General features: G+C 35.5%; 45 protein-coding genes, 4 tRNA genes and 2 other RNA genes (2 of these 51 cut by a window edge). 22 read left to right on the forward strand and 29 right to left on the reverse strand.

Features of this window, described 5'->3' with window-relative positions:
• The 5 genes from BZG01_RS05340 to BZG01_RS05360 all read left to right on the forward strand — a co-directional run.
• A protein-coding gene (locus tag BZG01_RS05340) for an outer membrane beta-barrel family protein (protein ID WP_101308801.1) crosses the window boundary here: on the forward strand, positions 1-1,845 show its 3' portion. 492 nt of this gene lie to the left of the window's left edge; 1,845 of the gene's 2,337 nt are visible here — the last part of the coding sequence; its start codon lies off the left edge, out of view; it ends in the stop codon at positions 1,843-1,845.
• Between the two features lie 252 nt (positions 1,846-2,097).
• Complete coding sequence (locus tag BZG01_RS05345) at positions 2,098-2,754, forward strand: PQLLE family protein (protein ID WP_101308802.1); 657 nt, start codon at positions 2,098-2,100, stop codon at positions 2,752-2,754.
• Between the two features lie 61 nt (positions 2,755-2,815).
• Positions 2,816-3,022 (forward strand): hypothetical protein, encoded by a 207-nt coding sequence (locus BZG01_RS05350; protein WP_101308803.1) that lies wholly within the window; start codon positions 2,816-2,818, stop codon positions 3,020-3,022.
• A 63-nt stretch (positions 3,023-3,085) separates the two neighbouring features.
• Positions 3,086-4,405 carry a radical SAM/SPASM domain-containing protein gene (locus BZG01_RS05355; protein ID WP_101308804.1) on the forward strand — a complete coding sequence of 440 codons (1,320 nt, stop codon included), beginning with the start codon at positions 3,086-3,088 and terminating at the stop codon, positions 4,403-4,405.
• Between the two features lie 91 nt (positions 4,406-4,496).
• Positions 4,497-5,825 carry a S41 family peptidase gene (locus BZG01_RS05360; RefSeq protein WP_101308805.1) on the forward strand — a complete coding sequence of 443 codons (1,329 nt, stop codon included), beginning with the start codon at positions 4,497-4,499 and terminating at the stop codon, positions 5,823-5,825.
• A gap of 143 nt (positions 5,826-5,968) precedes the next feature.
• Here the strand turns inward: BZG01_RS05360 and BZG01_RS05365 are convergent, their stop codons facing one another.
• Positions 5,969-6,217, reverse strand: a complete 249-nt coding sequence (locus tag BZG01_RS05365; RefSeq protein WP_143470841.1) for a hypothetical protein — start codon at positions 6,215-6,217, stop codon at positions 5,969-5,971.
• Between the two features lie 792 nt (positions 6,218-7,009).
• Here BZG01_RS05365 and BZG01_RS05370 point away from each other — a divergent pair.
• The 3 genes from BZG01_RS05370 (at position 7,010) to BZG01_RS05380 (ending at position 9,281) form a co-directional block, all read left to right on the forward strand.
• Positions 7,010-7,405, forward strand: coding sequence for a DUF4377 domain-containing protein (locus BZG01_RS05370; protein ID WP_101263244.1), 396 nt, complete (start codon positions 7,010-7,012; stop codon positions 7,403-7,405).
• Between the two features lie 34 nt (positions 7,406-7,439).
• Positions 7,440-8,558, forward strand: coding sequence for a M12 family metallopeptidase (locus BZG01_RS05375; protein ID WP_101308807.1), 1,119 nt, complete (start codon positions 7,440-7,442; stop codon positions 8,556-8,558).
• Between the two features lie 276 nt (positions 8,559-8,834).
• Positions 8,835-9,281 (forward strand): hypothetical protein, encoded by a 447-nt coding sequence (locus BZG01_RS05380; protein ID WP_101308808.1) that lies wholly within the window; start codon positions 8,835-8,837, stop codon positions 9,279-9,281.
• Positions 9,282-9,583: 302 nt separating this feature from the next.
• Here BZG01_RS05380 and BZG01_RS05385 read toward each other — a convergent pair whose 3' ends face one another.
• The 4 genes from BZG01_RS05385 to BZG01_RS05400 form a co-directional block, all read right to left on the reverse strand.
• Positions 9,584-10,594: a glycosyltransferase family 2 protein gene (locus BZG01_RS05385; RefSeq protein ID WP_218973011.1), complete on the reverse strand. Its 1,011-nt coding sequence runs from the start codon at positions 10,592-10,594 to the stop codon at positions 9,584-9,586.
• A gap of 1 nt (position 10,595) precedes the next feature.
• The gene (locus BZG01_RS05390; protein ID WP_101308809.1) at positions 10,596-11,372 is read right to left on the reverse strand and encodes a class I SAM-dependent methyltransferase; all 777 of its coding nucleotides are present in this window, start codon (positions 11,370-11,372) and stop codon (positions 10,596-10,598) included.
• Positions 11,373-11,453: 81 nt separating this feature from the next.
• Positions 11,454-12,401: a glycosyltransferase family 2 protein gene (locus tag BZG01_RS05395; RefSeq protein WP_101308810.1), complete on the reverse strand. Its 948-nt coding sequence runs from the start codon at positions 12,399-12,401 to the stop codon at positions 11,454-11,456.
• 9 nt (positions 12,402-12,410) lie between these two features.
• Positions 12,411-12,974 (reverse strand): DUF4199 domain-containing protein, encoded by a 564-nt coding sequence (locus tag BZG01_RS05400; protein ID WP_101308811.1) that lies wholly within the window; start codon positions 12,972-12,974, stop codon positions 12,411-12,413.
• 251 nt (positions 12,975-13,225) lie between these two features.
• Between BZG01_RS05400 and ffs the strand changes: the two genes are divergently transcribed.
• The 7 genes from ffs to BZG01_RS05440 all read left to right on the forward strand — a co-directional run bounded on the left by ffs (position 13,226) and on the right by BZG01_RS05440 (position 15,657).
• An RNA gene (ffs, locus tag BZG01_RS05405) (signal recognition particle sRNA small type) lies at positions 13,226-13,322 on the forward strand.
• 29 nt (positions 13,323-13,351) lie between these two features.
• Positions 13,352-13,428, forward strand: a tRNA-Thr gene (locus tag BZG01_RS05410).
• Positions 13,429-13,516: 88 nt separating this feature from the next.
• Positions 13,517-13,590: transfer RNA gene (locus tag BZG01_RS05415), tRNA-Thr, on the forward strand.
• A gap of 37 nt (positions 13,591-13,627) precedes the next feature.
• Positions 13,628-13,699 (forward strand) — tRNA-Thr (locus BZG01_RS05420).
• Positions 13,700-13,965: 266 nt separating this feature from the next.
• Positions 13,966-14,039: transfer RNA gene (locus BZG01_RS05430), tRNA-Thr, on the forward strand.
• A 166-nt stretch (positions 14,040-14,205) separates the two neighbouring features.
• Positions 14,206-14,862, forward strand: a complete 657-nt coding sequence (fsa, locus tag BZG01_RS05435; RefSeq protein ID WP_101308812.1) for a fructose-6-phosphate aldolase — start codon at positions 14,206-14,208, stop codon at positions 14,860-14,862.
• A 183-nt stretch (positions 14,863-15,045) separates the two neighbouring features.
• Positions 15,046-15,657, forward strand: a complete 612-nt coding sequence (locus BZG01_RS05440; RefSeq protein ID WP_101308813.1) for an L-threonylcarbamoyladenylate synthase — start codon at positions 15,046-15,048, stop codon at positions 15,655-15,657.
• Positions 15,658-15,714: 57 nt separating this feature from the next.
• Here the strand turns inward: BZG01_RS05440 and BZG01_RS05445 are convergent, their stop codons facing one another.
• From BZG01_RS05445 to BZG01_RS05490, 9 genes are all read right to left on the reverse strand, one after another.
• Positions 15,715-15,996: a hypothetical protein gene (locus BZG01_RS05445; protein WP_101308814.1), complete on the reverse strand. Its 282-nt coding sequence runs from the start codon at positions 15,994-15,996 to the stop codon at positions 15,715-15,717.
• A gap of 224 nt (positions 15,997-16,220) precedes the next feature.
• Positions 16,221-17,558, reverse strand: coding sequence for a TrkH family potassium uptake protein (locus BZG01_RS05455; protein ID WP_218973012.1), 1,338 nt, complete (start codon positions 17,556-17,558; stop codon positions 16,221-16,223).
• Positions 17,559-17,726: 168 nt separating this feature from the next.
• Entirely contained in the window at positions 17,727-19,175 is a 1,449-nt protein-coding gene (locus BZG01_RS05460) for a TrkH family potassium uptake protein (RefSeq protein ID WP_101308817.1), read from the reverse strand.
• 110 nt (positions 19,176-19,285) lie between these two features.
• A complete protein-coding gene (gene trkA, locus BZG01_RS05465; RefSeq protein WP_101308818.1) occupies positions 19,286-20,626 on the reverse strand; it encodes a Trk system potassium transporter TrkA in 1,341 nt (446 codons plus the stop codon).
• 169 nt (positions 20,627-20,795) lie between these two features.
• A complete protein-coding gene (locus BZG01_RS05470) occupies positions 20,796-22,871 on the reverse strand; it encodes a ComEC/Rec2 family competence protein (protein ID WP_101308819.1) in 2,076 nt (691 codons plus the stop codon).
• Between the two features lie 128 nt (positions 22,872-22,999).
• Positions 23,000-24,028: a DUF6588 family protein gene (locus BZG01_RS05475; protein ID WP_143470842.1), complete on the reverse strand. Its 1,029-nt coding sequence runs from the start codon at positions 24,026-24,028 to the stop codon at positions 23,000-23,002.
• Positions 24,029-24,205: 177 nt separating this feature from the next.
• The gene (def, locus tag BZG01_RS05480; RefSeq protein ID WP_101308821.1) at positions 24,206-24,760 is read right to left on the reverse strand and encodes a peptide deformylase; all 555 of its coding nucleotides are present in this window, start codon (positions 24,758-24,760) and stop codon (positions 24,206-24,208) included.
• A gap of 37 nt (positions 24,761-24,797) precedes the next feature.
• Positions 24,798-25,220: a Holliday junction resolvase RuvX gene (gene ruvX / locus BZG01_RS05485; RefSeq protein WP_101308822.1), complete on the reverse strand. Its 423-nt coding sequence runs from the start codon at positions 25,218-25,220 to the stop codon at positions 24,798-24,800.
• A 207-nt stretch (positions 25,221-25,427) separates the two neighbouring features.
• Positions 25,428-26,198 carry a hypothetical protein gene (locus tag BZG01_RS05490; RefSeq protein WP_143470843.1) on the reverse strand — a complete coding sequence of 257 codons (771 nt, stop codon included), beginning with the start codon at positions 26,196-26,198 and terminating at the stop codon, positions 25,428-25,430.
• A gap of 151 nt (positions 26,199-26,349) precedes the next feature.
• Between BZG01_RS05490 and BZG01_RS05495 the strand changes: the two genes are divergently transcribed.
• Positions 26,350-27,633, forward strand: coding sequence for an LVIVD repeat-containing protein (locus BZG01_RS05495; RefSeq protein WP_101308824.1), 1,284 nt, complete (start codon positions 26,350-26,352; stop codon positions 27,631-27,633).
• A 72-nt stretch (positions 27,634-27,705) separates the two neighbouring features.
• Here the strand turns inward: BZG01_RS05495 and BZG01_RS21535 are convergent, their stop codons facing one another.
• From BZG01_RS21535 to rho, 6 genes are all read right to left on the reverse strand, one after another.
• Positions 27,706-27,870 (reverse strand): hypothetical protein, encoded by a 165-nt coding sequence (locus BZG01_RS21535; protein ID WP_180327232.1) that lies wholly within the window; start codon positions 27,868-27,870, stop codon positions 27,706-27,708.
• Positions 27,871-28,393: 523 nt separating this feature from the next.
• A complete protein-coding gene (ppdK, locus tag BZG01_RS05500) occupies positions 28,394-31,114 on the reverse strand; it encodes a pyruvate, phosphate dikinase (protein WP_101308825.1) in 2,721 nt (906 codons plus the stop codon).
• A gap of 320 nt (positions 31,115-31,434) precedes the next feature.
• Positions 31,435-32,448, reverse strand: a complete 1,014-nt coding sequence (locus BZG01_RS05505; RefSeq protein ID WP_101308826.1) for a dihydroorotate dehydrogenase-like protein — start codon at positions 32,446-32,448, stop codon at positions 31,435-31,437.
• 375 nt (positions 32,449-32,823) lie between these two features.
• Positions 32,824-36,363: a pyruvate:ferredoxin (flavodoxin) oxidoreductase gene (gene nifJ, locus BZG01_RS05510; protein ID WP_101308827.1), complete on the reverse strand. Its 3,540-nt coding sequence runs from the start codon at positions 36,361-36,363 to the stop codon at positions 32,824-32,826.
• 54 nt (positions 36,364-36,417) lie between these two features.
• Positions 36,418-37,605 (reverse strand): ATP-binding protein, encoded by a 1,188-nt coding sequence (locus BZG01_RS05515; RefSeq protein ID WP_101308828.1) that lies wholly within the window; start codon positions 37,603-37,605, stop codon positions 36,418-36,420.
• Between the two features lie 283 nt (positions 37,606-37,888).
• A complete protein-coding gene (gene rho / locus BZG01_RS05520) occupies positions 37,889-39,697 on the reverse strand; it encodes a transcription termination factor Rho (RefSeq protein ID WP_101308829.1) in 1,809 nt (602 codons plus the stop codon).
• Between the two features lie 313 nt (positions 39,698-40,010).
• Here rho and BZG01_RS05525 point away from each other — a divergent pair, with 313 nt between their 5' ends.
• Together BZG01_RS05525 and rpe are read left to right on the forward strand one after the other, a co-directional pair.
• Entirely contained in the window at positions 40,011-40,877 is an 867-nt protein-coding gene (locus BZG01_RS05525; protein WP_101308830.1) for a sigma-70 family RNA polymerase sigma factor, read from the forward strand.
• A 115-nt stretch (positions 40,878-40,992) separates the two neighbouring features.
• Entirely contained in the window at positions 40,993-41,643 is a 651-nt protein-coding gene (gene rpe, locus BZG01_RS05530) for a ribulose-phosphate 3-epimerase (protein WP_101308831.1), read from the forward strand.
• A gap of 39 nt (positions 41,644-41,682) precedes the next feature.
• Here rpe and BZG01_RS05535 read toward each other — a convergent pair whose 3' ends face one another.
• Positions 41,683-42,915 carry an NAD(P)-dependent oxidoreductase gene (locus BZG01_RS05535; protein ID WP_101308832.1) on the reverse strand — a complete coding sequence of 411 codons (1,233 nt, stop codon included), beginning with the start codon at positions 42,913-42,915 and terminating at the stop codon, positions 41,683-41,685.
• A gap of 312 nt (positions 42,916-43,227) precedes the next feature.
• On the opposite strand from BZG01_RS05535, the gene ssrA reads away from it, so the two are divergent.
• Positions 43,228-43,629: a transfer-messenger RNA gene (gene ssrA, locus BZG01_RS05540) on the forward strand.
• 168 nt (positions 43,630-43,797) lie between these two features.
• Here the strand turns inward: ssrA and BZG01_RS05545 are convergent.
• The 7 genes from BZG01_RS05545 to BZG01_RS05575 all read right to left on the reverse strand — a co-directional run bounded on the left by BZG01_RS05545 (position 43,798) and on the right by BZG01_RS05575 (position 53,981).
• Positions 43,798-45,108, reverse strand: coding sequence for an ATP-binding protein (locus BZG01_RS05545; protein WP_101308833.1), 1,311 nt, complete (start codon positions 45,106-45,108; stop codon positions 43,798-43,800).
• 382 nt (positions 45,109-45,490) lie between these two features.
• Positions 45,491-46,744: a hypothetical protein gene (locus tag BZG01_RS05550; RefSeq protein WP_143470844.1), complete on the reverse strand. Its 1,254-nt coding sequence runs from the start codon at positions 46,742-46,744 to the stop codon at positions 45,491-45,493.
• Between the two features lie 87 nt (positions 46,745-46,831).
• The gene (locus BZG01_RS05555) at positions 46,832-47,119 is read right to left on the reverse strand and encodes a hypothetical protein (protein ID WP_101308835.1); all 288 of its coding nucleotides are present in this window, start codon (positions 47,117-47,119) and stop codon (positions 46,832-46,834) included.
• A gap of 35 nt (positions 47,120-47,154) precedes the next feature.
• Complete coding sequence (locus BZG01_RS05560; RefSeq protein WP_101308836.1) at positions 47,155-49,593, reverse strand: ABC transporter permease; 2,439 nt, start codon at positions 49,591-49,593, stop codon at positions 47,155-47,157.
• 76 nt (positions 49,594-49,669) lie between these two features.
• Positions 49,670-50,353 carry an ABC transporter ATP-binding protein gene (locus tag BZG01_RS05565; protein ID WP_101308872.1) on the reverse strand — a complete coding sequence of 228 codons (684 nt, stop codon included), beginning with the start codon at positions 50,351-50,353 and terminating at the stop codon, positions 49,670-49,672.
• A gap of 24 nt (positions 50,354-50,377) precedes the next feature.
• On the reverse strand, positions 50,378-52,726 hold the full coding sequence (locus BZG01_RS05570; protein WP_101308837.1) for an ABC transporter permease: 2,349 nt from the start codon (positions 52,724-52,726) through the stop codon (positions 50,378-50,380).
• A 4-nt stretch (positions 52,727-52,730) separates the two neighbouring features.
• On the reverse strand, positions 52,731-53,981 hold the full coding sequence (locus BZG01_RS05575; RefSeq protein ID WP_101308838.1) for an efflux RND transporter periplasmic adaptor subunit: 1,251 nt from the start codon (positions 53,979-53,981) through the stop codon (positions 52,731-52,733).
• Between the two features lie 248 nt (positions 53,982-54,229).
• Between BZG01_RS05575 and BZG01_RS05580 the strand changes: the two genes are divergently transcribed.
• The 3 genes from BZG01_RS05580 to BZG01_RS05590 all read left to right on the forward strand — a co-directional run bounded on the left by BZG01_RS05580 (position 54,230) and on the right by BZG01_RS05590 (position 57,300).
• On the forward strand, positions 54,230-55,609 hold the full coding sequence (locus tag BZG01_RS05580) for a sigma-54-dependent transcriptional regulator (RefSeq protein ID WP_101308839.1): 1,380 nt from the start codon (positions 54,230-54,232) through the stop codon (positions 55,607-55,609).
• Between the two features lie 67 nt (positions 55,610-55,676).
• Positions 55,677-56,957, forward strand: coding sequence for a sensor histidine kinase (locus BZG01_RS05585; RefSeq protein WP_245870274.1), 1,281 nt, complete (start codon positions 55,677-55,679; stop codon positions 56,955-56,957).
• 97 nt (positions 56,958-57,054) lie between these two features.
• Positions 57,055-57,300 carry a DNA-binding protein gene (locus BZG01_RS05590; RefSeq protein ID WP_101308841.1) on the forward strand — a complete coding sequence of 82 codons (246 nt, stop codon included), beginning with the start codon at positions 57,055-57,057 and terminating at the stop codon, positions 57,298-57,300.
• Positions 57,301-57,381: 81 nt separating this feature from the next.
• Here the strand turns inward: BZG01_RS05590 and BZG01_RS05595 are convergent, their stop codons facing one another.
• Positions 57,382-57,671: the 3' end of a redox-sensing transcriptional repressor Rex gene (locus BZG01_RS05595; RefSeq protein ID WP_101308842.1), read on the reverse strand. It continues 367 nt past the right edge of the window; only the last 290 of its 657 coding nucleotides appear in the window; its start codon lies beyond the right edge, outside the window; the stop codon is at positions 57,382-57,384.

Genomic DNA, 57,671 nt, shown 5'->3' on the forward strand with positions numbered 1-57,671 from the left:
ACTCCCATTGTTTTTATCAACAACCGTGAAATTCAAAACAAAGCCGAAATTGAAGCTTTGCAATCCGATGATATTATGAGTATTGAGATTGACAGGAATCCTTCAGCTGAATACAGTGCTTCGGGAAATGCAGTTGTGAGAATCAAAACCAGGAAAATAACAAATGACAAAATAAACCTTCAGATTTACAACCAGAATTATTTTGCAAGAAAAAACAGTACCCTAAACGGAGTACAACTCAACAATAAAATCAACAAAACAACTGCATCAATTAACTACTCATACAAGTATTTTAAATCGAAAAACTTCGAAGATGCATACGAAATAAACACACAAAGTGAATATACAATTGCTAACAATAATTCTACAGTTCGATTTCCAAAAACAAAAACACACAACCTGTTTCTTTCTCTCAATCAAGAAATAACTGCCAAAAACAACATCGGCTTCCAATATTCATATATTTCTACCAATCAAAAACAGGACTCCGATTCGAAACAAACCATCAACAAAACAAATAATGGAGTTACCAATCGAAATATTTTAAAACTCAGGGATGTAGCTAAAGACCTGCACATTTATAATCTGAATTACCAATATGATATTGACAGTACATCTTCTTTGTCCGTTATAGGTGATTACACAAGGTATGTAAATCATTCAACCGAAGATATCGGGGAAAAGAACATTACAAATAATTTGAGTTTAAAAAGCTTGATCGATAATCAAAATGATTACACTATCTATAGTGGAAAGATAGACTTTAAGACTTGTCTCCTCCAATCAATAAATCTGCAAACAGGAGTAAAAGCATCAAAAGTTACTAACAATGGAAAAGTTACTTCAGTGAATCAAATCACCACAACAGAAAACTACCAAATTAATGATAAAATTGATGACCGTATAAGTGCTGCTTATTTCAACTTAGAACCAAAACTAAATAATTTCAAATTGGAAGCAGGATTTCGTTATGAGTATACCGACACCAAAATATCTTCAAACGAAAAAACTGTTCTCGATTCAACTTACGGGCACTGGTTTCCTTCTGTCTTAATCAACAAAGAATTTTCCGACTATGTAAATGTAACATTGAGTTACGCTAAAAAAATTGACCGACCAAGTTTTAATGAATTAAGTACCGACATTACCTATTTTGATGCACTATCTTATAGTACCGGAAACCCAAAAATAAAACCAACAATCAGTCACAATCTTGACCTTAGTTTTGGTTTGTTCAAAAATCTCTCGGTTAATTTTGCTTACTCCTATGAAAAAAATGCACGCATACTAAGTGCTGTAAGCGATAATGCAAATCCAGACATTGTGAAATATACTCCGGTAAACATTAGCCAGGCGGAATATCTTAATTTGAACATCGATTATAATTATTCAGGAAAAAACCTAAACAGCACTTTTAGCTTTGGAGGGAAAAAACCATTTATAGAAATTCCATATATGGATGAACTACGAAAAATCCGAAACTCCTCGTGGTACTTTCAAACCAATAACGATTATTCAATTACATCCAGAACAAGTATTTTTGCAAATTACCTATATAATAGCAGCAGTAAAGATTTAATGACGCATTTTGAGAGTTCTTCCAAGTTGTCTGTTGGTGTAAATACTTCTTTTTTCAGTAAAAAGTTAAACATTGCAATAATGGCAAATGATATTTTCAACACTTCCGATAATTCATGGGAAGATCGATATGGAAACATTGTTGCGGGTTCCATTCCTGACCAAGACAACTCATGGATTAGATTTTCCATTAAATACAATTTCAATAATTTTAAAGGAGGCCTCAAGAAAAAATCAGCAAGCGAAAGTGAATTGAATCGACTATAAATTCAAATCTCCCATCAGAAATGAACAAAATGCATTTAGGAACAACGAAGAAGCTCTTAGGAACGACCATTCTGCGCGGAATGATGACTCCTAAAGCCTATCTGGTCACCCCTAAAAGGGAATGATAAGTCCTAAACTCGGAATGGTCACTCCTAAAACTGGAATGATTACTCCTAAGTACAGAATGGCCTTTCCACACCCAATATGATGATACCACAGTAATTTTCTATTTAACCTTTAAAAAATCATAAAATGAACAATTTAAACGAAAGCCTTGCCCAATTTCTGGTAAGTACCAAACTACTAATCAACAACAGCATTAACAGTTCTATTATTAAATCTACTGTCGCATTGTTCGGTTACGATGAACCAAAACTTACCGAAGCACAAACCTTACTAAATACTGTTGAGGATCTGAACAACACTCAACAGAAAGAGTATGGCGATCAGTACCAGGCTCAAAATGATTTTCAGACTAATCGAAAAAAAGCCCATGACGCTTATATGGATTTGCTAACAATTGCCAAAATTGCATTAAAAAATGATGTGAGTGCTCAACAAAGCCTGGGTCTGAATCATCCTCGTAAAAAAAGCTTTAGCGGTTGGCTGACACAAGCTTTACAATTTTGCAACAATTTAATTGCAAGCCCAAACTACACTGCCACCATGGAAGTTTACGGACAAGGAGTGGAGAAAATACAAGCCGTAAAACAAGCAATTACTGACACTCAAAATTCTGCCGAAATACACAAAAGCGAAACAGGAGAAGCTCAACAGGCAACACAGTTGCGCGACGCTAAATTAGACGAACTTGCTATTTGGGTAATCGACTACAAGAAAATTGCTAGAATTGCATTAAAAGAGCAGCCTCAACTATTGGAAAAATTAGGATTACTGGAAAGGTCGTAACTAAAAATATACCGGTTACCGAAAAGGTTATAGAGTAGGTGTTATTTAATAATTAACAGAAATGAAGAAAATTAATTTCTTAGAAGATCCAAAGGTTGATCAACATCAAGACAAAAGAATGTTTCCTCAGATGTTTAACCTAAGCGACACTGAACTTTCAAATTTAAAAGGAGGAATACTTGATAAAGATGTTCCTGATTGTGATGCCGTATGTTTACCATCAGAACATGGTGGAGGAACTTGCAGTTGCCTAAGTAATTTATGCTAAAATTTTATTACTCAAATTGAAGATCGATTTCTATCGATCTTCTTTCCATCTTAACTTATAAAAATGAATTGGTCTAAATATAATTTTCTTTTTAAGTCCCGGCAATACGGATATTTAATTTATAATACGCTTACAAATAGCTTTGCCGAAATTGATGAATCAACATTCAATAAATTTGAAAAACTTAAAAATGACACAAAAACGATCAATAACGATTTTTCCCAAGAGGAAATAGAAAAGTTGCAACAGGCTAAAATAATTGTAAATAATGATTACGATGAATATTTAAAAATCAAACTTAGCAGGCATATTAAAAGGTTCGACAAAAGCTTAATGACACTAACAATAGCTCCAACTTTACATTGTAATTTTGCATGCAGTTATTGTTTTGAGGATGCTCGCCCCAAAGTTTATATGACCGACCAAATCGAAAATGACATTATATCTTTTATTAAAAGGCATACTGAAGTAAAAAGACTCTCAATTACATGGTTTGGAGGGGAACCTTTATTAAGTTTCGATAGAATTGAATCATTAACAAAAAAAATAAAATTACTGGAAATAAATTACTACTCGTCAATAATAACAAATGGCTATTTATTAACTCAAAAAGTTGTTGATAAATTACATGAGTTAAAGATAAGACATGTACATGTAACTATAGATGGCCCTGAAAATATTCATAATAAAAGAAGACCTCATATAAAAGAAACAGATTCTTTTGATGTTATATATACAAATATACTTCGACTTAAACCATTAATAAAAGCTCAAAAGGTTGCATTAACTGTCAGGGTAAATGTGGATCATACCAACGAAGTTCATTATCATGAAATTTACAAAAAAATCAGAACTGACTTTACCGGTCTCGAAGTATCTATATACGCTGGTATTGTAAAGAAATCGTATGGATCCTGTTCTTCTGTTGATGATATACTTATGGATAATCAAGAACAAGCCAACTTCAATATTGAGCAATTCTCTAAATACGGAATCAAAAACTCTAATTTCTTTCCCATAAAGGTTAGCGGTGAATGTATGGCTCGTCAGCTTTATGGATATTTGATTGATGCAAGAGGAGATATTTACAAATGTTGGACGGATGTTGGTAATAAAAAGGAAGTTGTTGGAAATATTTCAAATAACAACGCCATAAACCCAACAAAACTAACCAGGTATTTAACTGGTGCTGATGTGTTTGACAAACCAGAATGCCAGGAATGTTTTTTCCTTCCTGTTTGTGGTGGAGGTTGTCCACACCTCGCCCTAAAGAAAAAATTTGATGGAAACCCTATTAACTTATGTCTTGTCGCAAAAAATAATTTAAAAGAATTTTTGGAAATTTATTATGAAATCATAACAAAAAAAACAAAGGCGATTTAAAAACATTTTATTGTGATACCCCTTAAGTGCACCTGCTTAAATGGTAATTGTTTAAGCAGGCACTATTCCTAAATTAACCAAGCAACCTTCCATGAAAAACTTTATTCTTCTTTCATTTGTATTTCTGATTACCTACAATGCATGTAGTCAGAAATACACTCCATACTACTTTTCAAATGTCGAGATCATAAATGACCTTCAATTTTTAAAAGAAAAATGTACAAGTATTCATCCTAAATTCTTAGACGAAAACTTCTCAAAATCGTGGAGCAATACCTACGACAGCATTCTAAACACTCTGCCAGACAGCATATCCATTACTGATAGTTTTGTGTTAATGGCAAAACTTTTGTCGGGAATTGAAGACACACATACAGGATTTAATTTCCCTATTGAAGAGAGGCAAAAATATATGTTTAACGGAGGCCTTTGTATGCCATTTACGATTCTGGTTAAAAACAATAAATTATTTTTCAATCAGTATTTTAGTAAAGACCCAAACATACAGCTAAGCGATGTTGAGATAGTATCGATAAACGCAATTGATTCTCAAAAAATACTCTCCGATTTACGAAGTATAGTGGGTGTTAAGAATAGGGAATGTGGAGATCACGCAGTAGAAATGTTCTTTAATATGGGTTTTTGGATACTTTATGGTGAATCAGAAAAATATCTTATACAAACAGTTTCTTCCGACTCAATTCTTACTGCAAAAGCGCTTACCAACGAACAATATTTCTCGCTTAAAAACCAGTATCCTAATCCACAACAAAATCAATACAAATTGGAGTTTTCCGCGAATAGAAAAGTGGCATATCTATCCATAAAATCCTTTTTGGGAGATGATAATTTCTATACTTTCCTTTCCAACTCTTTTGACTCTATAAAACAAAAAGAATGTTCTGCATTAATTATAGATGTAAAGAATAACCCAGGAGGAAGAAGTCGTGCCGTTGACAGCCTGCTAAATTATCTAACCAATAAACCATATCGTCAATATGCATCTATTGGTATTCGTGTAAGTGATGAAATAAAAACTTTATACAAGACTAAAAATCAGCATTTGTATTCTATTATAAATCAGTTAAATGAAGATGTAATTTACAGCTTTAATGATAGTGCTTTACTACATATTCCTAATCCTAAAAAATCATTATTCGAGGGGGATGTATTCGTTACGATAAATGAGAGAACAAATAGTGCCGCAGCAACATTTGCAGGTGTCGTAAAAGAAAAGAAACTTGGCAAAATAGTTGGTCATAAACCGACAGGCGAACACCTAAAATACTATGGTGATTATCTTTCTTTTAAGCTTCCTCATACAAAATTCGAGTTTTTTGTATCCCCCAAGGAGTTTATCCAATATGGTGGAACAAACTACAATACCGGGGTAAAGCCTGATACCTCTACCTTGCCTTAAATTGAATACAAATATAAGTTAGTTCGTAGAAAGCGTTCTTCTCCCTACTCATAAAACCCCTTACCAAACACACCAAATTCATATTTCCCCAGTACTTTGTGTTTCCAAACGGCATCCATAAATCCGATGCCATAATCGAAGAGCTACACAAAACTTGCTGCAAGCGCTTTTATTGCAATGGCAAACAATTTGCTCTTTGTAAGTGCATCAGCAAACACAAGAATAGCGTATAAAAAAACTGGAAAAGAAAAAATCCGGTGAACAGCTATCCCTAAAACGAATGCTCCAATTGTTGCCACAACCACACTAACTGCGAAATAATAATCACTGCCTTGTATGTGAAAGGCTTTACACATGGACTTTTCGCAGAACAAAGGCCTACTACTTTTCATATGATTATAATTTTAAACTTTTGCCATATAGCCTGTCCCGAACTTGTTTCGGGAGAACTTACCACGCCGGGAATAATCATCTCCCTGAGTGTCAAAAAATGTTTTGGCATGGACGTTTCATAACGAAATAATTATTTCATCATTAGAACAATTCTAAATTGAATTTTTAATTCAAAAAATACATTTTTTTTCTAATCAAAACAGACCCTTTTCCTAATCAAATTGCAATAGAATTCTAATCAAATGATTAGAAAAGAACCAGCACTTGCTATTTATTATTTTTTAATAGACTCCTATCTCTCTTCACTATTTTGTTCGATATATATTTTGTTTTAACTAATCATTTCATCTGTTTTTGATTAGAAAACAGCTTCCAGTTTGCTTAGATTTCTAATCACAAGCAACTAGCAAGTTAATCGTATTTGTTGAATTTAGGTTTTATTTTTAAAAGAAGTTTACAACGACTATTTCATCAAAAAAAGCAAAGTATTTAAGACTCTAAATCAAAATGAACTGGCACAACTTAAAAGTGACAATAATATTATGTTGTTATATATGGAAAAATGGTGAGGATATATGCATAATAAAAAAGCATCTAACTAAACAGAGAAATTAACCCAATATAATATGACAATCTACCTTTTAGTAAAAAATAAATATGAAAAGAAGCCACTACAGATTAACAATAAGACAATAAAACCGCTTCAGAAAGTGACAAGCGTAGTCAAATCTATCTGAAAATAAGAGTACTACTATACAGATTTTAACCTTACATAACTAAAGAGTATTAAAATGAAAAACAAGAATAGAGATTTAAATACTAAACGAATGCTGTCACAATTGTGCCTTGTCCTCGCCTTTATTGCAATTCTCGCCACAATAGGATGTAATAACAATAATAATTCAAACGAAAAAACGACAATAATTAATGTTGAGCCTGAAACAATATTAAATGGTACCATCCCTGACTCACCTGATTTGGTAGAGTGCATGGAAGCAACCGACGAAAATACCAATGAAAAATATTATCTGGCATTACATCATATTGAAGGATTTGAGTATGAAAAAGGATATAGATATCGACTCAAAGTCATAATAACCCAAGGAGATCCACAACTGGATATACCTACAGAAAATTTTAAACTTATAGAAATACTATCAAAAATAAAGATTCAAACTGACGAATAACAACAATCCCTTTCCCAATTAATAAATTCATATTATGAAAAAAAACATTTTAAATTCAGCTTTAATAGTAAGCTTGTGCTTAGTATTATTTTCCTGTTCTCAGGAAGAAATAGATGAAACAACAAGTAAAGTAACTTATTCCCCGGAACTAATAACCCTTGAATCAGGAGTTGTCGTAGAAAAACAAGGAGATAATTATCTTTGGGAAGGTGATATTTTATTATCTCCCACTCAATTAAAAGCATTGAATGACAGTGGAACAATATTTATTGAAGCAATAGAAAATCCGGCACCAATAACTTCATTAAATCCTGTTACAAACTTACCAGTAAGTTTATCTTCTGAAAATGGAGAACAGACAAAAGCTCTAGGTATATATCCTACGGCATATAATCTTTGGGCTATGGTACGTTTTACATACAATGCTAATTTAACCTCTACCCAGAAATATTATATTAAAGTAGCTCTTTTAGACATTGAATCGAGAACTAATATTAGATTTTACAACGCAACCGGGCAACCAACGGTTGACCCTACATATGGTTTTGCTTATCCATATGTTGACTTCACAGCCATAGGAGATGAAGATACGAGTAGCTCTTATGTTGGTAGAATTGGTGGAAGACAACAAATTAGTCTTGCTGATTTTGCTTTTTCTTATTGGAGTAGTCGCGTTATTGAACATGAAATATTACATGCATGCGGTATGTTACACGAACAATGTCGTAAAGACAGGGACAATTATGTGACTATTGATTGGTCTAATTTGACCTCATCGGGAGAAGCCCAATTTACTAAAAGAACAAGCAATTATTATATGATTGGTAGTTATGACTTTAATTCAATTATGGGTTATCCTTCAAAAACAGACTCTCAGAGTGCAGTTGTAAGTACAAGTGAACCAATGTACACAAAAAAAGATGGTAGTTATATTACTCAAGGAAGTATACCGTCTGACTTAGACAGACGTTGGGTTAATACCTTATACTTACCCTATATAGCCCGGTCTGATGTGTACCGTGAATTAGATGCTGTTGTATATAAATCTGACAATACCGTTATGACAGCATCAGAAAGACTATCCTTGCAAGCTCAGTTAAATAATGGGGTTTCAACCCCTCCAGCGGGTGGCCAAATATCGAATGAATTTTAAGCAGATTTAATTTATTAATTTTACATATTGCCGGGAACGCTTTTTGGGAAAGTGGATTTATTCCCGGCATTTTTTTTATATACAAGAATAAACAATTTACAAAAAGTCAAGTTTCTGGCGAGAAGTTTGATCAAGCCCAAAACCATTTTGTAGATAAAAAAATCTGCAAGTCGATTTCTATTACAAATTTTCTCTTTATACGTTACTTATAAACACGCAACCAATTCAATAAAATGACGTCTTAAAAAAATAAGACAAATTCTAAATTCAAAAAAAATGAAAACTTATTTGACAATTATTCTATCGCTTTTATTCCTTTCTGGATGCCTAAAAGATGATGACAACACTCCCGAAATAACTATCGATTGGGAAACTTATGACTATGTGATGAATTGGACTGAAGTTGAGAGCAAGACGGGAGATTCTGATTGGGAAAATATATTTGAGGGACAAGATTTGACCTTTTTATCTAACTCTATTGATGAAGAACTTGAATTGCCCAATAATGGAATCATTCTATATGCACCAAGTGTCAATATCAATATAAAAAATAACACTTCATTTGAAAGAACAGATAGTACATTCGTACTTTATTTGTACCCAGATACAACAGAAGCCGATACGATATCCTTAGCTTATAAGCTTTCAGATAGTTCAACCTTAGTGATATCAGACACAACAGTAAGCCCTGCTACTCAAATTAAATACAGAAGAGATAATTAAAATGTACTGTCTCAATTTTTATCTCAGCACTTAATACAGACATAAGCTACTGAATGTCATAAAATAGAAGCAACAAATTCATATCAATACTGAAATGACATTTTAAACTCATCAGACAATGCGTGGGAAGACAGATACGGTAACATTACAGCCGGATCAATTCCTGATCATGATAACACGTGGGTGCGGATTTCAATCAAATACAATTTCAATCATTTTAGAGGAGGCCTCAAGAAGAAATCTGCCAGTGAAAGTGAATTAATCAGACTATGAAAAATAGAATACTACTCTTGTTCAAGTTCCTATTCGTAAAACCCTTTTCCAAACACCCCAAATTCATCTTGACCCAGAACTTTATGCTTCCAAATGGCATCCATAAATCCGATACCATAAGCGAACAACTGCACAAAACTTGCAGCAAGCGCTTTTATTGCAATGGCAAACGATTTGCTCTTTGTGAGTGCATCAGCAAAAACCAGAAAAGCGTACAAAAGAACCGGAAAAGCAAAAATTCGGTGAACAGCAATCCCTAATACTATAGCTCCAATTGTTCCTATTGCGAACAATGATGGGAACAGAAAGAAGATCTTGAAAGTTTCCGGGTAATGTTTTGAGATAATGTAGCGGGTTTTGCCAAAACCAAAAACCTGTTTATAGAATTTTTTAAAGGAGATTCTTCGTTTGTGAAATACGTAAGCATCGTGAACCAACCGAGTCTCGAAACCACGCTTAATTACCTCAATGGCAAAAACCATATCTTCGCCCGGATGCATAGTAGTTACCGGAAATCCGCCCGTATTTTCATAAACAGCTTTCGAAAAGCCCAAATTAAAACTACGTGGGTGAAATTTGTGAACCTGTTGCTTTCCCCCTCGAATACCTCCGGTTGTAAAAAAGGAAGTCATGGCATAAGAAACTGCTTTCTGAAAATCCGAGAAATCGTCCATAGCACCATCGGGACCGCCATAACAATCCACAAAATTATCGGTTAATTCCCGATGTATGGTTTCCATATAGTGAGCTGGAAGAATACAATCCGAATCGAAAAACAGAAAATAATTCCCTTTCGCTCTGGCCAATCCATAGTTACGACCAATGCTGGGACCTTCGTTTTGTTTGTAGAAATACGATATATTTATCCGATCTCGATAGCTGTCGCAAAGCTCTTCACTTTTTATCGATGAACCATCCTCAACCACTACCAATTCAAAATCTTTAAAAGTCTGCCCGGATAAACTATCAAGCAGTTCTTTCATTTCATCCGGACGATTGTACACCGGAATAATAATCGAAAATTTAATTTCTTCGGACATCTTATCGTTTTTGATTGAAATAGAAAATTTCATTCATTGGCAAGCGATACTTTTCGGCCAAATCGGAAGAAATTTCTTTTGCATATTGAGATTGGAAAACAGAAAACCCCACTTTTGACAACTTATCGGCATAATCCAAACCATACAAACGAACATGATCTTTTTGACGGTACAGTCTCTCTCTTTCCTTCGGATCCGTAACATTTGGATCTTCCATCGTTACCGGATTTTTGGTATCCATGGGAACCTGTAAAATGGCAAATCCCTCTGGTTTTAACACCCGGTAAATTTCACTCATTGCCTTCTTGTCATCGGTAACATGTTCCAGCACATGATTGCAGATCACCACATCGTATGATGCTTCGGAAAAGGGGATTTCCTGCACATCGAAATGCACATCGGCAATGGGAGATTCCAAATCTGCTGTGGTATAATCCAAATTAGGCAACTTTCTAAACCGCTTGTAAAAGCATTGTTCTGGAGCAATGTGTAAAACTTTAAGTTCTTGTGTAAAGAAATTGGTCTTTTCGTTCAGATACAACCACATCAACCTGTGGCGTTCCAAAGAAAGGCATTTGGGACACAAAACATTATCTCGCCCTGAGGCTTTGGTGTATCCGTAAGGAAGAAATTTACGGAAATGCCCGCCACATACCGGGCATTCCACTTTATTTCCGATAAGAAATACGGCAAGTATACGATTTATTATCAGACTCATTCGAATCAAAACCGGACGGGGAAATATTTGTAATAAAATTCTTATTATTCGTTTTATCATTGGGATTTCGTAAGATTTTCAAAACTACAAATATGAGTGAGGGGTAATCCAGAACTCCTCACGCATAATTTATAATTCAACCTAAATTTCTTTTTCAATTTGATAGGTATTTCGCTCTGATGAGCTGCGGCTTACCAATTCAGCTATAAATCCGGTAAGGAACAACTGAGTTCCAATAATCATTGTTGTTAATGCAATAAAAAAGTACGGACTATTGGTTATGCGGGGGGCTATTTCACCCAAACTCATGCTATACAATTTCTGAAATCCAATCCATGCAGAAGCAAAAAAACCAACCAAAAACATAAATGTTCCCAGTAATCCGAAAAAGTGCATTGGTTTTTTACCAAACTTGCTGATAAATGAAATGGAAAGTAAATCGAGAAAACCATTTATAAAACGGCTCAAACCAAACTTTGTTACACCATATTTTCTTTCCTGATGCTGAACCACTTTTTCTGTGATTTTAACAAAACCAGCTTCTTTGGCCAATATTGGAATGTATCTGTGCATTTCGCCGTACACCTCTACACTCTTCACCACCTTATTCTTATAAGCCTTTAATCCACAATTAAAATCGTGCAGCTTAATACCAGACATGGCTCTTGCTGTTCTATTAAAAAATTTACTTGGAATTGTCTTGGAAATTGGATCGTAACGCTTCTGCTTCCATCCCGAAACCAAATCGAAACCATCTTCTGTTATCATACGGTACAGTTCCGGAATTTCATCCGGCGAATCCTGAAGATCTGCATCCATAGTAATAACAACATCTCCTTCAACAATTTCGAATCCGCTGAAAAGAGCTGCTGATTTCCCGTAATTTCGTCGGAATTTGATTCCGCGAACAGAACTATACTTAGTTTGTAAATCCTCTATCACAGTCCAAGAGGTATCATTACTTCCATCATCAACTAAAACAACCTCATAGCTAAAACTATTTGCCTGCATCACCCGATCAATCCAGGCCAGTAATTCAGGAAGCGATTCTTCCTCATTGTACAAAGGAACTACAACAGAGATATCCATATTTAAATTTTACTGATTATTCAATTCGCTAAATTTATCAATAGAGTTCCTATTAAACAAATTTCTGTTCTGACGAAAGAAAAAAGCCAAAATAAGAGAAAAAAACAGTCCTGACAATGCTTTACTGAACCACTGTCCAAAAGCAAATAATCCAGGTGTGATATTCTTATATATTCCCATCAGCAAATCGATATCTTTTTGCTGATATCCCATTTCATGCAGGCCTTTTTCCAGAAAAATTATGGCTTCTTTAATAATAGCCGTATCAAAAAAACTTGTTAAAACATAAATAAAAATAGAATAAAACATCGAGGCAAATCCTATAATAAGGACTCCAGTTGCTAATGCCTTTCCATAGCTGATTGCACCACCCAATTCATCATCGCGATACTTTTTCACGCCAAAAAAGATCCCGCTAACTATTAAAAATAGATTTATGGACCGAAGATTCGGATCGAAATTAACCGATAAATCTTTTAGGTAAACCACAAAGGCTGCTAAAATCAGCGCTCCTCCAACCAATGCTCCAAAAAGAAAAGTGTGTCTAAGTAATGAATTTTTAAAAATCTGCATGAAAGATAAATTTGTTTTTCGAGCACAAAGATATCCGTTTTTACTAGAAAGCCGTAATCAAAAAAGCTTAATTCTAATTTCAATTGCTCATTGTTTATATCCGAAATGAATACTTCCTGAAAAAAAACATCATTTTAAAAAAAAATTATTTCTCTGAGAATAAAACCATTGGCTATTCACCACCTAAAATTTAGATAAGAAGTTGCATAATTTGTTTGCGGGGAATCAGGATTTTTCTACTTTTGTCGTCGGGTAAGCACTATGCGACTAGCTCCTACTGAATCCCCCCAGGGTCGGAAGGCAGCAAGGGTAGGTGGTCGAAGCAGTGCGACGTAGCTGTTTACCCACTTTTTATACTTTATTATTTGTATAAAAATGCCGATATAGCTCAGTTGGTCAGAGCAGCTGATTTGTAATCAGCAGGTCGCGGGTTCGAATCCCCCTATCGGCTCCAATAAAATTAAAAGAAAGCTTGCGGGCTTTCTTTCGTTCTTTACAAGATTATTTGAAGGATCATTTTTACCTTCTAAAAATAACAAAACGCCGATGTAGCTCAGTTGGTCAGAGCAGCTGATTTGTAATCAGCAGGTCGTGGGTTCGAATCCCTCCATCGGCTCAATTTAAGGAAGATTATCTCCTTTTATTTTGTTACTGCCGTTGTAGCTCAGGGGTAGAGCGCTTCCTTGGTAAGGAAGAGGTCATGAGTTCAATTCTCATCAATGGCTCAATTAAAACTATAAAGAAAGCTTCCGGGCTTATTTTCGTTCTTTACAAGATTATCTGAAGGATCGTTTTACCTTCTAAAAATAACAAAACGCCGATGTAGCTCAGTTGGTCAGAGCAACCGATTTGTAATCAGTCCCGACTAGTCGGGATGGATTTAAATCCCTCCATCGGCTCAAAAAAAAACAATAAAGAAAGCTTTCGGGCTTATTTTCGTTCTTTACAAGATTATCTGAAGGATCGTTTTTCCTTCTAAAAATAACAAAACGCCGATGTAGCTCAGTTGGTCAGAGCAGCTGATTTGTAATCAGCAGGTCGTGGGTTCGAATCCCTCCATCGGCTCTTTTTTTTACCCCACCAACTTCATATTTTTCGAATCTCTATGATGCGAAAATAGTTTCGCGTCTCTATGTTTTATTTCTTGAGTTCAAAACATATGCTATTCTTTGTATGTAAAAGAAATTAGTGTATTTTCGTTTTGAACAAATAACAAACTAAAAATCGTAAAATGAAGTTTTTTATCGACACAGCAAATCTTGATCAGATTAAAGAAGCGCAGGATTTAGGAATCCTTGACGGCGTTACCACTAACCCATCTCTTATGGCTAAGGAGGGGATTAAAGGGGAAGTAAACATCAAAAAGCACTATGTTGATATTTGCGAAATTGTAGATGGTGATGTAAGTGCTGAGGTTATTGCAACCGATTTTGAAGGAATGATTTCTGAAGGCTTGGAATTAGCCGCTCTTCATCCACAAATTGTTGTGAAAGTTCCTTGTACCAAAAATGGTATTAAAGCAGTAAAATACCTAAGCTCACAGGATATCAGAACTAACTGTACCTTGATATTCTCAGTAGGTCAGGCATTGTTGGCGGCTAAAGCGGGAGCAACATATGTATCTCCTTTTGTTGGCCGTTTAGATGATATTTGTACTGATGGTATTGACTTAATTCGTCAAATTGTGGATATGAACAGCTACTATGGTTTCGAAACTCAGGTTCTGGCTGCATCAGTTCGTCACACCATGCACATGGTTCAATGTATCGAAGCTGGTGCTGATGTTACAACCAGTCCTCTTAGTGCCATTACAGGTCTGCTAAATCACCCTTTAACCGATAAAGGTTTGGAGCAGTTCCTTGCTGATTACAACAAGCTAAATGGTTAAACATTAGATGATATTATAAAAAAGGAGTGCTTCGGTACTCCTTTTTTGTTTGTATCAAATCCAAATCCTGCAGCACTACAACCTCTTTCCTTTTCAAGCAACAAAATAAATAGGCATCAGTACATTAGCTATTTCAAAGAATCTTTTATCTTTATCATCCATAATAACCCAAAACCACTACAAATGCTTTTAAAATTGTATCCTGACAACCCCAACCATAGGGAATTCAGGAAAATTGCTGACATTTTAAAGGATGGCGGAATTATCATCTACCCAACTGATACCATCTATGCTATTGGCTGTGACATAAACAATAATAAGGCCATACAGAAGATTGCTAATTTAAAAGGAATAAATGCTGAACAAGCAAATTTTTCCTTAATCTGCAGTAGTTTGAGCAACCTCTCGGAATACGCCAAAGTTGACAATACAACCTTTAAAATGATGAAGAAAAATTTACCCGGAGCCTTCACATTTATCCTACAGGCAAGTAGTAATGTTCCTAAATTATTCAAGAGTAAAAAGAAAACTGTTGGTATTCGCGTGCCTGATCATTACATTCCGATAAGTATTGTTGAGGAATTAGGGAATCCAATACTAACCACTTCAATTCATGATCCGGATGAAGTTGTTGAATACACCACCGATCCTGAATTAATTCACGAGAAATACAGCAAACAAGTTGATCTTGTTATTGATGGAGGTTACGGCAGAAACACTGCTTCTACAATTGTTGACTGTACTACTGATTCTTTTGAAATTATCCGACCAGGAATTGGTGAGTTAATGCTATAAAACCAAACTTAAAAAGCAATGCCATCAACTGAATATTGACGGCATTGTTTTTAGTAATTATCTGGAAGCTGCAATCTCTGATGATCTCAGCAAACTAACGCGAAGAGCTATATGGCCGTCAGGCTTATTACCTATAAATTCGGGTCTGAATCCTGCTTCTTCGAGCTCTGACTTTACCAAACCTATCAACTCCGGACTTGCATTGTTAAAATGATGAGTTGCAACAATACTCCCCTTATTAAATTTACTCTCCAATTCGTCAAGAATTTTCCGCGTATCCTGCTTGTATTTTGTCATCTCTTTCTCAATTAGATGATTGTACTCTGTAATTTTTTTCATGTATTTTAATTATAATGTTATCCAAAATGAACAGAATGCAATATTAATTAAAATACATGAAAAATAATTACAAACAACATGCTAAAACCATTAAATTCTTACACGAACAAATGATTTTTAAACACAAAAATCATATTGACACACTTGCCAAAATAGCCCGCAACAAACATAACATATTAAGAATTGAGAATTGTATAACCGAAATAATTCTGCTGTTTGAACGCTTAATGTTTCCAAAAAGAAGGAGAAAATAATATTAGCACTGTAAATAATTCCAATCGACCCAGCAACATTAAAAAGGATAAAAACCATTTTGCCAATGCAGGCAGGTGAAAGAAATTTTCCATTGGCCCAACCTCACCAAATCCAGGACCAATATTACCAAGCGTTGTTGCCACAGCACTAAATGCTGAATAAATATCAGGAGTCCATAAAGACATTAATATGGAGGATATCATGAAAATGATAATATAAAAAACAAAAAATGCCAGAATGTTGGTAACTGTTTTTTGATCTACGACATGTCCGTTGTAACGAATTGGAATTACTGCATTTGGATGCACCAAACGTTTTAGTTCGTAAAAACTGTTTTTAAAAAGCAATAAAATCCGCACTACTTTTACACCTCCTCCTGTTGATCCGGCTGACCCTCCAACAAAGAACAATACAAAAACCAACATTCCTAAAAATGGTGTCCAAAGCAGATAATCGGCAGTTGCATAACCTGTTGTGGTTATAATTGAAACTACCGTAAACAAGCTGTCGCGAAATGCCCGCTCGAGCCCAAAATCATCTCCTACAACCAAAACAAGTGTAATAATACCAGTAAACAACAGAACTACCAATGCGTAAAAACGAAACTCCTCATCTTTAAACATCTTTGAAGCTTTTCCCGTTACCATCGCATAAGCAAGAGTAAAGTTGGTTCCGGCCACAAACATGAAAAAGATAATAACATATTGCAGATATGGGGATGTAAAGAAACCCGCACTGGCTTGTTTGGTTGAATAACCTCCTGTTGCCATAGTTGTTAACGAGTGGTTAATTGCATCAAAAAAATTCATTCCTCCAATAAAAAGCAGAATCGTTTCAGCGAAGGTAAACAGAATGTATAATCCCCATAAATTACGAGCAGTCTCTTTAATTCTGGGAGTTAATTTATCGGGTGCCGGACCGGGAACTTCAGCAATAAACAATTCTCGTCCTCCAATGCCTAAGGTTGGAAGTATTGCAAGAAACATCACAATGATCCCCATTCCACCCATCCATTGAGTAAGTGACCGCCAAAAAAGAATTCCGTGAGGCAATTCTTCAATATTATTAAGTATAGAAGAACCAGTAGTTGTGAAACCAGACATTGTTTCAAAAAAAGCATCAGTAACCGATGGAATAGCTCCGCTAAAAAGATATGGCAGACATCCAAATATTGAAAAAACCACCCAAACAATGCTTACGATAATATAGCCTTCCCGTTTCCCAAGGTCTTTTCCAACACCTTTTGAAAGCTTATAACTCATGCCGCCAACAGTAAAAGTAATCAGACCAGACTTCACGAAAGCCATACTATCAGATTCTTGATACAACAGCGAAACCAACAGTGACAGAAACAAGAAGAGGCTTTCCCCAATCAGGAGTTTACCAAGAATATTTAGAATTATTTTGTGCTTTACCACTTTGATTACCTTAATATTTAACCAAAGATATAATTCTAAGGTTTTTTTTAATAATATCTATTGATTCTTCCAAAAAGAAGGAATAAAAATAATTAAAAAGGTGAACAACTCTAATCTACCTAATATCATTAAAAATGAAAGTATCCATTTACCGGCTTCCGGCACTGAAGCAAAATTATTCATGGGTCCAACAACTCCCAATCCAGGACCAATTCCCCCCATAGTTGTTGCGACTGCCCCCATAGCCGAAATTAGATCCAAACCAATTAGTGTCATTGCAAAACAACCAATAAAAAAAACCATAATGTACAAAATAACAAAAGCCAGAATTTTAGAAATCACATCCTGTCCTACCATCTCTTTATTATAACGAACCGGTAATACTGCCGAAGGATGAATCATTCGCTTAAATTCCAGTATACTGTTTTTGAAGAGAAGTAAATGACGAAGAATTTTAACTCCTCCCGATGTAGAACCAACACAAGCGCCCGTAAACATCAAGCCAAAAATAAGAAACACCAAATACGGATGCCATTGTGTGTAATCAGCACTTACAAAACCGGTACTTGTAATTATAGAAGTAACTTGAAATAAAGCATCACGAAATGATTTCTCGAAAGGCCCGTGATCCAAATAGACCAAGGTCAAGGTAATTATACTTGTCACCAATATAATTAAACCGGCATATACTCTAAATTCCTCATTTTTCCAGACCTTTTTCAACCTTCCTTTTATTGCAAAGTAATGAAGAGTAAAATTTACTCCGGCTAAAAACATAAAAACAATAATCACATACTGGATGAAAGGAGAGTAATTAGCAATACTCGAATTTTTAGTAGAAAACCCACCTGAAGCTAATGTTCCGAATGAATGACAAACAGCATCAAACAAATCCATTTTTCCAAATACTAAAAATAAGGTTTCGACTGCAACCAAAAGCATGTATATACCCCAAAGACGTTGCGCTGTTTCTTTAATACGCGGGTGTAATTTATCAGTAGTAATACCTGCTGCCTCGGCATTAAACATAGCCATTCCTCCAATTCCAAAAACGGGTAAAACAGCAACAGTCAACACCAAAATCCCCATTCCTCCCAATAAATGAGTTAAAGACCTCCAAAATAAGATGCCATGAGGTAAGGCTTCTATATCATTCACAATTGAAGCTCCGGTAGTAGTAAAACCTGATATGGTTTCAAAAAACGCATCGGTGAAATTTGGAATATAGCCACCCAAAAGAAAAGGAAATGCACCAAAAACAGAGAATACTACCCAAACCAAGCTTACAACCAAAAATGCTTCCCGTTTGCCAATCTCTCTGCTGCCCCCTCGGGTATACAGATATACAATTCCCCCAAATATAAAGCAAATACCTGCAGATTGTACAAAGTATATAAAATCACCCTCTCCATATAAAAGGGCTACTGCGGAACTAATAATCAGGAAAAAGCTTTCCACGATCATTAAAACCGACATCACATAAAAAACAAATTTCCAGTTGAGCATTTCGAACCAGCTTATTTTACGATTTCCAAAAAGGAAAAATATTGTTTAAAATTCGTTCTGTAAAAAGATAAAAAAGAGCCTGCATTTACTTAATTCGGCTCTTAGTACTATTATTTGAAGAACTTCTCAACTTTTTTAATTGCAGACGGAAGAGTAAACACAACAACCTTATCATTCGCCTGAATTTGAGTTTCGCCTGTTGCAATAATACCTTCATCTTCCCTTATAATTCCACCAATATTGGCATCTTCCGGAAAATCCATATCCTTTAATATGCCTCTGGTAATTCTGGAATCGGGCTTAGCCACCAATTCAATAACCTCTGCCTCCGAAACAGTCAGCCATTTACAATGTTGAACATCAGCATCCATTGTAAATCGATAGATATAACTGGCAGCCAATAATTTTTTATTAATCATGGTACCAACACCAATATTATCAGCCAAATCGATATAATCAATATTTTCTACCTCCGCAATGGTTCTCTTCACCCCCATTTTTTTAGCCAACAAACAAGCTAAAATATTCGTTTCCGAATTTCCTGTAACAGCAACGAAGGCATCCATTTTGTGAATCCCCTCTTCTTTCAGTAATTCTTTATCACGGCCGTCTCCGTTAATAACCAAGGTATCCTGAAGTAAATCAGCAAGTTTTAAGCTTTTATCTTTATCAATTTCTATCAATTTAAGATTCATCTTCTTGCCCAGCTCCATTGCTGTTTTTTGACCAATACGACTTCCTCCCAAAATCATCGCATTTTTAATTTCATATTTCTCTTTTCCGGCAAGACTCATCACCCGTTCCATTGCATCGGGTTTGCTTACCACAAAAACTAAATCGCCACGGGAAAATCGATTGTGCCCTCTTGGGATGATCGTTGCATCTTCACGTTTTATGGCAACAGCTCTAAAATCCAAATCAGCAGTCATTTCAGCAACTTCAGCCATGGTTTTATCCATAAATACCGACTTGCTGCTTATTTTTATTCCATACAAAAGAAGTTTACCTCCTGAGAACTCATACAATTGTCGTGTTCCCGATCTGGATAAATAACTAATTACCTCTTTTGAGGCCAACCGCTCCGGATAAATCAATTCATCAATTCCCAAACTTTTAAGGTATTCTTTATTTTCAGGAATCAAATATTCTTGATTATCAATACGGGCAATTGTTCGAATGGCACCCAACTTTTTAGCCAGAATAGATGACGTTATATTGGTCTCCTCTGATTGAGTTACTGCAATAAAAAGATCTGCTTTTTTGACCCGAGCTTCTTTAAGATCATTTAGTGATGAACTTGACCCTACAATGGTTAATAAATCCAAATGGGAATCAATCTCCTTTAATTTCTCTTCATCACTATCCAATAAGATAATATCATGATCTTCATTACTCAGCATTTTCGCCAAGTGTATTCCTACTGCCCCTGCGCCGGCAATTACAATCTTCATAACTTTGTTCCGTTAAATAAATGGAATTCGAAGCGGCAAATTAACACATAATCAAGCAAAATCTAAAGCTATTTGTTAAAAATTATTAATTAGCCAAGCTCTCTAAATTACCAAAAGACTTTATGAAATCAAAGAGAGAATCCGAAAGCTTTTCTTTCAATGATGAAAGTTAATTCACAGTTGACAAAACACAAAAATAAGCTCCATTATTCTGTACATCAAAAAGATTCGTTTCACCCTCATTTTCCTTTGAAAGATATTTTTTCCGGTCGCCGCTATAAATTGAAGCATCAAGTATCATTTTACAATTTGGAAATTCTTTTGTTATCATTTTTTTAGATTGCAAACCTCCCAAACGCAAAATAATATAGTCTGGCTGAATTAATTTTAATATTTTCTCCAAATCATCATCCCTTTTTCCGATTATAGCAACAACATCTTTACCCATCAACTTAATATCGATAGCTCTTAATGTATCAAAGCTTATTTTATTAATATTTTCCTTCAGAACAAAAGGTTGAATTATTCTATCACTTATTTCTGATGACATTTTCCCATCAACCAAGAACAATCCTTTGCTTCCCTCAACAAAACCAATAACACTATGCCCTTTGGAATTAAAAACCAGCATTTCCTTTTTAGGAACCTGAAAAATTCGAATTGTAATTGGTAATTGAATGCCAATTAAAATTACTACAAATGCATAAACAGCTTTTTTTCGTTTAAAGGAAAGAAGCGCAATCAATGAAAAAAGAAGAAAATAAATAAACAGCAATTGATATTGACTTAAGGACAATTCTCTAATAACCGAACCTGGCAAAGCCTGAATTTTTACAATCAGAAAATTCATTCCTTCAACAAGATTTCGCAGTATCCACCCTAAACCTTCGGAAAGAATTCCAATTGGCGACAGAATAAGCAATAATGCAGAGAGATAAATAAGTATCCCTGCCATAGTTATTACGACATATCCGGAAAGTAAAAAGTAAGATGGAAACTGATGGAAGTAATAAATAGCCAAGGGAAATGTTCCTATTTGTGCAGCCAACGAAACCGTTGTAAGCTGCCATAACTTTTTCAAAATTGGATTTCCTATATAAAGAAGTTTATCGAACTGAGGTTGAAAAAACACAATACTTGCAACTGCCAGATAGGAGAACTGAAAACCCACTGTAAACAGTAAAAAAGGATCAATTAATAACAGAAAAAATGCCGATATAGCTAAGGAATTATAAATACTTCCGTCTCTTTTAAGCGCTTTTCCAATCACAATAAAACTAAACATGGTTGCTGATCTCATTACGGATGGGGACATTCCAGTCAAAAGTGCATAAGCCCAAAGCGTTAGTAAAAGAAGAATACCCTGCAAATGACGTCCGTATTTGAAACGAGCTAAAAATCGAATCAAATAATTCATGATCATATAAATAATCCCAACATGTAAGCCGGAAACCGCCAGAACATGCATGGCACCGGCATCAGCCCAAGTTCTTTTTATTTCCGGATCCATTCCGGTTTTGTATCCCAGCGTTAAGGCTGCCAGGATGTCAAAACTTTCATTTTGTATTCCATTTTTTCGGTAAATCGATAATAAATGATCCCTCCACTTTGAAGCCATCACTTTAATTGAAAAATCAGAAGCATTTCCTATCTGTTTCCATGATAAAGAGTCGGCGTAGGCAGAATACAAGATGTGTTGAGTTTTTAGATAAGACGCATAATCAAATTCATGCGGATTACCAGCGTTTTTTACTCTTTGAAATTCAGTTTTCAGTACAAGCAGATCTCCTATTCCAAGTTCTCTGGCTTCCGTGTTCTTTTGAAGGTAAATCATTGTTTTACCTGACACATTTTGCCACTTATCTGAAACTTTAATACTCTGAACATCCAATACAAAAGCAAAGCTCCTGCCCTTCTCTGCAGGTGTATCCAGCACCCTACCCTTTAAAATAATTTTAGATTTTGAAATGGGAAGATACATTTGGGACTGAATGTCATTGTAACGGATATTTCCAAAACCAAAACACAGAATAAATATAAAAAGACCAAATAAACTGCGTAATGAATATGATTTACGGAGTTTCTCACTTACTGCAAAAAGAAGAACTCCCAAAAGACCAAACAGAACAAGAATCCAAATTAAAATTTGAGGGATACCAACAATATCAGACAAAACAATTCCACACACCAATGGAAGTAAAAGCCGAAGAAAAGGATTTTTACGGAGCAACTCTCTAAAAGTCATTAATAATTCAATTTATGATTAATTGAATTTAGCACTAATCTTCTTAAAAAACAAATGCCCCTGTTCACTTCACAGGAACAAGGGCTTATTTATCTAATAAACAGAAAGCTGCAATACATTCAAAAAAATTATCTGAAACTGAATGCAATTCCTGCAGTAATCGTATTGTATTCTTGAAGAGTATAATCCCCGAATATTTTAAAGAAACCCAGATTTAATCGAGTCCCAATAGTTGCTCTTACACCGCTTGCCTTAAAATCAACAGAAACCGGATCGACTAAAGTACCGGCATCGCCACTAATGTTTGTATTCGCATCAGTATATTCTAATTTATATGTTCCCTTAACGTCTACATCCATTTTTGCTGTATTGTAACCAACTGCACCATAAAACTCAATCAATTTTAAATTCACCGAAGCAATTGCCTGAATTGTATAGGCATTGGTTGTAAATTCCATCAACTGACCATTTCCTTCAAAACCTGAATCTCCTTGAATATCATATTCCGCTGTCAGCTTGGTATAAGCGATCAATGCGGAAACATCCACCGGAGTTTTATCAATTTTCAAGATTTTCGTTAAGCTTTTCTGAATTCCAATACCAAACATTCCAACTTCTAAGTCAGATGATCCGACTTTAGGAAGGTATCTCAATTTTAAATCGGCATCAATTCCAGGAATTCCAATACCTACCTGCAATGTTGCTGTTGGAACTGCATTCATGGGTAAATCACTGCCAATACCATCGGGAACACTAAATTCAGCAACATCAAAACTTCCACCACCAGATTCAATTCTGGCAAGCAAAGTTTCATTATTATTTCCTCCCATTAAAGTTTGGATTTGAGCAGAATTCCCCCCACTTTTTAGACTAATATTATTGTAATCACTTGCAACAAATTGAAACACTTCGTCTTTTCCTGGAACCTTTGCCAAATTGGCAACAAAAGTGATATCAAAGCCTAATTTCTTGTGAGTTCGACCAGTTGAATACCAACCATTATTTAATCCGTACATAAAACCTTTAGCAACCGGATTCACATAATTTTCAGTCAATTTAGATGCGTCTTCTGTTCCTGCCAATAAGAATTGTTCAATATCCTGGGATTTACCTAAAAATGGAACAAGAAAAATAAGTAGTAGTAATAATTTTTTCATCATCAGAGATTTAAGTTAGTTTATCTGTCAACATCTGCTAATACGGAGGTTTCTAGTATTTGTTTAAATAAATTATAGATATTCTGCAGCACAACACCTATTTTCAGGATTTCCCTAAAAATATAAACAAACCGTTTCCAAATAAAAAAACCCTACCGAAATGGTAAGGTTTTGAAATTATTTTGCGAGTGTAAATCGATATTTAGCTTTAAAAATTCCTTTCGATATACCTGTTAACTTTCCTTTTAAGAGCCTCTTTTTTAAAGGTGCACAATGATCAGTAAACATGATGCCGTCCAAGTGATCGTATTCATGTTGAATAACCCGGGCTGCATATCCCGAATACTCCTCTTCATGAAATTCCCAATTCTCATCGTAATACTCAATTTTAATGGTTTCGGGACGTACAACATCTTCGTTTATGCCAGGAATACTCAAACATCCTTCAGACATTGACCATTCCTCTCCAGTACGTTCAGTAATTTTCGCATTAATGAACATTTTCTTAAATCCTTCCAATTCAGGTTCATCTTCGGCAAAAGAAGAACAGTCGAGCACAAACATTCTTATTGACCGTCCTACTTGCGGAGCTGCTAATCCAACTCCATCGGCAAAATACATGGTTTGCCACATGTCATCCATAAATTTCTGTAATTCAGGATAATCCTTATCAATATCTTTAGCGACCTTCCTTAAAACAGGATGACCGTAAATGGTAATCGGTAAAATCATTCTTTTCTCTCTCTAATTATCTAAATCCAAATAAATCCTAAAACAGATTCCTTTTGGTTTCCATATACGACTGCAATATAATAGCAGCACTCACTTTATCAATCATTGCTTTATCTCTTCTTGCCTTTTTTCCTAAGCCACCATCAATCATGGTTTGAAAAGCAATTTTAGAGGTAAACCGTTCATCTACCAATTCGATTGGCATTTCGGGAAACTTCTTTTTTAATTGCCCCAAAAAAGGCTTTAGATATTTTACAGATTCACTATCCTCATTATTCATTTGTTTTGGATAGCCCACAACAATACATTCAACCTCTTCTGTCTGAAAATATTTCTCCAAATAAGTCAATACATCTTTTGCTGCAACAGTATCCAAACCATTTGCAATAATCTGAAATGGGTCTGTAACAGCCAGCCCAACCCGTTTTCTTCCGTAATCAATCGCTACAATTCGTGCCAAATTTCTTATTTAAACTAATTTTGAATTGCAAAGATATAAGAAACTGATTAAATTTTATCTATTTCTACAAAAATGAGGAGATAAGAAGCTTATATAGAGAAAAATTTTACCATACATAGCACTAAATAAAAAAAATCAGGACTCATCCTGATTTTATTTTTGAAAGTAAATATGATCTCCGAAACAATTCTAACCCAGAGGACTTTTTTAGAAAATTATACCAACATGAATAGAAAGTCGATTAATTTCATTTCTTAAATATTCCGTATCGTCTGTATATGTGTTGTGCCATTTTTGCTCCATTTTCTGAAATCGATAACCAATATTTAAAGTAAAATTAGTTTTAGAGCTATTTCCTAACACAAAACCAATTCCAGGGTTAATCAACCAGCCACCTTTGGAATCAATATCATTATTCCCATAATAGTAATTTTGCTCATCCTTATCTTCCAGCGCGAATGAGTATCCCGACTGACAAAACAAAAAGGATTTAATTCCTTTAATTCTGGTATAATATTTAATCTCTCCGAACAAAGGCATTTGCGCCTCATCAAAAGACTCATAACCAACACCTGCGCCCAGAGAAATCCCATTTTTAAGCAAATAACTTCCCGATAGTAACATACTAAAAGGAGCATTGTTTTTATTATCTTTATTTCCAATCAGTGCCCCCATGCGAACTTCATAAAACATTCCCTCATTCTTCATGGGAAGACTATCCTTAGCCGTTTTTTGCATTCTTTTAGCCTCAAAGCGTATATCCGCAATATCTTCCATATCGAACTTCCAAAAATTCTTATCTCTGGTCTCCAGTTCAATAAATTCACCAGGAACTTGTCTGACAATTTTCCCTTTCAGAACGTTACCATTTTTTAAGGTAACTACATCTACATTTCTCTGTGCCATTGTGCCGGCAACAGATAATATAACGAGAGCCATTATTAAAATTGGCTTAATTAATACGATAGGAGTCTTCATAATCATGGTTTTGTTTTTCTTATTGATGATGCATCACGGAAATGGTTGCGTTGAATAAAACAATAAAAATGAAATAGAAGAACGCAACCCTCTGAACCTATTTGCATCATGAAATAAAACAAACCATTAAATCGGTTTTAAATAAATTCACATGAAAACTATAAAACATTTCGCCTTCCTATCTGTGCTTATTTTACTATGTACAGTAATTTGGTCTTGCGAAGATAAATTAGAGCATGAATACACAATAAATGAACCTGTATACCTGCCAACTGAAGAGTTTAAGAGTGCTGTTAAGACAGAAAGTGCCAAAGAAATGTTGGTTACCGGAAAAATCTATTTCTATCAAGATTATATTTTAGTAAATGAGAAATTCGAAGGAATTCATGTTATCGATAATTCGGATCCAACCAAACCGATCAACTCAAAATTTATCTCTATTCCCGGAAACATCGACATGGCAGTAAAAGATGATGTTTTGTATGCTGACTCTTACACCGACTTAATTGCAATAAACATCAGTGATATCAATACCATTTCAATAGAAAAACGATTCGCCGATATTTTCCCTTTTTCTTTACCACCAACCGACAATAATTACCGAATTGGGCAAATTGATCCTGAAAAAGGCGTAGTAGTTGGTTGGAAAGTGAAAAGAATCAGTGAAAAATACGAGGAACCTAAATACTATCCTTACTATGATGATGTAATGTTTTCAGACGCATCAAACTCTGCAGGTGTTAAAGCTACTGGTGGTGGAACGGGAAAAGCCGGCTCTATGGCTAAATTCATGATAAATTCGAACACCCTTTATACGCTTGACTCCAGCTCATCACTTCGATTGTTTGACATCTCCAATCCGGATCAAATATCGAAAAATGGACAATTAAACGTTGGATGGGGAATGGAAACATTATTTGTTCATGAATCAAACCTCTTTATAGGAGCTAGAAATGGCATGTATATTTTCGATATCACAAACCCATTTTCACCCCAATTGGTTTCTCAATATTCTCATTTTATGAGTTGCGCCCCAGTGGTGGTGCACAATGATTTGGCATACATCACACTTCGTGCTGGAAATTTTTGCGGACAAAATACCAGTCAGCTGGATGTTGTCGACTTGAGTGACATCACTGCTCCCACATTGCTAAAATCATACAGTATGGAAAATCCGTACGGATTGGGTATTGATGATGATATGTTGTTTGTTTGCGATGGAACTGCCGGATTGAAGATTTACGATGCCTCGGATCCCTTAAATTTAGGTTCCAATTTAGTGAAAGTATACTCTGATATGAATCCTTATGATGTTATTCCTTTGGGCAATGTACTGGTTGTTATCGGAACGGAAGGTTTGTTTCAATACGATTACTCGGATATTAATAACATTCAATTACTTAGTTATATTACCATTGCTGCAAAAGTAGATTAAACCATTAACTTCAATAAACAACAAAGCTTGCTTCATTTGAGGCAAGCTTTTCTTTTCGTTGGAAATAGCAGCCTATTCTTTATTACCACCCAATAGGCGAATTACCTGCAGAATCTCACTAATCTGAACCAATCGATCGATTTGAATACTTGTTTTTTTAAAGGTGTTGCAGATGCCGTTTAGGCTTAAACCAAGTTTTTTAGCCATTGCAGATATGCTCACTTCCTGCTTTTTCATTTCTGATAAGATCAGCTCTCGTTGATAGGGGTAGTTTTATTCGAAGTCATACTTAAATGCATCGATTATATTTTACATTTTGTAATAACTATTCGACTTAAACGGTAATTAATTATCCTATTATGGTAATAAAATACACTTATACTGAAATATATTACAGTAATAGTTTCTTAGCTTACAATTATATGGTGTTAGAATATATTAATATGGTGATAGATTACATTCCTATGGTAGTATAATGCATTCCTATGGTGGTAGTATTCGTTATTCATAAATAATATTTGACTAATTACTGATATGGGTAATTGGGTTAGGGATTGAAGAGGAAACCCCACAGCGATGCTAAAATTGACAAATAGGTGAAATTGTGATTCTAAAGAAGAATGCCGGTAAATTAACTAAAGATAAGAACCTGAGCGAGGAGTTGGAACGAAAAGCCCGCCCTGAAAGTGAACCCCCTGATTATAAAACACGAAAGGCTGCCCCGAGGGACAGCCTTTCTATATATTGAGAATGAATTCTCTTAGTTTTGCTTCAAGTTTGCTTGAGCTGCAGCTAAACGTGCAATAGGTACACGGAAAGGAGAACAAGAAACGTAATCCATACCCACTGAGTTACAGAACTCAACTGAAGATGGCTCACCACCGTGCTCACCACAGATACCTAATTTGATATCAGGACGAGTAGATTTTCCTTTTTCACAACCCATACGTACTAATTGACCGATACCTTCCTGATCCAATACTTGGAAAGGATCGTGCTTAAGGATACCTTTTTCAATATAGATTGGTAAGAATTTACCAGCATCATCACGAGAATAACCGAATCCCATTTGAGTCAAGTCATTTGTTCCGAAAGAGAAGAATTCAGCATACTCAGCAATTGCATCAGCAGTAAGAGCCGCACGAGGAATCTCAATCATAGTACCTACTAAGAAATTAACTTCAACACCTTTCTCAGCGAAAACAGCAGCTGCAGTTTCTCTGATGATAGCTTCCTGCATTTGGAATTCTTTCAAAGTTCCGATTAATGGAACCATGATCTCTGGTTTAGGATCTTTTCCTTTAGCTTTCAAATCACAAGCAGCTTCGATAATAGCACGAGCCTGCATTTCAGTGATTTCAGGATAAGTGTTACCTAAACGACAACCTCTGTGACCTAACATTGGGTTGAATTCATGTAGAGACTCAACTTTTGCTTTCACGATAGATACATCGACACCTAATTTTTCAGCCATTTCAATTTGAGAATCCTCATCGTTAGGAGTAAACTCGTGCAATGGTGGATCCAGTAAACGGATAGTTACACCAAAACCGTCCATAGCTTCCAAAATTCCCGAGAAATCTTCACGTTGAACAGGAAGTAACTTAGCTAAAGCAGCTTTACGACCTTCCACATTTTCTGCAAGAATCATCTCACGCATTTTCCAAATCTTATCGCCTTCGAAGAACATATGCTCTGTACGACAAAGACCAATACCTTTAGCTCCGAATTCACGGGCAGCTTTAGCATCAGCAGGAGTATCAGCGTTAGTACGAACGTACATACGAGTGTTGTTCTCTGCAACTTCCATCAATTTACCAAAATCACCATCTAATGAAGGAGTGATAGTCGCAACTTTACCTTCGTAAACTTTACCGGTAGTACCGTTCAATGAGATAAAATCACCTTCTTTAAAATCAACTCCATTGATAGTCATTGATTTTCCTGTTACCAAAACACCAGCAGCAGAAGAAATACAACATTTACCCATACCACGTGCAACTACAGCAGCGTGAGAAGTCATACCACCACGTTCAGTTAAAATACCTTCCGCAGCGTACATACCTTTCAAATCTTCAGGAGAAGTTTCGCGACGTACCAAGATTACTTTTTTACCTGCAGCAGCCCACTCTTCAGCAACTTCAGCAGAGAATACGATTTGACCAGTAGCAGCACCCGGAGAAGCTGGAAGACCTTTAGAAAGTTCTTTTGCAGCATCAATAGCTGATTGCTCAAATACAGGGTGAAGTAATTCATCCAATTTGTTAGGCTCCTGACGTAAAATTGCAGTTTTCTCATCAATCATACCTTGAGCTAACATATCAACAGCCATTTTTACCATAGCTGCACCAGTACGCTTACCATTACGGGTTTGCAACATCCAAAGTTTACCATCCTGAATGGTGAACTCCATATCCTGCATATCAGAATAATGATCTTCTAATTTTTGTTGAATTGTATTCAATTCGTTATATAGTTTAGGCATAGCTTCTTCCATAGAAAGGAATTCAGCTTGACGAACTTCTTCAGAAGTACCGTTACGTTCAGCCCAACGCAATGAACCAACTTTAGTAATCTCAAGAGGAGTACGAACACCTGACACAACATCTTCACCTTGTGCGTTGATCAAATACTCACCGTTGAATTGGTCTTCACCGGTAGCAGCATCACGAGAGAAACAAACTCCTGTAGCAGAAGTATCGCCCATGTTACCATATACCATAGCCTGTACGTTTACAGCAGTACCCCACTCAGAAGGAATATTTTCCATTTTACGGTAAAGAATAGCTCTTTCAGTATTCCATGAATCGAATACAGCACAAACAGAACCCCAAAGCTGATCCCAAGGATTAGTAGGGAAATCAACACCAGCGTGCTCACGAACTACTGCTTTGTAACCTTCAACAAGATTTTTAAGGTCTTCAACAGTTAATTCTGTATCAACTTTATATCCTTTAGCTGCTTTTAACTCATCCAAAACAACTTCGAATGGGTTGTGATGACCTTCTTCAGCCTCAACACCCATAACTACATCACCGTACATGTGAATGAAACGACGATATGAATCGTAAGCAAATTTTTCGTTACCTGATTTTTCAGCAACAATTTTCACGGTATCATCATTCATACCAAGGTTTAGAACAGTGTTCATCATACCTGGCATAGAAGCACGAGCACCAGAACGAACTGATACCAACAATGGAAACGAACCATCTTTAGCATCGAATTTAGCGTTCATTGCAACTTCTGTATCTTTCACAGCAGCTTCAACTTGTTCTTTAATCATTGCTACAACAGCATCTTTTCCAAGATTGTTGTAATCAGTACAAACTTCAGTAGTGATAGTGAAACCTGCAGGTACAGGAACACCAATTAGGTTCATTTCAGCAAGGTTAGCACCCTTACCTCCAAGCAAATTCTTCATGTCTGCTTTACCTTCGGCCTTACCGTCACCAAAAGTATAAACGTACTTAGTACTCATAATTATCGCTTTTTAGTTTTAATGTTATTTTCATGCAATAAATTAAAGCATTCAATAACAATTATATATTAACTTATAATCTTTAAAAACATAAATTTTCAAGACATTATTCAATAATACGCCCTGAAAATTGTACACAAAAGTAGTGTTCTTTTTTTTAAAAAGGAAGTAAAGGACTGACAATCTAACTGTCTTTTTCCAAATGATTTAGACTTTTATTTTTCAAACGTTTGCAGCGCATTTACACACTCTTTTACGGAAGGTTATTCCATAAAAACAGCCGATCTTTTGATCGGCTGTTTCATCAAATTATCAAACCTTTATCTCATTGGATACTTATTAATTATTTCTTCAGGATGAAGAATAAAATCCAAATATTGTGCTCTGTAATAAATATCAGAAGCTTTTAATTCATTATCGGACAGTTTACCTCTGAATTCGTCAATACTTTTGTATCCCTTTTTATCCATCCACTGCTCCAGTTCCGAAAGAACCTGTGCGATGTATGAAGGATCATTCTTGTAAAGTGCACTAACCATCTGAACAACACCGGCACCACTCAGCAGCATTTGTACAACATCTTCTGCTGTGTAGAGTCCATTTGTCCCGCATAACCCGCCGGCAATCTTTTTATATAACAAACCAACATAACGTAATCCCAATTTATAATCCCCTTGATGACTCAAATTAAAATTAGTGACATGACGCTCTGTATGAATATCAATTTCCGGTTGAAATAAACGATTAAACAATACAAAAGCAGAAGCTCCAGCCTGATCTAAACGATTCACAAAATTCAATGTATTTGTATAGTACGGACTTAACTTTATACAAAAGGGAATTGACAATCTCTTTTTAAGAGTTTTAACAATTTCCACTTTCTCATCTTCCAATTGAGCGGCTGTTTTATCTACAGTCCCCGGCATTTGGTAAAAATTCAATTCCAAAGCATCCACCCCGGCATCTTCCAATTGCTTGGCGTAATCGAACCAGGTAACATCGTAAATACAATTTAAACTGGCAATTACAGGAATACTAACTGCCTTCTTTACATCAGACAACTTCATGATATGAGCCTTGGCACCAGCATGCTCAATTGCAGGGAAAATGGAGGTCATTTCTGCATTTCTATCTGTGTACTCATCAAGTTCGTCGGCTAATTGCGCTCGTTCCATTTGAATTTGCTCTTCGAAAAGAGATTTGTAAACAATTGCTGCGGCTCCCGCTCTTTCCAATTCCTGAGCTCCTTCTACGGTAGCCGAAAGGGTGCATGCTCCAACAATTATGGGATTTTTAAGTTGCAATCCCATGAATTCAACGTTTAAATTTGCCATATTATTTTCGATTTTAAATTTCTGTTCTTACTAAATTTAATAAATGAACTTGATATATTCAACCAAAAATCAAATTTAATAATCTGAAAATCAATATAAAACAATTTAAAGCCCACAAATAAAGGACTTGCGAGTCTTATTAGAAATAATACAACTAAAAAAAATCCCGTCTCCTAATTATCCTCTCATTTCAATACCTACAGATTATATCAGCTGGGACGTACTAATATAGTCTGATCATGTTACACTTCTCTTTATACAACATAATAAGCAGAGAGGCATCAAGCAAATATTTCTATTGGTCACAATCCCTAAACACGCATAAAAAAAGGGGCTCCAAACTGGAACCCCTTCACTATATATTCAGAATAATGCTTACTCTTCAGTATAATCCAAAGAAGCCTGACGCTTATATGTTTTATATCTCCACTTAGCATTCTCTTCTGCAGCAACAAACAATTCTTTCGCTTGCTCTGGGAATGATTTCTGTAATGAAGTGTAACGAACTTCACCCAATAGGAAATTCTGGAAATTCTCCCAAACAGGCTCTTTTGAGTCAAGAACAAATGGGTTTTTACCTTCATTTTCCAAGGCTGGATTGTTACGATACAAATGCCAGTAGCCTGCTTCAACAGCTTTCTTCTCTTCTGTTTGTGATTTACCCATAGATGCTTTCAATCCGTGAGAGATACAAGGAGAATAAGCAATAATCAAAGAAGGTCCCGGATAAGCTTCAGCTTCTTTAACAGCTTTCATGTATTGAGCTTGATTTGCTCCCATAGCCACCTGAGCTACATAAACATATCCGTAAGACATTGCTATCATACCAAGGTCTTTCTTTCTGATACGTTTACCGGCAGCAGCAAATTTAGCAACAGCACCAACTGGAGTTGCTTTAGAAGCTTGTCCACCTGTGTTAGAGTAAATCTCAGTATCCATTACCAATACATTTACATCTTCACCTGAAGCCAATACGTGATCCAATCCACCGAATCCGATATCATAAGCCCAACCGTCACCACCAAAAATCCATTGAGATTTCTTAATCAGGAAGTTTTTAAGATCAAGAACTTCTTTGGCAACAGGATGAGTTTCATTTGCAAGAGCAGACTCAACTTTAGCCGAAGCTTCTATTGACAACTCACCGTTATCTTTATTCTCTAACCATTCAGTAAAAGCCGCTTTTGTTTCAGCATTTACAGCATCCATTGCAACTTCCATACGAAGAGCGATACGGTTACGCATTTTACGTACACCTTCGTTCATACCAAAACCAAACTCAGCATTGTCTTCGAATAATGAGTTAGCCCAAGCCGGACCTTTACCACTCTTATTGTTTTTACAATATGGAGTTGCAGGAGCAGAACCACCGTAAATAGAAGAACAACCTGTTGCATTTGCAACCATCATTCTCTCACCAAACAATTGTGTAATTAACTTGATGTATGGAGTTTCACCACAACCAGCACAAGCTCCTGAGAACTCGAATAACGGCTGAGCAAATTGTGAATTTTTCACGTTATTTTTAGGCAGCAAATCTTTGTAACCTACTTTTTCGTCCATATAATGCCATCTGTCTTTCTCAATCATTTGAGATTCTAAAGGCTTCATCTCCAAAGCTTTTGCTTTAGGAGCAGGACAAACATCAGCACAGTTACCACAACCAGTACAATCTTCAACAGCTACTTGAATTCTGAAATGTAAACCTTTCAATTCTTTACCTGTTGCAGGCTTAACGGCAGTTCCGGCAGGAGCTGCAGCTAATTCCTCTTCAGTTAGAATGAACGGACGAATTGCAGCATGAGGACAAACGTAAGCACACTGGTTACACTGGATACAAGTTTCTTCTTTCCATTCAGGAACATGAACAGCAACACCACGCTTCTCAAACTTAGTTGTACCTGCAGGGAAAGTTCCGTCTTCACGACCTGTGAAAGCAGAAACCGGAAGATCATCACCTTTTTGAGCATTCATTGGATCACAAACCTCAGCAATAAACTTAGGGCGATTATTTGTAGTTGCAGCTTCTTTCTCTTCAGGTAAGTTTTTCCAATCAGCAGAAACTTTAACTTCAACAACATTTTCTCCACCAGCATCAACAGCTGAGAAGTTCATATTTACAACTTTTTCACCTTTGTTACCATACGATTTAACAATCGCTTTCTTCATTTCTTCGGCAGCCTTTTCGAAAGGAATCACATTTGTGATTTTGAAGAATGCAGCCTGCATAATGGTATTGGTACGGTTACCAAGACCAAGATCCTCGCCCAGTTTTGTACCGTTGATAATGTAGAATTTAATCTCATTTTCAGCCAAGTACTTTTTCATGTGATTTGGAAGATTCTTAACAGTCTCTTCTGCATCATAAATTGAGTTCAATAAGAAAGAACCACCTTTTTTCAATCCTTTTAGCACATCGTAAAGATATACATAAGCAGGAACGTGACATGCAACGAAGTCAGGAGTAGTTACCAGATATGTTGAGCGGATTGGTTCATCACCAAAACGAAGGTGAGAAGCAGTAAATCCACCTGATTTTTTAGAATCGTAAGCAAAGTATGCCTGGCAATATTTATCAGTTGAACCACCAATAATTTTAATCGAGTTTTTGTTGGCACCTACAGTACCATCAGAACCCAAACCATAAAATTTCGCTTCGTAAAGAGACTCTGAATTCATCTTAACCTCTGGTAACATTGGAAGTGAAGTAAAAGTCACATCATCAACAATACCTAAAGTGAATTGATTTTTAGGTTCGTTCATTGCAAGATTTTTGTAAACTGCAACAATTTGAGATGGAGTCACCTCTTTTGAACCTAAACCATAACGTCCGCCAATCACCATTGGAGCATTCTCTTTTCCGTAGAAAACTTCTCTTACGTCAAGATACAATGGTTCTCCGTTAGCACCGGTTTCTTTAGTACGATCAAGTACACAAATACGTTTTACTGATTCTGGAATAACGCTTAAGAAATGTTTGGCTGAGAATGGACGGTACAAATGAACACAAACAAGACCAACTTTTTCGCCGTTTGCCATTTTATAGTCAACCGCTTCTTTAATGGTTTCGTTTACAGAACCCATTGCAATAATGATATTTTCAGCATCAGCAGCACCATAATACATGAAAGGCTTGTATTCTCTTCCTGTAATTTTGGTCATTTCCTTCATGTAGTCAGCTACAATATCCGGAACCGCATTGTAAAATGGGTTAGCAGCTTCGCGAGACTGGAAGTAAACATCAGGATTCTGAGCAGTACCTCTTGTTACAGGAGATTCCGGATTTAAAGCACGATCACGGAAAGCCTGAAGAGCCTCTTGATCAACAAGATCTCTCATGTCTTCCATATCAACAGCTTCAATTTTTTGAATTTCGTGAGATGTACGGAATCCATCGAAGAAGTTCATAAAAGGAACTCTTGATTTAATTGCAGTTAAGTGAGATACTGCAGAAAGATCCATTACTTCCTGAACCGAACCTGAAGCCAACATAGCGAAACCTGTCTGACGTGCAGAATATACATCAGAATGATCTCCAAAAATACTCAATGCCTGAGCAGCAAGAGCACGGGCACTAATATGAAATACACATGGCAATAATTCACCAGCGATTTTATACATGTTAGGAATCATTAATAATAATCCCTGAGATGCAGTATAAGTAGTTGTTAATGCACCAGCTTGTAATGCACCGTGAACAGCACCTGCAGCACCGGCTTCAGATTGCATTTCTACTAATTGTACTGTTTCTCCAAATAGATTTTTACGTCCTTGTGCAGCCCACTCATCAACATTCTCAGCCATTGGCGAAGATGGGGTGATTGGGTAAATACAAGAAACCTCACTAAACATATATGCTACGTGAGCGGCAGCGGCATTACCATCACAGGTAATGAATTTTTTTTCTCTTGCCATTTTACTCCTCCGATTAAATTTTATTATTTGGTATTTTATTTTCTATCTAATTCTTTAATACAAAAAGCCGAACAACCAAAGAGGTATTTTATTTCCCTCTCCACGTTCTATCATATCGGCAGCAATAAAAAAGTCTTCTGTTCTAAATTTCGATTCAGACGTATCATCACTACCTGTAATTTCAAAATTAAATTTATCATTCACTAAAAAATGACCTCTGTCGGTGCTTGTAATGCTTCTGTTAGGTCCCACCTGATTGTAAAAGAAAGTTTCCCTTAGATTACTTTCATTTACATTTTCCGGTGCAATTGCATATAATAAATTCGTATTGTGCAGATAAACTTTATTTGGTTTCTTCGACGCATCGTTAAAACTCCCCTGAGAATTCAACAAACGAATTAATCTGGCATTCTTTAAATACTTCAAATAATTCATAATTGTAGCTCTGGATGTTTCTACATCGTTTGCCAGCTTACTTACATTTGGTTGAAAAGGAACATTACAGGAAATAATATATAGAAGTTTCTTTAACTTGGACAGGTATTTTAGTTCAATTTGGTTTAAGTAAGTGATATCAAATTCTAAAATCAAATTGATCATCTTCAAAAGATTATCCATAAAGCTTTTCTCCTCCTGATAACAAGGATAATATCCAAACCTCAGGTAATCATTGAAATAAGCTAACGGACGAACCTTGCCAAGAATTTCTTCAACAATTCCCTCATGATTCTCTAACAGTTCTTCCAGTGTGTAGCGAGTAAATTGATTTCCCGACTCATAATTTAAAAATTCTCTAAATGACAAGCCATTTAGGTAATAGACATTCACACAATTTTTCAAATCTTCATTCGTCTTAATCCGAAGAATTGATGAACCGGTAAAAATAATCTTTAAATCGGGATACTGCTCGTAACAAGTTCGCAGACCTTTTGCCCATTCCGGGTATTTATGAATCTGATCGAGAAGCAATATTTTACCTCCTCTTTTGTAAAATTCATCAATAAAAGGAACTAATCCTTTCTCAGTAAAGAATAAATTGTTTAGGTTGATGTATAAGCAATTCTTATCGTTGGCATGGTGCTCACGAATATAATCCAATAAAAAAGTTGTTTTCCCAACTCCTCTGGATCCTTTAATGGCTATCAAACGTTGTGACCAATCAATTTCATCAGCCAACTCACGTCTAATGGTGCCTTTCTTATGCTTCAACAAACTATTATGAGTCTGTACTAAAGTGTTCATTTTCTGTCGAATTTACTTCGCAAATTTATAGAATAAAAGCGGCATTTTGCAATCTAGAGATTACAAAAAGCTTTTCTTTTTGCTATTTATACTTATTTAAAATAAGATACCACAAATCGATAAATTGCTAGTTATAAGAATACTAAGCTAAAATACATTTTTAAAACTAGTCTTATTCATTTATGAAATTTCATTGTAAATTAACACTTTAAGTTTAACACAAAAAGAAAGGGCAATGACTGATATCATTACCCTTTTATATCTTTTTAAAACTAAAAGCGATTTACTTATCGTTCATTGAGATTAAAAATTCTTCGTTCGATTTTGTTTTTCTTAAGCGATCCTGCAGGAATTGCATTGCCTCAATAGAGTTCATATCTGTCAGATAATTTCTAAGAATCCAGATGCGGTTCAATTGATTTGGATCAAGAAGCAGATCGTCACGACGAGTACTTGATGCTGTAATATCAATTGCCGGGAAAATTCGTTTGTTAGATAACTTACGATCTAACTGAAGCTCCATATTACCAGTCCCTTTAAATTCTTCAAAGATAACATCATCCATTTTAGAACCTGTATCTGTTAATGCTGTTGCTAAAATTGTAAGCGATCCACCATTCTCAATATTTCTTGCCGCACCAAAGAAACGTTTTGGTTTGTGCAATGCGTTTGCATCCACACCCCCCGAAAGCACTTTACCTGAAGCAGGAGAAACAGTATTGTATGCACGAGCCAATCTTGTTATTGAATCCAATAGAATTACAACATCATGACCACACTCAACCATTCGTTTTGCTTTCTCTAAAACGATATTAGCAACACGAACATGGCGTTCAGCCGGCTCATCAAAGGTAGATGAAATAACCTCAGCATTTACGCTTCGAGCCATATCGGTAACCTCTTCAGGACGCTCATCGATCAACAAAATAATCATATAAGTTTCTGGATTGTTCGCTGCAATAGCATTGGCTATCTCTTTCAAAAGAACAGTTTTACCTGTTTTTGGCTGTGCAACAATCAGTCCTCTTTGTCCTTTACCAATTGGAGCAAACATGTCAACAAGACGTGTTGACATTGAATTCATCCCTTTTCCTGTCAAATTAAATTTCTCATCCGGAAATAAAGGCGTCAAATGATCAAAAGGTACACGATCCCGAATTACCTCAGGTAGTCTGCCGTTAATCTTTGCAACTTTAATTAATGGAAAATACTTCTCACCTTCTTTGGGCGGACGAATTGTTCCATTAACAGTATCTCCGGTTTTTAAACCGAATAATTTGATTTGCGACTGCGACACATATATATCATCAGGAGAATTCAAGTAATTGTAATCCGACGAACGCAGGAAACCATAGCCATCAGGCATAATTTCCAAAACACCAGAATTGTCAATTATTCCATCAAACTCAAACAATTTCTCTTTCTCACGTTTTTCAAAACGTTTTCTATTTGGATTCTCTTGTCTTTCCGTTTTCTCTGGCTTATCAGACACTTCCCGGCCTTCTGTTTTCACCTGTTCTTCAGTAACATCCGCCACCTCAGGCTTGTCCTGACGTTCTGGTTTATCCTGACGTTCTGTTCTTGGCGTTCTTGGTGGTCTTGCAGGTCTCGGTGGTCTTGCGGGTCTTTCGCTTCTTTGTGCATTTTCATTTGCAACTGGAGGCGCTGAAACTGAGGTTTGTGATTGTTCTTCGATTTTCTCCTCAACAGGAGTACTTTCAGCTTTTTCAACAACCGGTCTTGCTCCTCGTATGGGTTTTCTTGGGGCGTCTTTTGGTGCTGTATCTTCTTCGTGAGTAGTCTCATTACTTACAGCATCCCTAACTGGTTGTTCCGGCTTTTTTCTTTTGTGCAAAAGCGATCTGGATCGCCCTTCATCAGCCTTACTATCTCCCATCGGACTCTTAGGTCTTTTTAAGGGAGTCTTTTTTTCTGGTGTTTTTCTTTCAGAAGCTACAATTGCCTGTTGATCAAGGATTCTGTAAATTAAATCCTGTTTCTTAAAAGACTCAATTTTTTTAACATTGAGTTCTTTAGCGATTTCTCGTAATTCAGGCACAAGCTTCTTGTTTAATTCAAGAATATCGTACATAAATGATATATTAATATTTTTCGGGTGATTTTTTTAGATAGAAATTGTTTTGAACAATTGGGAACCTGATCTTTCGACCTCTAAATGAGAAGAATTAATCTGAATTCAATTGCAATATTACGGAATTAGTTATAAATCACAAAAAATAAATGATTTTATTATTCAAATTGATGCCTGATGTCGCTATATAAGTTTATTAATCTCAAAATAAACTTCTTGAAAGTGCCACAAATTTCTTTTTCAAAATGATTTTGCTATATTTAAATATAAACGAGAATAGTCAACTCGTATGTAAATACCATTAAAATCCACTATGAGACAACTAAAGATCACTAAACAGGTAACCAATAGAGAAACTCCGTCACTGGACAAGTACCTTCATGAAATTGGGAAAGTCGATCTTATTTCTGCAGAGGAAGAGGTTCAGCTTGCCAGGGAGATAAAAAAGGGCAATAAAAAAGCCCTGGATCGACTTATTAAATGCAATCTACGTTTTGTTGTTTCTGTATCGAAACAATATCAAAACCAAGGCCTTAGTCTGCCGGATTTGATTAACGAAGGAAACTTAGGACTAATTAAAGCAGCTCAAAGATTTGATGAAACCAGAGGTTTTAAGTTCATATCATATGCTGTTTGGTGGATTAGGCAATCCATTTTGCAGGCATTGGCCGAGCAAGCCCGAATTGTGCGCCTGCCGTTAAACAAAATTGGTTCTATTAACAAAATCAACAAAACATTCGCTCAATTGGAACAGGAGTATCAGCGGGAACCTTCACCTGAAGAGATTGCTGCCATACTGGAAATGAGTCCGAAAGATGTAAAAGAAGCACTTAAGGCTTCAGGAAGACACATCTCTATGGATGCTCCTATAAACCCTGACGAAGAGAATACTCTTTACGATATATTGCTTAGCAATGATGAAATTAGTCCGGATAAAAAGCTAATTCGGGACTCACTTCGCAAAGAAATTGACCGGTCTTTATCAACACTTTCAAAAAGGGAGGCTGCTATTATTAGATTGTATTTTGGATTAAATGAAAAGCCACCTTACTCTCTCGAAGAAATTGGAAAAGAATTTGGCTTAACGCGGGAACGTGTTCGCCAGATTAAAGAGAAGGCAATCAAGCGAATGAAGACAACATTTAGAAGCAAAATACTAAAAACTTATTTAGGAGAATAATATTTATTTTAGGGTGAAAAGAAAGGATAAGAATAGATGGTGAATTTTCATTTACCTCCTCTTATCCTTTTTTACTTATATTTGCGCCATATTTAAACGAAACGTAAACAACCAAATGCAAACATTAATTTCACCTTCGCTGCTAGCTGCCGATTTCACAAATCTAAAGGCCGATATCGAAATGGTAAACAACAGTCAGGCCGATTGGTTTCACTTAGACATTATGGATGGGGTCTTTGTACCTAACATATCATATGGTCTGCCTGTTGTAGAGCAAATAAACAAAATTGCTGAAAAACCGTTGGATGTTCATCTGATGATTATTGATCCGGATAGATACGTTGCAGCTTTTAAAAAAGCCGGCGCTGACATTCTAACAGTTCATTACGAAGCTTGCACTCATCTTCACCGTACTATTCAGAACATTCACAGTGAAGGAATGAAAGCCGGCGTATCGCTAAACCCTCATACCCCGGTTTCTGTTTTAGAAGAAATTATTACTGATATTGATTTGGTTCTTTTAATGAGCGTAAATCCTGGTTTTGGCGGACAGAGTTTTATTGAGAACACTTATGCTAAAGTTGAAAAACTGGCTGAATTGATCAAAGAAAAAAATGCTTCTGTCGTAATTGAAATTGATGGAGGTGTGAATTTGGAAACAGGAAAAAAATTAATTGAAGCCGGGGCCAATGCTTTGGTTGCCGGAAGTTTTGTTTTTGGAGCAAATGATCCGAATCAAACAATATCCGATTTAAAAAATCTATAATATACAGAAGACCAAATGCAGTACATTTGGTCTTTATTTTTATACTATTACAGCATCTTTTCCTTCTAAATAATCCTGAAGATAAGCAAACCGAGGAGTCAACACTCCTTCTTTCACAATTGTTGCCCGCTCAATTATTCCATCCGGATCATCAGCTAAAAGTGCTTCATATACATTCTGATACAGAGCTTCCCCAAAATCAATTGAAGAATCTCGTGGCAATTCGCCTGGTAAATTATCCACAGCCATAACTGTTACATTTCTTTTATCGACGAAAGGAATTGCTTCCTCCTCGTTAAATCGATCGTATCCATAAAAGGAAGATGCAATTGTTGATGCTCGAAGCGTTGACGCAATTGGACCATTTAGATCACAACTCACATCAGCAATTACTGAAATGTTAAAACCCTCTTCTTTGTAATCTTCTGGACTTAAGAACTTAGGCGACTTTGGATCCCAGTAATGACAAGCAATAAATAAGTCTGTTACTTTCGTAAAAGGCTTAAATGTCGATTGGTACATTTCTGGATAATTGTAAAAATCCTGAAGATTAAAATCTCGCCCATCTTTCCGCTCCACATAACTCTCCGGATCAATTCTACAAACAACAGGCTCATTAAAACTTTCTCGTAAAAATTCTTCTGGCCCTACCTCTTTTAAATTCAAAACTCGAAGTGTTTGCATTGCTCCCATTGCAACTCGGCCACCTCCGGTAATCAATATCTTAATCGGTTTTAAACTAATTTTTTTCAGATGTAAATACATTTCCTCCATATCTTCACAAAGACTAGCTGGTGGTAAATCAAAAAGATCGGTTCGTACACCCCTAGCTCTAAGTGCCTTATAAGCACCTACTACACCAGCCCAATGACCAAAAGCCACCAAACGTTTATTATGATTGTCTTTTAAATACTCATAATCAATTAAGGTTATATTTTTTTTAACTATTTGACGCAATAACTCTCTATTATATATTTGTTTTTTTGCTACATGTGAAAAAAACAAATAGGTTTTATTGGGAATTAAAGTAGGCATAGCAACCTCTTTTACGCCAATCAGAATATCACAATCGCGCAAATCATCCGTTAAAAAATATCCTTGCTCTCTATATTCCGAATCGGTAAAGCAACGAATGTCGCTCGGCTGAATGAATATACTAACATTAGGATATTTATTAAGAATTTGCAAGCCGGTTACTGGAGGTATTGCAACTCTTCTATCAGGAGGATTTTTAGTTTCCCGAAGTACTCCGATTCTAATTTTATTCTTCATACGATTCCTTGATTAATATACGATTGTGCAATTTTATACGGAAAATGAACTTTAAGATAAGAATAAAAACGACTATTATTTGTACGCCTATCAGAATAGATTGATTACCTTTTTTGAAGTAGATCTCTAATTTGAACAATCGTTATGCCTTTATCTATTGCTATGCATAAAGCAAGAACTGCAAATACTCACTCTTTGTAATTGATAATTAAACATCTACCCTTACTAACTTAAATTTAATACTAATTCTGTAAGGTTTCCATTAAAAAATCATATAAACTGTGTGAATTTTACTAATTTTGTATCGATTCTGGGGCTGACGTGGATTTTGACAGCATGATGAATTAGTATGTAAGCATGTCGAGCGTTGTTATTCCAGCTCGTAAATATCGGATATCAAACTTTTTAATTGGCGAAAATAACTACGCTCTTGCTGCTTAATCGAATAAAGTAGATTAATGCTTCATCACCACTCTAGGAGTGGTGACGAGACATCCAACTTATGGTTCCACCTTGTTCCGGTAAGTAATTGGATGCTATCAATTCAGGGTTAGTCTGCTTCAGGCTTTGGGGAGCAGGCGAAATTAAAAAGATAAGATAAAGTATCGGGTGTGCTTTCCCTAACTTTGTACGAAAATCAATAAATCACTACACATGTAGAAAGCCTATTGATCGCGTGTTTGGACCAGGGTTCGATTCCCTGCAGCTCCACTAAACATAAAAACACCAATAAATCATTTATTTATTGGTGTTTTTATGTTATAATCCGTCTAATCCACATCAAAAGCAGATACCAATTCGGATACCTTAAAAAAATCAAAGTCAGTCCTTTTACTGTGCATGTAGACACATAATAGCACATTATAAAAGGATTCATAATAATCACATTTCATCTAAAGACAAGGGAATGTATTCAATAGAGTATTTGTTAAAATTATTTAGCAAGGAAGATGCCTTTTGCTGCAAAATATTTAGTTTAATTTTATCCTTATTCCTTTTTACTTCAGCAAGAACTAAACGTTTTTCGTATTCGTTAACTGCAACAATATCAATCTCATTTTTGTTTCCCTTTTCCCAATAAGTACCAATATCAGAATATATGCCTTCTTGCATCATTTTATCAACAAAATACTTTTCAAGTATGCGGCCAGAATATACGTCATAATCTCTCTCAACTATATTCTTGATATAATCGATATTTCCAATTTCTACAGCACTTCTATATTTGTAAATAAATCTAAACCAAAAGTTTAAAAAATTATCTTTAATCTGATATTTGATTGATCGGCTATTTGATTTAGAGAAAATAGGCTTTACCTTTTCTATCAGACCATAATCACTCTCTAATCGATTTAGAAAACCTCCAATATTTATTTCAAGAACAGACTCCATCTCAACTCTTGATGTTTTAGAGGATGCAATCAATGATAGTATCGAGAAATAATTACCGTAATCCTTACCAAATTCATCAATCAATACATTTTTACCTTCATCAATGAAAAGGGAATTATCCGAAAATACATGATCAAGGATATCGTTCTTTATAAAACTACCTTCCTCCACTAAGATTTCAACATATTTGGCGACTCCACCTGTAACAAGATAAAAGGCAAGTAAATCTTCTTTAGTGTATTCTGGGTAATGATCTGATAATATCTCTTTAAGTGCAGCTATATCAAAAGCTTTAAGATGAATTCTTGCTGTAGCTCGACCAAAAAGAGGCTCTTTAGAATTCTCAAAAATTTTAGACATCAATGAATATACCGAACCACAGAGTAATAAATTAATCGATGATTCATTTTTTTTCGAATCCCAAATATTCTGCATTTCGCTATATATGGAGGAGTTGATAGAATTAAACTCCTGAAATTCATCTATTATAAGGGTGAAATGCTGCTTGGTGGATAAATCCATCAGATAGCCAAATACATCTTTAAACGATTTGAGCTCTCCAAAAATATCAACTCCAAGCTTATTCTTTATTTCAGTGGTAAACTCCTCACACAAAAGCGGCTCACTTTTTTTGGACACAAAAAAGTAAAGCGTTTTATAATTTTCTGTAGCTCTTATCAACAAACTCGTCTTACCAATACGTCTGCGACCAAGCATAAAGGTCATTTGTGCAGTATTTCTAGATTTCTTCTCAATCTTATGAAGTTGAGCTATTTCTTTTTCCCTATTATAAAATTTCATGTCACTTTATTTTTTTATCGTAACTCACATTACCGTAACCACAGTTACGACAATATAAATATTGCATTTAAAAATGAGAAAATCCAGATTTATGGGAATAATTTTATTGCCTCAATAAATAGCTGTCCGACCAAGAACAGCCACCCAAGTAACAATAAGCATCACAATAGTTAATTAAATGCCAAGATAGTAGCACTTTTGAGATAATTTTCATATTCTAAATATGGGAGAGTACGGAGATCTAAATACACTTGAAGAAGTAATGATTCTTTTATCAAAAAACACCAGAAGCTTAAGAAAACAGGATAAGATCAGTTAATTACAAAAAAAATCCCATTTTGAAAAAATCAAGATGGGACATCTATTCTAAATATGAAGATTTTCACATAAAATCGATACGTTCGATATCTTCCCATTTAAAGTTTTGATATTCATCTTCATTTACAAAAACAATTACTCCGGCATTTTTATTGGAAACATCGGTTTGGTCGCCAAGATACAGCTTCATCCCATTTTTTAGTTCAACAAGACAATAGTTGTATGCCATTGGTTTAATACTGCCAATATTTCTGAAAGGGATAGCAAATTCCAATTTATCATTTAAACCATTTAAAATTTCCGAATCCATTGCCTCATCTAAATCGTAAACAATTACTCCTTTATACGATTTACCTTCCTTTGTAACTAATGTACCGAACAACCTTTGCGATACCCTAAATTCAGATAAACAATCTGTATTTTTGGAAAGAGGAAGAATCTCCAAAGAAAGAAAGTGACTCCAGGGAAAATCTACTCTTCCAACATTAGGAATACTAACTATAATTCCTCTATTGTATTTATTAACATCATTCTCACCGGTCAATTCGAACTGTCGTTCGGAATGCAAAGTAATGAGACTTCCATTTTCTGTTTTTTCAATTTTTTTTATTTTATCAAAAGAGATGGATACGTCTCCATCGCGACTTCTTCCATCCAATTTATCTCCCAAAAGACACTCATCGTGATCCCATTGAATAAAACCTGTAAACTCTCCTTTCGTTGTTGTAATCTTTCCATAAATTGGTTCTCCAAAAGTCTCCACATGATCAGTAGGTGTTGTTTCAAAATTGACTATATCAATACGATCCCAATCAATTTTCAACAATCCTAATTCCTGATCAATGATCCAAACTTTTGTTCCCACATCATTTGAACCACCGCTTAAGTTAATATACTTTCCATTTTTAAGCTCTAAACATACCGATTCGCTTCCTGTTACAGATATTGATTTTATATCGCCAAACCGACATTGAAATTTTCGATCGTAAACACTGCTTAAATTTCTCCTCTCATCATTAATTGTGACTTCGAATCGATCCCATGTTCTCTTTCTACTGTATCCTTCTTCATTATTTTTGATTTTGGATTCCGGAAGGTATTTCAGGTAAGGATTTTCTTCTTTGTCGGCATTAAACACATCTGTTAAGAACACCTCTTCATCATCCCAACGAATGGCACCTTTGTACATATCTCCATCAACAGTAGTAATACTACCGTATAAATAACATGAATATGTTTGACCCAAAACAGAGAATGAGCCAAAAAACAATTGAATAAAAAGAAAAAAGAATAAGAGATTTTTTGCTAGACGATCCATACTTCCTGATTTAAGTTTATTGTTCTTTCCGCTCGTATGACGAATAGACACAACAAAAGTTACACAAGAAATAAATAATATCTTCAGCTATTTTTTACGAAACAGCACCTGAATGTTCTTTGATGACTCTAAAGGAGTAAAAATCTGTATCAATTCCCAATCTGAATCATAGTCGGCGATGAGCTTTTTCAAATTATATATCTTGAGTAATTTCTCTGTTATATCATCTGATTTATCTGCCATTTCTTTGGATACATCCCAAGAAAATGATTCCAATCTAAAAAATACAGATATTTTCTTATTTGCAAGTTTAACTTCTACTTCTGCAACTTCATTATCATCGCCAAGTGGTATTGGCACACATATTTCTCTCATGAGTAAATGATTTAGAAGGTTTATACTATTTGAGTTTATTCATATTTAATTGCCTTAATTGGATCGGAACTTGCTGCCCGGTAAGATTGCCATGCTACAGTAAACAATCCAATCACTAAAGAAACAATTAGGGTGACAACAAATATCCAAATGCCTATTGAAATGTGATAAGGAAAATCACTCAACCACGCACTTAAAGCCCAATAAGATATTGGAACAGCTACGATATTCGCAATTACAATTAACCTGATAAATTCACGAGTCAGCAAATACACCAACTTTGCTACCGATGCACCTAATACCTTCCGAATGCCCAGTTCTTTGGTTCGTTGTTCGGCCATAAAAGAGGACAATCCAAACAGACCCATGGATGCAATTAAAATGCTTATCAAAGAAAAAATTGAAAAAATCCATGTCAGTCTTTCTTCCGGTTCATAATTTTCTTTCATTCTATCATCCAAAAAGGAATAACCAAATGACATATTGGGACAGAACTCATTCCATACTTTCTGAATATATAGTAGGGTCTCTTTTTTATTTTCAGAATTAATTTTCACGTGCAAATTCCTTCGGTAATCAGGATTTTCCGAGACAATAAGATTCATCGGCTCAATTAAATCTTTAAGAGGCTGATAATTAAAATCCCGAATTACACCAATCACCTCGCCCAATTGAACTTCTCCCCCATCTTCAACACCTTCAATTTCCACTCCAACCTGAAGCTTTTTCCCCAAGGCATTTTCGCCCCAGTTAAATTTAATTGCGGCCGACTCATTAACGATAAATGCATTGATTGTATCTGATGGAATCTCACGATTAAAATTTCTTCCTTTCAGAATATTCATTTCCATTAAATCGATATAATCAAAATCAATAACATTGAAATTTAATGCATACTGCTGCATCCCTTCATCACTCTCGTACAAATGCACCGTTTTCGATCCTCCAAAACCAATTAATGAACTCGAAGTTGCAACAGCCTTTATATTAGGGTTTTTCTTCAGCTCCATTTTTAACGCATCTATTCTAGTCCGCAATACTGAATCGCGAATAACCGAAACAACGATATCTTTTTTATTAAATCCCACATCCATACTATTCATGTACAGGAATTGAGATGCAACGATGATAGTTCCGCTAATCATCATGGCTGAAACTGTAAACTGTGAGATCACAAGCAATTTTCGCAAAAAACCATTTGCCCCACCTTTGCCATTTCTTCCTTTTAAAATAAAAACCGGCTGAATTGAAGACAAGTAAAGAGCAGGATAACTCCCCGAAATAAGACCTAAGAGGACGGCTAGAATTACATTAAACAGAATCACCTCCGGAGTATCCAAAATACTCAATGTGAGATCCTTATTTACCAATTGATTAAACAGAGGCAACAATAACTCAACACATATTAAGGCTATAATAAGAGCAAAAACTGTTAAAGATATACTCTCCATCATAAACTGACGAATGATATTATCTCTTTGTGCACCAACCACTTTACGAATACCAACCTCTTTTGCTCGTTTCGAAGACCGTGCGGTTGCCATGTTCATGTAATTAATACTGGCAATGGACAGGATGAAAATGGCAATCGCAGTAAGAATATATATGTATTTTATATTGCCGGTTGGAGCGTCCCATTGCAATTGTGATCTTAAATGAATATCCTCAAGATGCTGAATTATTAATTTGTAGGAAACTCCCAATTGATCTCCAAGCTCTTTCATGTATTTCTCATAGTAAGCCGGAAACTTTTCGAGAATAGCATCCGCCTCCGAATTTTCTTTTAACAGCAAAAACGTATAATTATTAAAAGACCAAAATGAAATTGGCTGCTGACTGTTAAATTGCTCCGCTCCCCTTATGCTTTCCAATGTTTTCATGGAATAGAAAGCATTATATTTAAAGTGGCTGTTGGAAGGGAGATCTTTCATTACTCCACTAACAGTATAGGCTGTATTTTCACCAACAAGCAAAATCTTGCCTATTGGATCTTCGCCGTTAAAATACTTCTTTGCCAGAGTTTCATTTAGCACTATTGAGTATGGCTGAGTAAGAGCTTTTTGGGGATCTCCTTTTAGCAGGGGAAAGCTAAAAATAGTAAATACAGAAGAATCAGCAAAGGCGATATGTTCTTCATAAAACTCTTTATCATCATATTTAAACTGCTGTCTTCCTGAACCTTGAAACCGAACAAACTGCTCCACCTCAGGAAATTCCTCAGCAAAGGTTGGCCCGAATGGTAAAGGCGATGTCGCAACACGGTCTCTCTTTCCACTCAAAGTAAAATCTGATCCCAAACGAATGATCCGTTCATGATTCACATTATACTTATCGTATGAAAGTTCATCCTGAACAAACAGTAAAATCAAAATTGTACAAATTAATCCCACTGATAAACCAACAATATTAATTGTTGTATAGAATTTGTTTCTGGAAAAATTTCGAAAAAGTGTAATGAAAAAATTCTTAAACATACTTGCCTGATTAATATGCAGCTCAATTTTCAGAATATAAACCTAAGAATTGATTAATAACAATAATATTTCCTTTCTAGAGCTTTTGTCTCATATTCTCAGTTACAATATGTCCGTCAAACAACTGAATAATACGATGACTTCTATCTGCATCTGACGGCGAGTGAGTTACCATGATTATTGTAGTTCCTTCCTCGTTAAGTTGAGTTAAAAGATTCATCACCTCTTCTCCGTTAGCCGAATCCAAATTACCCGTTGGCTCATCCGCTAAAATCAATTTGGGATTTGAAATAACAGCTCTTGCAATAGCAACTCTTTGTTGCTGTCCACCAGATAATTGCTGAGGAAAATGCTTAGCTCTATGGGCAATATTCATTCTTTCCAATGCCTCATTCACTCTTCTTTTTCTCTCTGCACCCGATACTTTCATATACAAAAGAGGCAGCTCAACATTCTCAAACACAGTCAATTCATCAATCAAATTAAAACTTTGAAAAACAAAACCAATGTTTTCTTTTCTCAAATTTGTTCTTTGCCTTTCAGTGTAGTTCTCTACCTGATAACCGTTAAAATGCAGCTCTCCTTCACTTGGATTATCAAGCAAGCCGATAATATTCAGCAAAGTTGACTTGCCACATCCCGACGGGCCCATTATCGCAACAAATTCTCCTTTATTAATTTCCAGATTGACATTATTTAATGCCGTAGTTTCCACCTCATCGGTTCTGAAAACTTTAATTAAATTTTTAGTATTAATCATAGCCATATCTATTTAAACAATCACTTATTCATATTTTAGCACACGCACCGGAGTTTTTAAAGCCAATTTCCATATTTGCTGATAAACAGTAAGAAAGGTTATCAACAGAGATACAAATCCTGACAAGATAAAAATTCCAATTCCAATATCTATCCGATAGGCAAACCCTTTTAACCACCACTCCATCACAAAAAATGAAAGTACCCAAGCAATGAAATTGGAAAGCATTACCCATTTAAAAAATTCTTTCAACAACAATTGAAATACAGTATCCATATTAGCTCCAAAGACCTTCCTTAGTGCCATTTCACGGGATTTTCGTTCTGTAACAAAGGAAACAAGCCCAAACAAACCCAAACATGAAATAATAAAAGCTATTATTGTAAATGAAATAAATATTTTACTCATTCGAGATTCAGCCGTATAAAAATACTTAAAGTCCTCTTCCAAAAATCGATAAGTAAACGGAATATCCGGAACTGTTGAGTCCCAGACTGTTCTTATTTTATTTAGAATTGGCTCCACATCTTCTCCAATTCGAATCCCTATGTATTTAAAAGCTGCCGGGTTTCGCATCATGATTAAGGGTTCCACTCCAACCTGAAGACTATTAAAATTAAAATCTTTAACAATACCTATCACCTCGCCCGAATAATCCCAAATCTGCAAAGGTTCTCCAATGGTATGAACCATATTCATCTTTTCTGCCGCCGATTCATTAATAATAAATTTCAAGCTATCCCCGCCATGCAATTTGGAAAATCCCCTTCCCTGAATCACATTCATTTCAAATGTTTCAATGAAATCATAATCCACAAAAGACAATTGAAACAAGATATCTTCAGAATCTTTTATTTTTCCGGGCCAATCTACATCCCAAGTTGAATTTGTAAAATTTACCGGCATTTGGTTTGCTGCAGTTACCCAGTAAACTCCCTGAATTTTAATCAACTCATTTTTCAACTTAGGATAAATCGAATTAAAATCATCTGCCATCTCAATATAAATCAAATCGTTCTTATTGTAGCCAACATCCGATTCCCTTAAAAATTTCAGTTGCTGATAAATAATTCCTGAACAAATAAACAGAGATATCGACATACTAAACTGAATGACTACCAACACCTTCCTGAGCAGAGCAGAATCTTTTCTTGACACACCTTTAATTACATGAATTGGCAGAAAAGAGGACAGAAACAACGCCGGATAACTTCCTGACACAATTCCAGTAAGCAATACAATACCCGAAACGCTAAACAAAAATTTTATATTATTTATCCCCAGTGACAAATCTCTATCCGTTAAATCGCTAAAAACAGGAAGTAGTAATTCGACCAAAACAACGGCTATTCCTAAGGATATTAATGTGAAAAATATCGATTCGCCAAGAAATAAACCGATTAAACCTTTTCGCTGAGCTCCAACTACTTTTCTAACAGCAACTTCTTTTGCTCTTCTTTCTGATCTGGCTGTTGCCAAATTCATATAATTGAAACAGGCAATTAAAAGTATCAAAACAGCTACCAGCAGGAATACTCTCACATACCAAATTGAACCAACTTTATTCGTATTAATGGCATACAAATGATATTTCACGAAAGCCTGAAGATCAAGATCTACATTTGAATTCTTAATACGATCTTTAATATACGTTTGTAACTGAGCTGCCAAATCATCCGAATCAACCCCTTCTTCTACCTTGATAAAAGTGTGAAAAGTATTTGCCTCCCAATCATTTAAATCATAAGCCCACAACTTCCCAAAAAATTGAAAAGGAAGAATAAAGTCAAAAGTTATTGATGAATTAGCCGGCGGATTTTGAATCACAGCCGAAACTACATAATCAAATTTGGAATTTATTTCAATCTTTCTTCCAATCGGATCCAATTCGCCGAACAATTTCTGAGCGAGCTTCTCTGTAAGCACAATTGAATTTTCCTCCTTAAAAGGATTCTCTTTTTCTCCTTCTACGATAGGAAAAGTAAAAATCTGAAAGAAATCTGCGTCAACAATTTTCCCGCCATCTTCAACAAAGCTTTTCCCATCTGCAGAAAGAATCAATTGTCCCCAGGTAGTAACCATTCTGGTGGAATACTTAATTTCCGGAAATGTTCTTTTTATTGATTCGGCTAATGGCGCAGGTGTTGAATATACCGAAAACACATCCCCGTCTGCATAGTTCTGACTCTCATAAACGCTATAAACCTGATCAATATCCTCATGAAACTTATCAAATCCTGTTTCATATTCTACCCATATTAATATGAGTAACGTACAAGTCACACCAGTTGCCAATCCTAAAATATTCATTAAGGAGTAGGCTTTTTGCCGATATAAACTTCGTAAAACGGTATTCAATAAAATTCTTAACATCCACTTACTTTAAAACCAATTTGTCAACATCTCCATATGATTCATAGCTATTTGTTACAACTCTCTCTCCCGGTTTCAAACCCTCAAGAACCTCATAATACATTGGATTCTGATTTCCCAGTTTAATTGCACGTTTTGCAGCAAACTCACCACTGGGATCCACAACGAATATCCATTGCCCTCCAGTACTTTGAAAAAAACCTCCTCTTTGAATCAACACAGCCTCCCTGGGCTCTCCCAATTCAATTTTTGTTCTAAATGTTTGCCCGGTTCTAATTCCAGGAGGAAGCTCACCAACAAATTTCATATCAATTTCGAACTGACCACTACGTACTTCCGGATAAACTTTATAAACCACTAAATTATAATCAACGCCGCTAAAACTAAATTTAGCCTTTAATCCTTTATTTAATCGTGCAATGTAGAGTTCGTCAACCATCGCATTTATTTTATAATTATCCAATACATTCACCTGCCCTAAGCGCTGCCCTCTTGACTTTGACTCTCCCAATTCAACATTTAAAGATCCTAACTGACCATCAACAGGTGCTTTTACATTTAAATTCTGGAGTTTTGCACGAACCATTTCCAGATTGTTTTCCATGTTTTTCAAATTGGCATCCAATCGTTGAATTTGAATTGTACGCGCAAGAGAATCGGTTTTTTGTCTCTCCAAAAGCAACTCTCTGGTTTTTTTATAGTAATTGTAATTATCATTTGACTCGTCGAATTCTTCCCGGGAAATTAAATCCTTCTCAAAGAAAATTTTATTTCTCTGATAAGCCCTTTTACTCTTTGCCAAATTTAAATCTATATCCAACAAACTTCTTCTTACATTCAAACGATCCTGTTCCATACTTAAACGGGTATCCCGTAATCTGTTTACCTGCTCAGTAAAGCCAGCTTCCGAATTTAATATTTGCAGGTTCAACTCTGAGTTGCTTAAACGGAGTATTACATCCCCCTTTTTAACCATGCTTCCTTCTTCCAGCAGTATCTCTTCAACCCGGCCTCCTTCAATAGCATCTAAATAAACAGTGGTAATTGGATTAACCGTTCCCGTTCGGGCAATGTATTCCTGAAAATAATCAGTCTTCACATCTCCAATTGAAATTTTCTCTGCATCAATACGTAATCGGGATCCTGACTCTCCCAAAAATGCTGCATACAAGACAACAACACCTAGAACGGCTCCCGCCAAGTACCAGTTTTTCCTTAGTAAATACCAGGCTTTCTTTTCAATAACTCTATCCATTATAATTTGACTTTTTTAATCCTTTTTCAAACACAACCGCAATATAGCCACTTTCATGCCAAAACACTTTTAACATTGATTAACAACTCCTTGAAAAACCAAAACTTATTGATTTCCACGCATCTGTGAACGAAAACAATACAAGAACTGTACGTATGCGAACATTTTTCTTTTAATATTAAAATTTTAATGATAACTTGGATTCCTATTTAAGTACCAAAACCTGAAACGACAAATTAATTCAAATTATGGCAAATCAAAAAAACGGCAAAATATTAGCTATTGATGATAACGAAGATATCCTGTTTTCTTTAAAGTTGCTGCTTAAACAACACGTAGAATTAATACACACAGAGTCTGATCCGGAAATGATTCCAAAACTCATGAAACAGGATCATTACGATGTTGTGTTGCTTGACATGAATTTTACAAAAGATGCAATTAGCGGTCAGGAAGGATATCATTGGCTAAATAAAATACTTGAAATTGACCCACAGGCGGTTGTATTATTCATTACAGCTTATGGCGATATCGAAAAATCGGTAAAAGCTATAAAAGCAGGTGCTACAGACTTTATATTAAAACCATGGCAGAACGAAAAACTTCTTGCCACCATCTCATCAGCAATAAAACTGCGCAGATCGAAAGATGAAGTCAAAGAACTAAAGACAAAACAAAAAGAATTAAATGCAGTTCTTGACCAACCGTTTAATGACTTTATTGGTACATCTCCTGAAATGCAGCAGGTATTCTCAACCATCACAAAAGTGGCGGTAACAGATGCCAATGTCTTGATCCTTGGCGAAAACGGTACGGGCAAAGAATTGGTTGCAAGAGCACTGCACCGAAACTCATCAAGAAAAGATGAAGTTTTTATCAGCGTTGATCTTGGATCCATAAATGAAAACTTATTTGAAAGCGAACTGTTTGGACACGTGAAAGGTGCATTTACAGATGCCCGCGCCGACCGTCCCGGCCGATTCGAAATTGCTTCAGGCGGAACACTATTCCTAGATGAAATTGGGAATTTAAGCCTGCCGATGCAAGCAAAACTATTAACTGTTTTAGAGCGAAGAGAAGTGATTCGGGTTGGATCAAACAAGCCAATTCCTATCGATATCCGTTTAATATGTGCAACCAATATGCCTCTAAAACAAATGGCATCAGAAGACAGATATCGTCAGGATCTTCTGTACAGAATTAATACTGTTGAAATAAGTCTTCCTGCTTTAAGAGAACGATACGAAGACATACCGCTTTTGGCAAATCATTTTCTTGAAATATATTCTAAAAAGTATAAAAAAGGCATCAACCCTCTATCAAAAGCATGCCTAAACAAACTTTACGATTACAGTTGGCCTGGAAATGTGAGAGAACTTCAACATTTAATGGAGAGGGCAATCATTATGGCAGACGATCGGAATCTGGATCCGGCCGATTTCCAAGTAAGTATTGAAAGAAATGGTCAGGATGATGTTGAATTTGACTCCTATAACCTTGAAGAAGTTGAAAAGAACATCATACAGAAAGTATTGAAAACAAATAAAGGAAATATTTCCAAAGCTGCTGGAGAATTAGGTCTTACACGCACATCTCTTTATCGAAGACTAGAAAAATATGGTTTATAAAAGCTTCCGGATTAATTTTATAATAAGAATCATCGTGCTCTCAGCAACGATATTCTTATTATTTTACTTGATTGCAAAAAAGAGCCTCTACTTCACAGCAAGCCTTACTTTTATTGCGATTATTTATCAAATATATGAAATTATTAAGTACGTTGAAAAAACCAACCGCCTGCTAAAGAATTTTCTGGAATCCATACGATATTCTGATTTCACACGAAATTTCCAGGTTCAGGGTCTTGGAAGCTCATTCGACAAGCTGCAGGAGTCTTTCAATGCGGTAATTACTGATTTTCAAAAAATAAGAGCAGAAAAAGAAGAACATTATTTCTATTTACAAACCGTAATTCAACACATTGGAATTAGCTTAATTGCATTTCACCGCGATGGAAAAGTAGAAATGATTAACAATGCCTCTAAGAAACTTTTTCAGGTAAGCAACCTTAAAAAAATACAAGACTTAAGCGGTTTTAGTGAGGAACTTGTAAATTGCCTGTTAAGCCTTAAGCATGGAGAAAACACACTGGTTAAAGTTATTGACAATGAGGATATCCTAAAGCTTGCAATTTACGCTACCGAGTTTAAAATTAACAACCGGCAAGTAATACTTGTGTCAATTAAAAACATCCAATACGAACTGGAAGAACAAGAAATTGAATCCTGGCAAAAACTTATTCGGGTACTTACTCATGAGATTATGAATTCAATTACGCCAATCTCTTCCCTTTCTACTACACTAACAACAATTCTTGATGATTTCGGGGAAAACAACACCAATAAGTTTCAAGATGAGGATCTGGAGACACTGAACGAGGTTAAACTGGCTCTTGAAACAATCCATAAAAGAAGTTCCGGACTTTTGCATTTTGTAGATACTTATCGGAATCTTACAAAAATTCCAAAGCCAAATTTCGGTATTTTTCAGATAGAGAAGCTATTTGACAACATTCATCGCCTGATGGAAGAGGAAATAAAGAGGAAAGGCATCAAATGTGAGATTAGTATCAACCCTCAAAGTCTGGAGCTTTCTGCCGACGAACAGCTGCTTGAACAGGTTTTAATCAATTTGATTAAAAACTCTATTCATGCACTCGAACACACAACCGATCCAAAAATTGAACTGAAAGCCTTTATGAACAAAAGAGGCAGAATATCAATTCAAATAAGCGACAACGGACAAGGCATTATAAAAGAGGTGCTTGATAAAGTGTTCATTCCATTTTTCACAACAAAACCGAAAGGCTCTGGTATTGGATTAAGTCTGTCAAAACAGATATTGCGATTGCACGGAGGAACCATTACTGCACAGTCAATTCCAAACGAAAAAACCAGTTTTACTCTTACTTTTTAACATGATTTAACACCCTAATAATTTTAAATTAACAATTACTTTCGTTAAATTTAAGGAGCAAATCAATTTCTAACCTTTAATTAAAACTTAAAAGCATATGACTAAAACAATCACATTCAATAAGTTAAGAGAAATTAAAGATAGTTTACCTGAAGGTAGTATGCAAAGGATTGCAGAAGATTTACAATTAGAAGTAGAAACCGTTAGAAATTATTTTGGTGGAACCAATTTTGATGAAGGCCAATGCACAGGAATTCATGTTGAACAAGGCCCTTATGGTGGTATTGTTGAACTGGATGATACAACTATTTTAGACCACGCCATTAGCATTCTGGAAGATTAAATTGTAAACATCAATAAAATAAAAGACAGGGCTGTTGAAATTTTCCAACAGCCCTGTCTTTTATTTTATTGATCTTATATCTTACAGAACTTCTTTTCTATCGTTATGCAATTTATTAAAAATAATTGCCAGATTAGAATAGAGTGTTGTGTTTTGAACAATGATATCTTCCGGAACCTTGATTCTTGCCGGCGTAAAATTCCAAATCGCTTTAATACCCCATGCTACCATCAAATCGGCAACTGTTTGAGCATTTTCAGCTGGAACAGTAATAATTCCCATTACCACATTCATTTCCTGCGATAAATCACGAAATTGATCGATGTGGAATACTTCAATATCATTAAATTTTTTCCCAATGGTCGAAGAAT

The sequence above is a fragment of the Labilibaculum manganireducens genome (genome assembly GCF_002843385.1).
Lineage (GTDB): Bacteria > Bacteroidota > Bacteroidia > Bacteroidales > Marinifilaceae > Labilibaculum > Labilibaculum manganireducens.

What these genes read in the sequence shown, in the direction of transcription:
- BZG01_RS21535 (WP_180327232.1), bottom strand. Translation starts at nt 27,870, where the DNA reads ATGAAAAAGCAGGAAGTGAGCATATCTGCAATGGCTAAAAAACTTGGT.
- BZG01_RS05445 (WP_101308814.1), bottom strand. Translation starts at nt 15,996, where the DNA reads ATGAAAAAAATTACAGAGTACAATCATCTAATTGAGAAAGAGATGACA.
- BZG01_RS05440 (WP_101308813.1), top strand. Translation starts at nt 15,046, where the DNA reads ATGCTTTTAAAATTGTATCCTGACAACCCCAACCATAGGGAATTCAGG.
- BZG01_RS05535 (WP_101308832.1), bottom strand. Translation starts at nt 42,915, where the DNA reads ATGAAGAATAAAATTAGAATCGGAGTACTTCGGGAAACTAAAAATCCT.
- BZG01_RS05395 (WP_101308810.1), bottom strand. Translation starts at nt 12,401, where the DNA reads ATGGATATCTCTGTTGTAGTTCCTTTGTACAATGAGGAAGAATCGCTT.
- BZG01_RS05580 (WP_101308839.1), top strand. Translation starts at nt 54,230, where the DNA reads ATGGCAAATCAAAAAAACGGCAAAATATTAGCTATTGATGATAACGAA.
- BZG01_RS05345 (WP_101308802.1), top strand. Translation starts at nt 2,098, where the DNA reads ATGAACAATTTAAACGAAAGCCTTGCCCAATTTCTGGTAAGTACCAAA.
- BZG01_RS05355 (WP_101308804.1), top strand. Translation starts at nt 3,086, where the DNA reads ATGAATTGGTCTAAATATAATTTTCTTTTTAAGTCCCGGCAATACGGA.
- BZG01_RS05470 (WP_101308819.1), bottom strand. Translation starts at nt 22,871, where the DNA reads ATGACTTTTAGAGAGTTGCTCCGTAAAAATCCTTTTCTTCGGCTTTTA.
- BZG01_RS05365 (WP_143470841.1), bottom strand. Translation starts at nt 6,217, where the DNA reads ATGAAAAGTAGTAGGCCTTTGTTCTGCGAAAAGTCCATGTGTAAAGCC.
- BZG01_RS05455 (WP_218973012.1), bottom strand. Translation starts at nt 17,558, where the DNA reads ATGGCTTTCGTGAAGTCTGGTCTGATTACTTTTACTGTTGGCGGCATG.
- BZG01_RS05560 (WP_101308836.1), bottom strand. Translation starts at nt 49,593, where the DNA reads ATGTTTAAGAATTTTTTCATTACACTTTTTCGAAATTTTTCCAGAAAC.
- BZG01_RS05375 (WP_101308807.1), top strand. Translation starts at nt 7,440, where the DNA reads ATGAAAAAAAACATTTTAAATTCAGCTTTAATAGTAAGCTTGTGCTTA.
- BZG01_RS05350 (WP_101308803.1), top strand. Translation starts at nt 2,816, where the DNA reads ATGAAGAAAATTAATTTCTTAGAAGATCCAAAGGTTGATCAACATCAA.
- BZG01_RS05525 (WP_101308830.1), top strand. Translation starts at nt 40,011, where the DNA reads ATGAGACAACTAAAGATCACTAAACAGGTAACCAATAGAGAAACTCCG.
- BZG01_RS05475 (WP_143470842.1), bottom strand. Translation starts at nt 24,028, where the DNA reads ATGAAAAAATTATTACTACTACTTATTTTTCTTGTTCCATTTTTAGGT.
- BZG01_RS05495 (WP_101308824.1), top strand. Translation starts at nt 26,350, where the DNA reads ATGAAAACTATAAAACATTTCGCCTTCCTATCTGTGCTTATTTTACTA.
- ppdK (WP_101308825.1), bottom strand. Translation starts at nt 31,114, where the DNA reads ATGAGTACTAAGTACGTTTATACTTTTGGTGACGGTAAGGCCGAAGGT.
- BZG01_RS05515 (WP_101308828.1), bottom strand. Translation starts at nt 37,605, where the DNA reads ATGAACACTTTAGTACAGACTCATAATAGTTTGTTGAAGCATAAGAAA.
- BZG01_RS05575 (WP_101308838.1), bottom strand. Translation starts at nt 53,981, where the DNA reads ATGGATAGAGTTATTGAAAAGAAAGCCTGGTATTTACTAAGGAAAAAC.
- rpe (WP_101308831.1), top strand. Translation starts at nt 40,993, where the DNA reads ATGCAAACATTAATTTCACCTTCGCTGCTAGCTGCCGATTTCACAAAT.
- BZG01_RS05550 (WP_143470844.1), bottom strand. Translation starts at nt 46,744, where the DNA reads ATGGATCGTCTAGCAAAAAATCTCTTATTCTTTTTTCTTTTTATTCAA.
- BZG01_RS05360 (WP_101308805.1), top strand. Translation starts at nt 4,497, where the DNA reads ATGAAAAACTTTATTCTTCTTTCATTTGTATTTCTGATTACCTACAAT.
- rho (WP_101308829.1), bottom strand. Translation starts at nt 39,697, where the DNA reads ATGTACGATATTCTTGAATTAAACAAGAAGCTTGTGCCTGAATTACGA.
- BZG01_RS05490 (WP_143470843.1), bottom strand. Translation starts at nt 26,198, where the DNA reads ATGAAGACTCCTATCGTATTAATTAAGCCAATTTTAATAATGGCTCTC.
- BZG01_RS05590 (WP_101308841.1), top strand. Translation starts at nt 57,055, where the DNA reads ATGACTAAAACAATCACATTCAATAAGTTAAGAGAAATTAAAGATAGT.
- BZG01_RS05400 (WP_101308811.1), bottom strand. Translation starts at nt 12,974, where the DNA reads ATGCAGATTTTTAAAAATTCATTACTTAGACACACTTTTCTTTTTGGA.
- BZG01_RS05390 (WP_101308809.1), bottom strand. Translation starts at nt 11,372, where the DNA reads ATGATAAAACGAATAATAAGAATTTTATTACAAATATTTCCCCGTCCG.
- BZG01_RS05370 (WP_101263244.1), top strand. Translation starts at nt 7,010, where the DNA reads ATGAAAAACAAGAATAGAGATTTAAATACTAAACGAATGCTGTCACAA.
- BZG01_RS05380 (WP_101308808.1), top strand. Translation starts at nt 8,835, where the DNA reads ATGAAAACTTATTTGACAATTATTCTATCGCTTTTATTCCTTTCTGGA.
- BZG01_RS05545 (WP_101308833.1), bottom strand. Translation starts at nt 45,108, where the DNA reads ATGAAATTTTATAATAGGGAAAAAGAAATAGCTCAACTTCATAAGATT.
- trkA (WP_101308818.1), bottom strand. Translation starts at nt 20,626, where the DNA reads ATGAAGATTGTAATTGCCGGCGCAGGGGCAGTAGGAATACACTTGGCG.
- BZG01_RS05565 (WP_101308872.1), bottom strand. Translation starts at nt 50,353, where the DNA reads ATGATTAATACTAAAAATTTAATTAAAGTTTTCAGAACCGATGAGGTG.
- BZG01_RS05505 (WP_101308826.1), bottom strand. Translation starts at nt 32,448, where the DNA reads ATGGCAAATTTAAACGTTGAATTCATGGGATTGCAACTTAAAAATCCC.
- fsa (WP_101308812.1), top strand. Translation starts at nt 14,206, where the DNA reads ATGAAGTTTTTTATCGACACAGCAAATCTTGATCAGATTAAAGAAGCG.
- BZG01_RS05460 (WP_101308817.1), bottom strand. Translation starts at nt 19,175, where the DNA reads ATGCTCAACTGGAAATTTGTTTTTTATGTGATGTCGGTTTTAATGATC.
- def (WP_101308821.1), bottom strand. Translation starts at nt 24,760, where the DNA reads ATGATTTTACCGATTACCATTTACGGTCATCCTGTTTTAAGGAAGGTC.
- BZG01_RS05555 (WP_101308835.1), bottom strand. Translation starts at nt 47,119, where the DNA reads ATGAGAGAAATATGTGTGCCAATACCACTTGGCGATGATAATGAAGTT.
- BZG01_RS05570 (WP_101308837.1), bottom strand. Translation starts at nt 52,726, where the DNA reads ATGTTAAGAATTTTATTGAATACCGTTTTACGAAGTTTATATCGGCAA.
- nifJ (WP_101308827.1), bottom strand. Translation starts at nt 36,363, where the DNA reads ATGGCAAGAGAAAAAAAATTCATTACCTGTGATGGTAATGCCGCTGCC.
- BZG01_RS05385 (WP_218973011.1), bottom strand. Translation starts at nt 10,594, where the DNA reads ATGTCCGAAGAAATTAAATTTTCGATTATTATTCCGGTGTACAATCGT.